The sequence below is a fragment of the Mesorhizobium sp. WSM3626 genome (assembly GCF_000513935.1).
Lineage (GTDB): Bacteria > Pseudomonadota > Alphaproteobacteria > Rhizobiales > Rhizobiaceae > Mesorhizobium > Mesorhizobium salmacidum.
Map to the genome: position 1 here is coordinate 1 of NZ_AZUY01000002.1, position 55,529 is coordinate 55,529.

The following is a 55,529-nucleotide window of genomic DNA, read 5'->3' on the forward strand; positions in this document are numbered from 1 at the left end:
GTTGCGGCACGCGATACCGCGGAAAGGTCTCTGGCCGAGGCCAGGCAGACGATTGAAGGGGAGCGGCGGAAAATCGGGCTCCTGGAGCGTGATATCGCCGGGGCNCGTCAGTCCATCGAAGCGCTGGAGGCGAGCNCGAAGCTGGCAGNAACAACGCGGGCCGGCGCCATTCAGGGCAGCCAGCTTGCTGAAGTTGCTGNAAGGCAGGCTGGCGAGGCCCTCGCACAGGAACGCGAAAGAGCAAACGCGCTGGCGAGTGATCTTGCAACTGCTCGGCGGGAACGCGACGCCGCAAAGGAGGAATTGGCCCGGATATCGACGGCGTTCAACGAGGCGGCGGATCAGGAGCGCAAAAAAACCATTGACCTGNCACGCGACCTCGCTTCGGCNCGCAAGGACNTCNACNNCNTCAAGCGCTGGGNTGAGCGCTGCACCTCGCATATCGAAAACNNGGCAAAGGCACNCCCCNCNGATCGCGCANGNGCACATGCGCCCCGGCGCAGNTCGCTTAACCNGNGGCAGCAGNANGTCGGCAANGCGGAAGTGCCCAANTCGCGGGTCGTTCGNCTGACGACGATCACGCTGCCAGACGCGCTGCTTCCCACGCGACCCCCGNNTGAGGGGTTCAGTCAATGACAGNCGAGGATGGAGGATTGCGATGAGCAGATACGTCGCGGCCGTTTTCTCGATTGTAATCGCGACTCAACCTGCCATGGCTATTGAGGCAGGAGTTGGGGCCAAGGCCGGCAATGTGGGGGTTGGTACCAGTGTGGGCGTCGGCCAGAACGGGGCGTCAATCGGTATTGGCGCGAGCGTCGGCAGCGTAGGGGCCGACGCCGGAGTTTCGGTCGGAACAGGCGACGGCTCAGTAGGCGCAAGCGTTGGAGCCAGCGGCCAACTCAGTGGGCAAGGCGCCTCGTCCGAAAGTACCCCAGCAGGCGCTCCGCCAGGCAATACCCCTGGTCATCCCGCCGCCACGACCGCCCCGGCCGCCCCGGCCGCAGGCGTGCCACACATCTCCCTGCCACGCATCCTGCGGCCTTACGGCGAGGGTGGTCGCTCATCGGCCGTGACGGCAATCGAAGCAATACCGGGCACGCCGGGTGCAACTGTTCGCGCCTGCCGTGACGCGATTGCGTCGGCCGCCTCCCCGTTTGGCGTCGTGAGTATACGTGCGACGAGCGCAGGTTCCGTACGCCGTCTGAGCCGAGGCGCGGTCTCGGCCCCGATAGCAGTTCGCATACATTACAAAAGGCAAGGTGGCCCCGAGATCCGGCAGGCGCGGATCAGATGCCACCTGGACGCAACGGGTAAAGTGATCAGGCTGACATAGGGGTTCTGCCTTGTGCTCCGCTTGCCCCTAGGTGTTTAGTCCCGGCATTTGCTGGAGCGGATCTAGGGTGAAACGCTCGGGCTGTTCGCGGCAATAGCGCCGAGAAAAATCTCGTCGAACTCCTTGAGCTTGGCGGCACCGACGCCATTCACCTCCGCGAATCGTCCAGATCGCGTGGTCGGCGCTCGGCCATGTCGATCAGCGTCGTATTTATATGGCGGAGAGGGAGGGATTCGAACCCCCGATGGGCTTGCACCCATGCCGCATTTCGAGTGCGGTGCATTCGACCACTCTGCCACCTCTCCGCGGTCATGGTCGGCCGTTGCCGGCGCGGCGCACTAGATAACGGCTGAACGGGCAGGTTACAAGGCCAAATCCAGCGATATTTGGCTTGTCGGACAAGCAGTGGGTTCAGGCAGTGGGTTCAGGCAGTGGGTTCAGGCAGTGGGTTCAGGCAGTGGGCTCAGGCAGTGGCGTCAAGGTGGCGTCCGCCGCTCATCGGCGGGGTGCGGCATTGGTGGCCTTGGCAGTCGTCGCTGTCGTCACCGGGTTCTCCAGGGCGCGTATGCCTTGCCGTCGTTCCGCTGAGAAGCTTGCCACGTCCGCATCGCCGAGCGGCCAATAACAGTCTCGGCAAGGGCTACTTGCCTTGACTCCCACTCAATCTTCGGTTAGGGACAGCGCGCAATCGGCGTGGAGGGTTCTTCCGCGCCGCTTGTTTTTTGAACCCGCAGACTGACAAAAAGACGGCCGAACCGCCAGAGGCGGTTCATCAAGGCCGACCGAACAGCGAAAGGCAAAAAATGTTCGCAGTCATTAAAACGGGCGGTAAGCAGTATCGCGTTGCCGCCAACGATCTCCTGAAGATCGAAAAAGTCGAAGCCAATGTCGGCGATATCGTCGAGATCGGCCAGGTGCTCGCGCATGGCGAAGGCGAGAATGTCACGTTCGGCGCGCCGTTCGTCGATGGTGCTCTGGTCACCGCCGAAGTCGTCGAGCAGGGCAAGAACCGCACGGTCATCGCTTTCAAGAAGCGCCGCCGCCAGAATTCGCGCCGCAAGATCGGCCATCGCCAGCTTTTGACCACCGTGCGGATCTCCGAGATCCTGCTGGGTGGCGCCAAGCCGACGAAGACGGCAGCGGTCAAGGCGCCGAAGAAGGAAGCCAAGGCAGAGGCAGCCACCGAAGCGAAGGCGGAAGCCGCGCCGAAGAAGGAGCCCAAGGCCAAGGCAGCCGAGGCCGTCGCCGCGCCGCTGTTCAAGGCGCCGAAGGGCGAGCCGGACGACCTGACCGTGATCAAGGGCATCGGCCCGGTCGCCGCCAAGGATCTCGCCGAGCAGGGCATCATCACCTTCGCGCAGCTCGCCAAGCTGTCTGACAAGGATGTCGCCAAGATCGACGAGCACATGCCCTTCAGCGCCGAGCAGATCAAGGACTGGCGCGAACAGGCCAAGGAATTGGCGGCGAAGTAATTTTCTGGCGATTAGGTCGCCGGATCGGACTTGAAACGGAACGCGAACGCGTTCATAAGGCCTTTTAGGCGCCTTGCGGCGCAACGGAGTTAGTTAGATGGCACACAAGAAAGCTGGCGGCTCGTCGCGCAACGGTCGCGACTCGCATTCCAAGCGTCTGGGCGTGAAGAAGTTCGGCGGCGAAGCCGTCATCCCGGGCAACATCATCATTCGTCAACGCGGCACCACCTGGCATCCCGGCGTCAATGTCGGCATGGGCACGGACCACACCCTTTTCGCGCTCGAAACAGGCGCCGTGACGTTCAACAAAAAAGCCAACGGCCGAACCTACGTATCGGTCAATCCGATTACCAAAGCCGCGGAGTAGCCGGTTCCGCACTAGAACACCGGCGCCCATCTCGGGAACCGGTGTCTGGCAAAGCCAGGAAAAGGATCAGGGGAGATGGGTTTCCATCTCCCCTTTTCTTTTGCCTGGAGGACTTTGAAATGGTTGCCGAAGCGGAAGACTCAGAAGACGAAAGTTACGCGATAGATTGCCCGGTGCTGGTCACCGAGCGGCTGGTGATGCGGGCTCCAGACGAGCGGGATATCGGGCAACTGGTCGAGCTTGCCGACAACCGTCACGTCGCCGAGATGCTGGCGCGCATGCCGCACCCCTATGGCGAAGCCGAGGCTCGCGCTTTCCTCGCCATGACCAAGTCACGCCGCGCCGGCATCGCCTATGCCCTGACGCTGGCCGGCACCGACACTTTCGTCGGCTGCGCCGGGCTGAACACCACCGATCGCGGGCTGGAGCTCGGCTACTGGATCGGCGAGCCCCACTGGAAGCGCGGCTATGCGACCGAAGCAGCCCACGCGCTGGTCGATCTCGCTTTCCAGAGCACCTCGATCCAGGTGCTGCATGCCTCGACGCGGGTCATCAACCCGGCCTCGCGCCGGGTGATCCACAAGTGCGGCTTCCAGTATGCCGGCCAGGGCATGCTGAACTCGATCGTCGCCGGCCAGGTGCCGGTCGAGCGCTACCGGCTCGACAGGAAGACCTGGACTAGCCTGCGCAACTGGGTGCATTTTTGATGTGTGCTGATATTCAGGTGAGGCCGGCCTGCAAACGTTGATTTTCTCCGCTTCCGGTGCTCGCGTACGATAAGTACGCTCCGCTCCGGTTCTCGAAAACCAATGTTTTCGGCTCGGCCTGACCTGAATCTCAACACACATCGGGGGGCCAGCTCGATACCAAGGGTGCCGGGCTGGACTGGGCTCAACCCAGTTCGACCCAGACCGGCAGGTGGTCCGAACCGCTCGCCTTCCGGTCGACCCACAGGCGCTTCAGCGAGCGGGCCAGCGACGCGCTGGTGAAGATGTAGTCGATGCGCTTGTGGCGGGTGGTGTTGGCGGGGTCCTTTGGGTCGACCCAGGAGACGAGATCGTCGCCGGCGATATCAAGGCGCATGGCGGCATCGACGGCGAAGTCGGCGGTCAGCGGCATGCCGAATTCATGGTCCGGCCGGCCGGCGAGTTCGACATATTCGGGCGAACCGGCCAGCATGTTGAAATCGCCCATGCCGACAAAAGCTTCGGGATGCGGCAATTCCGGCAGGCCGATCTCGGCGACGCCGGACAGCGCGCCGCCTTCGAGCGCATAGTTCAACAGGCGCCGGCGCAGGAACTGGATCTGGCTGGCGCGTTCGACCGGGCTGCGGTGATCGAGATGAATGGAATAGAAGCGGATGAAACCAAGCGGCGTCTCGATCAGCGCCTCCAGCGCGCCGCGCTGGAAGTTCATCATCTCGAAGCTGCGGCTGCGCGGCAAAAGCAGGTTGCGCGACAGATGAATTGGCGTTTTCGACAACACCATATTGCCGAGCTGGAAGGTGGTGGTGATGGCGCGGCCGTCCTCGATGCGCGAGCCGATATTGGCCTCGAAATTGCTGCCGTAGACGGCGAAATATTCGGGCAGCGCCTCGCCGATCTCGGCGACCATGTCGCGGCTGCCGTTCCTGGGGTTGTTGCGGGTGACCTCCTGCAGGGCGATCACGTCGGCGCCGCGCACGGCATCGGCAATACGTCCGACATCGTAGCGCCCATCGAGGCCGATGCCGTATTGGATGTTGTAGGTTACAAGCTTCATGCCGCAATCTCTCCGGCCAACCCCACGCCGGCCATCGTCATAAAACGGCCTCGCCCTTCGCCGCGCCTTGGTTTAGAGCAAGGCCCAAGGTTTAGAGCAATGCCGCAAGGCCAATAAAAGAAACTGCGATCCCATGAAATTTCTCGATCAAGCCAAGGTCTATGTCCGCTCCGGCGACGGCGGCGCCGGTTCGGTGTCGTTCCGGCGCGAAAAATTCATCGAATTCGGCGGGCCGGATGGCGGCGACGGCGGCCGTGGCGGCGATGTCTGGCTGGAAGCGGTCAACGGGCTGAACACGCTGATCGACTATCGCTACCAGCAGCATTTCAAGGCCAAGACCGGCGTCCACGGCATGGGCCGCAACATGACCGGTGCCAAGGGCGCCGACGTCACCTTGAAAGTGCCGGCCGGAACGCAGGTCTTCGAGGAAGACAACGAAACGATGATCTGCGACATGACCGTGGTCGGCCAGCGCTTCCTGCTCGCCAAGGGCGGCAATGGCGGCTTCGGCAACCAGCATTTCAAGACCTCGACCAACCAGGCGCCGCGCCGGGCCAATCCCGGCCTGCCGGGCGAGGAGCTCAACATCTGGCTGCGGCTGAAGCTGATCGCCGATGCCGGTCTGGTCGGGCTGCCCAATGCCGGTAAGTCGACGTTCCTCGCCGCCGTCACTGCGGCCAAGCCGAAGATCGCCGACTATCCGTTCACGACGCTGCATCCGGGGCTCGGCGTCGCGCGCATCGACGCGCGCGAATTCGTCATCGCCGATATACCGGGTCTGATTGAAGGCGCGCATGAAGGCGTCGGCATCGGCGACCGCTTCCTTGGCCATGTCGAGCGCACGCGTGTGCTGCTGCATCTGGTTTCGGCGCAGGAAGAAAATCCGGGCAAGGCCTACAAGACCGTGCGCGCCGAACTCGAAGCCTATGGCCACGGACTGACCGACAAGGTCGAGATCCTGGCGCTGAGCCAGGTCGACACGCTCGACGCCGATGCGCGCAAGAAGAAGGTCGCTTCTTTGAAGCGGGCCGCCGGGCGTGCGCCGATGCTGCTGTCCGCTGTCACCGGTGAGGGCGTCGAGGCGGTGCAGCGCGCGCTGATGGCGGTGATCGCCGAAGCCCGCGCGCAAATTGCCGCCCCGGTCGAGACGCGCTGGGAAAAGTAGGACCATGCAGTCGCTCAGGAAATACCGGCGCATCACCGTCAAGATCGGCTCGGCGCTGCTCGTCGACCGGGCGAGCGGCCTGAAGCGCGACTGGCTCGACTCGCTCGCCGACGATATCGCCGTGCTTGCCAATGGCGGTGCCGAGATCCTGGTCGTATCGTCGGGCGCCATCGCGCTTGGCCGCACCATACTTGGCCTCGGCAAGCGTGCGCTGAAGCTCGAGGAAAGCCAAGCGGCGGCCGCCGTCGGCCAGATCGCGCTCGCCGGTGCCTGGTCGGACGCACTCGGCAAGGGTAGCCTGAAGTCGGGCCAAATCCTTTTGACGCTCGGCGACACCGAGGAGCGCCGCCGCTACCTCAACGCACGCGCGACGATATCGACGCTGCTCAAGATGAAGGCGGTGCCGGTCATCAACGAGAACGACACGGTGGCGACCTCCGAAATCCGCTATGGCGACAATGACCGGCTGGCCGCGCGCGTGGCGACGATGATGGGCGCGGACCTTCTGGTGCTGCTGTCCGACATTGACGGGCTCTACACCGCGCCGCCGGCCCGCGACCCGCAAGCCAAGTTCATCCCGGTGGTCGACCGCATCACGCCTGATATCGAGGCGATGGCGGGAGCCGCCGCGTCCGAGCTGTCGCGCGGCGGCATGCGCACGAAACTCGATGCCGGCAAGATCGCTACCGCCGCCGGCACCGCGATGATCATCACCTCGGGCACTAGGCTGTCGCCGCTGATGGCGATCGAACGCGGCGAGCGCGCCACCTTCTTCAAGCCGAGCACCAATCCTGTCAAAGGCTACAAGACCTGGATCGCCGGCCAGCTCGAGCCGGCCGGGCGGCTGACGGTCGATGCCGGCGCCATCGGCGCGCTCATTTCGGGAAAATCGCTGCTGCCGGCCGGCGTGAAACTGGTCAGCGGCAATTTCTCGCGCGGCGACACGGTGGCGATCCTGTCGCCCGAGGGCCGCGAGATCGCGCGCGGGCTGGTTGCCTATGATGCCGCCGATGCCGTAAGGATCGCAGGCCTGAAGACGGCCGAGATCGAGACGGTGCTCGGTTACGAGGCGCGTTCGGCGATGATCCACCGCGACGATCTTGTGGTGAGTCATTCCAGTGACCAAGTACGGGCCAGTGACCAAGTACGGGCCAGTGACCAAGTACGGGCCAGTGACCAAGTACGGGCCAGTGACCAAGTACAGGCCAGTGACCAAGTGCGGGCTGAAGGCGACATAAGCGGAGGATGAGCCATGCTGAAGCTGCATGAAAAATCCGGGGATGACACCGTGACGCTGATGGCCGACATCGGCCGCCGCGCCCGCGCCGCCGCCCGACCGCTGGCCATCGCCACCACCGCCGCCAAGAACGCCGCGCTTGCCGCCATGGCGGAGGCAATCGTCGCCCGGGAACGGGACATTCTCGATGCCAATGCCATCGACGTCCTGAACGGCGAGCAATCGGGATTGTCCGCATCCTTCATGGACCGGCTGAAGCTCGATCCGGCGCGCATCCGCGCCATGGCGGACGGCATTCGCGAAATTGCCGGGCTCAAGGATCCGATTGGCGATATCATCGCCGGGTGGGAGCGGCCGAACGGCTTGCGTATCGAGCGCGTGCGCACGCCGCTTGGTGTCGTCGGCGTCATCTATGAAAGCCGGCCGAACGTGACCGCCGATGCCGGTGCGCTTTGCCTCAAGGCCGGCAATCCGGTGGTCTTGCGCGGCGGTTCGGATTCGCTCAATTCCTCCTCGGCGATCCATGCCTGCCTGGTCGAGGGACTGAAGACGGCCGGGCTGCCCGAGGATGCCATCCAGCTGGTGCCGACCACGGACCGCGCCGCGGTCGGCGAAATGCTCAAGGGGCTTGGCGGCAATCTCGACGTCATCATTCCGCGCGGCGGCAAAAGCCTGGTCGGGCGGGTGCAGAGCGAGGCGCGAGTGCCGGTCTTTGCCCATCTAGAAGGCATCTGCCATCTCTATATCGACCGCTCCGCCGAGCTCGACATGGCGGTGCGGATCGCGGTCAACGCCAAGATGCGGCGCACGGGTGTCTGCGGTGCCGCCGAAACGCTGCTGGTCGACCGCGCCATCGCCACCACCCATCTGGTGCCGATTCTCGACGCGCTGCGCGCCGCCGGCTGTGAAATTCATGCCGATGCCGAGGTGTTGAAAGTCTTCTCCGACGCCAGGCCGGCGACCGATGCCGACTGGGTGACGGAATATCTCGACGCCATTATCGCGGTGAAGCTGGTCGACGGCATCGGCGGTGCGATCGATCATATCGAGACATTCTCCTCGCACCACACCGAGGCGATCGTCGCCGAGGACGCGAAGGCCGTCGAACGGTTCTTCAACGAGATCGATTCGGCAATCCTTCTGCACAACGCCTCGACGCAGTTCGCCGATGGCGGCGAGTTCGGCATGGGCGCCGAGATCGGCATCGCCACCGGCAAGATGCATGCGCGCGGACCGGTCGGCGTTGAGCAGCTGACCTCGTTCAAATACCGCGTGCGCGGATCAGGACAGGTGAGGCCTTGATGTCTTTCGCCCATCAGGCCTGAAACTTTGCGCCCAGGCACCCCCCTCCGTCCTGCCGGAGCCGGCCCTTCGCTGTCGCTCCGGGCGTTCGTTATTCGGAAAGCCAAGCAATTGGCTTTCCGTCCGCTTCGCGGACCACTCCTCACCCCCCTCAAGGGGGGAGATCGGCTGACATTTCCGGTTTCGCTGATCGTGGACGTTGCAAGATCCGCGGCTGCGATCAAACAGCCAATCTCCCCCCTTGCGGGGGAGATGGCAGAGGGGGGCGCCTAGCACTATGCTTTCGTCCCCTCAGCCCACGGTCTCTTCCGTCTACCTCAAGATGCCGCACGCCGAAAAAGGTCTCGCCGTCGGCCTGTTCGGCGGCTCGTTCAACCCGCCGCATGCCGGCCATGCGCTGGTTGCCGAAATCGCTTTGCGGCGCCTGGCGCTCGACCAGCTGTGGTGGATGGTAACCCCGGGCAACCCGTTGAAGAGCGCACGCGAGCTGGCACCGCTGGTCGAGCGGCTGCAGCTGTCGGAGAAGATCGCCAGGAATCCAAAGATCAAGGTCACGGCCTTCGAGGCGGCACACAATGTGCGCTACACCGCCGACACGCTGGCTCTGGTCAAGGCGCGCAATCCCGGCGTCGACTTCGTCTGGATCATGGGCGCGGATAGTTTGCGCGATTTCCATCACTGGCAGCGATGGCGCGAGATTGTGCTCACCTTTCCGATCGCGGTCATCGATCGTCCGGGCGCCACGCTGTCGTTCCTGTCCTCGGTGGTTGCCAAGACCTTCGACTACGCCCGCATTGACGAGGGCGACGCGCCGCTGCTCGCCCGCATGAAGGCGCCGGCCTGGACCTTCATCCACGGTCCGCGTTCCTCGTTGTCTTCGACCGCGATCCGGAAAATGACGAAGGGTTGAGCATCTCGTCCATCCGGCCATGTCGTTTTTACAGCGGCGCCCGCCTGACCGATGGGCGATGCTGATCAGCCATGGCGGTCCAAAAGAAAACCCACCCCAAAATCGATCCGAAACAGGGCAGTGCACCGACGCCGCTGATCGCGATTGCCAGCGTCATCGTGTCGATGGCGCTGATTGCCATCGGCAACGGGCTGATGTTCGCCTATATCCCCGTCCGGCTCGGCGTGGAGGGGTTCGACCCGGTCTGGGCAGGGCTGATCGTCACCGGCCTGTCGGCCGGCGGCCTTGCCGGCTGTATCCTGACCGGCCCGCTGGTGCGCAGGGTCGGCCACGCACGCGCCTTCATGGTGCTGTCGGCACTGATCGCGCTGTCCAATGTCGCCATCGGCGCCGGGCCGCATCCGCTGCTGTGGATCGTGGCGCGTGCGCTTTACGGCTTTGCCATATGCGGGCTGTTCATCGTCGCGCAGAGCTGGCTCAACGACACGCTGCCGAACGCCATACGCGGCCGGGTGATGGCGGTGTTCTACGTCGCCTACGTTGCCGGCCTTGGCGTCGGCTATGCGACGCTTGCCGTCATCGACATCCACACGGCCGCGGCGTCGTTGATCGGCATCACCTTCACCGCTCTGTCGATCCTGCCTGTCGGCATGACGCGCCTTGCCCAGCCGCCGGCGCCGCAGGCTGCTTCGGTGGCGCTGCGCCAGGCCTGGCGGATTTCGCCGGTCGGCGTCGCTGGCATGCTGGCGGTCGGCGGCCTGTCGATGATCATTTCCGGCTTTGCCCCCATCCATGCCACGGCCAAGGGTTATAGCCAGGCCGATGTGGCGCTGCTGTTGTCGGCAATGCCGGTCGGCACGCTGATCCTGCAGATACCGCTTGGCTGGCTTTCCGACCGCACTGATCGGCGTTACGTGCTTGCCGGCGCCGCGGCGCTCGCGGTCTTCGCCAGCGTGCTGGCCGTAGCCTTCGACGGCGGTGCGCTGATGGCCCTTTTGGTGATCTACCTGATCTGGGACGGGGCGGCGGAATCGATCTACGCGCTCTCCAGCGCGCATGCCGCCGACCGCGCCAGGAAGGATGAACTGCTTGCCCTGTCGAGCTCGATGCTGTTTGCCTGGTCGCTCGCCGGCTTCATCGTGCCAGGCATCGTCACGGCGCTTTCCGCCATCTTCGGCACGGCAACCTTCATCTATGTCGGCATCGTCATCGCCTCGGCATTCTGCCTGTTCGTGCTGTGGCGGGTGATCGCGGTGCGGCCCGTTCCGGCGGCCGCCACGGGCAGTTTCGCGCCGATGTCGGCGCAAGCACCGTTGCCGGTGGAACTCGCCTTCGCGCCGGACGAAGAGGCCCGCCGCAGGGGCGGTTGATTACTGCTTGCGGGTCTCGGGCGACGGTGCTTCCGGGGGTGGCAGCGGGATGGAGATGCCTTCGCTGTCGAAGGCCTGCTTGGCGCGTTTGGTCATATCGATCTGGGTGGCGAAGTAGTCCGCCGCCGCGGTCCAGTAGCGCAAGGTGAGCGAAACGGTCGTATCGCCGAGTGCGCCCACGAAGGCGATCGGCGCCGGTTCGCGGCGGATGCGCTTCTCGGCGCCGGCAATGCCAAGCAATGTCTTCTGCGCGCCGTCTATGTCGTTCCAGGAGCCGATGCTGAGCGTGATGTCGGTGCGACGCACGCCATTACGGGTGAAATTGCGTACCGGTTGGTTCCACAGCGTCGAATTGGGCGCCAGTATGTAGACGCCGTCGGCCGTCCTGAGCTTGGTGGCGAAGAGGCCGATTTCCTCGACCGAACCGGCAATGGCGCCGACCTCGACCGATTCGCCGATGCGGAACGGCCGCAGCGCCAGAAGCATGATGCCGGCGGCGATGTTCTGCAGCGTGCCTTGCAGGGCGAGACCGATGGCCAGGCCGATAGCGCCGATCGCGGCGATGATCGATGCGGTCTGCACGCCGAACTGGCCGAGCACCATGATGACGACGAGGATCAGGATGGCATAGCGGACGATCTTGGAAAAGAAATGCCGCAGCGTCGCGTCGAAACCGTGGATATGGCCGAGGCCAGCAGAGATCGAGCGCTCGGCGAGGTTGGCAACGATGTAGCCGACCACCAGGAGGATGACGGCGCCGATGGCGGAGAAGGAATAGGAAACGATCAGCGTACTCAGCTGCGCGAGCCCGGCCTGGACGGTGAGAAGGGTGTTTTGCGGGTCGATCGGCATGGTGGGATTCCGGTTGGTCGGTCAGCCGATAACCGCTGCGGAACGCCTGGGTTCCGATGTTTCTGCGTCTCGCGTGGAACAATATACCAGTCGGCGAGTTCGCGTGAGTTGGGGCTCCGTCTTGAAACTGCAACGGAACTCTGCCTATCTAAGAGGTGTCACCTGCTTCAAGGGGTGATTTGGTTGTTCTTGCTGCGAAAGGAAATACACTGAGAACAGCACTGCGGAAGAAGGCCGATATCATGCCTTCGCCGGCCAGGATCAGCGTAGACGACGCCGTGTCCCGCGCCATCAAGACAGTCCTTGCCAGTCTGGAAGACTCCAAGGCCGAAAATATTGTCTCAATCGACATTCAGGGAAAATCGAGCCTCGGCGACTACATGGTCGTCGCGTCGGGTCGATCGCACCGTCATGTCGCGGCTGTCGCCGATCATCTCCTCAAGGCGCTCAAGGATGCCGGCCTCGGCACTGCGCGCGTCGAGGGATTGTCCGGTGCCGACTGGGTCCTGATCGATTCTGGCGATATCATCGTCCATGTCTTCCGCCCCGAAGTCCGCGAATTCTACAATCTCGAAAAGATGTGGCAGGCGCCGGACCTCGAGGAAGAGACCCTCCACTAGGCCGCCTTTGTTGATGCATGCCATGCCGAAAAACCGGCTCCCGCCCTTGGGTGACATGCACTAGCGGCTTATAGAGGCGAGGATGAAGATTTCAGTTCATGCCGTGGGCCGAATGAAAGCCGGCCCCGAGCGGGAGTTGGCCGACCGCTATTTCGAGCGCTTCGCCAAGAGCGGACCAGCCGTGGGGCTCGAATTCGCCGGCATCACCGAGATCGCCGAGGGCCGCGCGCAGAGCGCCAGCGAGCGGCAGCGCGACGAAGGCTCGCGCCTGCAGGCGCAGCTGCAGCCAGGCACGGCATTGATCCTGCTCGATGAAAGAGGCAAGAGCCTGTCCTCGCAGGATTTCGCTGGCCGTATCGGACAGTTGCGCGATGGCGGACGCAAGGCGCTGGTGCTCGCCATTGGCGACGCCGACGGCCACGATCCGCCGCTGCGTGACCAAGCCGAGCTGGTGCTGTCGTTCGGGGCGCTCACCTGGCCGCATCAGCTGGTGCGCGTGATGCTGGGCGAACAACTCTACAGGGTGGCGACGATCCTGTCGGGCCATCCCTATCACAGATCCTGAAAGCCGCCGGGTCGCACCGAATTTAGCCCCAATGCCGCGTAAAATTCATTTTGGGGCTGCCTTTGCTTTGCAGGGTGTTATTGCGAACCCTTTGGGCGACAGGCGCTAACATGGTTGATGATTCGTTAACGAAGCCGCGGATAGAATCGATCGCGAATGTCTGAAGGCTGGAAATCGACGACGGGCTCATCGACCGGGAGCTCCTGGCGCGCGCGCTGCGGTATCGCGGCGGCGGCGGTGCTTCTGTCGCTCCATGCGGTGCGGGCCGAGAACACGCTCGACATGGCGCCCGATCCGGACCAGAGCCGCGCCGAATACGAGCAGGTTTCCAAGGAAATAACGCTGTCGTCGGAACGGCTGGCGAAGCTCGCCGCCGATATCGCCACGGTCAAGAAGGACCACGCCTCGATCACCGCCGCGCTCATTCAGTCGGCGATGACCGAACAGAAGCTTGGCCAGGACATCGAGGACATCGGGGCCAAGCTGGAAGGGCTGAAGGGCCAGCAACAGAAGATCCGCGCTTCACTGGCGGCGCGGCGCGACGTGCTGGCCGAAGTGCTGGGCGCCCTGCAGCGCATGGGGCTCAATCCGCCGCCGGCGATCCTGGTCAAGCCGGAGGACGCGCTGTCGTCGGTGCGCAGCGCCATCCTGCTCGGCGCCGTGGTGCCGGAATTGCGCCAGCAGACCGATGCGCTGCTGGCCGACCTTAAGGAGCAGACCCGGGTGACGGCGTCGATCGAGGCCGAGCGGACGCGGCTGACGGCAGCGGTCGGCGACCAGGCGGCGGAGAAGAAGCGGCTCGGCATGCTGCTGGAGGCCAAGCAGAAGCTCGAGGCCGACACGAAGGCGCAGATGGCGGCCGAACAGCAGCGTTCCGAGCAGTTGGCGGCCAAGGCCAGCAGCCTGAAGGATCTGATCGCTTCGCTCGAAGCGCAGGCCGACAAGAACCGCAAGGCCGCGGATGCCGCGAAGGCAGCCGATGCGGCAAAGGCCGAGCCCGGTGGCGACCAGACAGCATCGCTGCCGGTTCCCGAAGGCAACAGGTTGACCGCGGCGACGCCTTTCTCGGCACTGCAGGGACAGATCGCCTTGCCGGTCACCGGCCGCATCAAACGCCGGTTCGGCGCCGACGACGGTAACGGCGCCTTGATGCTTGGGGACATGGTTGCGACACAATCGGGAGCCATCGTTACCGCGCTGGCGGATGGGAATGTGCTTTATGCGGGGCCGTTTCGCTCCTATGGTCAGCTCTTGATCCTCAATGCCGGCGACGGTTATCATGTCGTCCTGGCTGGGATGAGCAGAATCAGCGTCGCGACTGGCCAGTCAGTGCTCGCAGGAGAGCCGGTCGGTGCGATGGGAGAAGCCCGGGTGGCAAGCACCTCGGTTTCGAAGAATGGAAATGCCACGCCGGAACTCTATGTCGAGTTCCGCAAGGATGGAAAACCCGTCGATCCGGCCCCATGGTGGGCGGACCGTTTTTCTGGAAGGACGTGAAATGATGCGGAAACTGTCGCTTCTGATTGCCGGTGCGCTGATGGGCGCCTCCGCCATGAGCCTTGTCTATGGCGCACCCGGCTCGGCGGCGAACGCTGCAGGGTCGGAGACCTACAAGCAACTGGCGATCTTCGGCGACATTTTCGAGCGGGTGCGGGCGCAGTATGTGACCCCGCCCGACGACAAGTCGCTGGTCGAGAACGCCATCAACGGCATGCTTTCCTCGCTAGACCCGCATTCCTCCTACATGAACGCCGAGCAGGCGCAGGACATGCGCGTGCAGACCAAGGGCGAGTTCGGGGGCCTCGGCATCGAGGTCACCATGGAGAACGACCTGGTCAAGGTGATCACGCCGATCGACGACACGCCGGCTGCCAAGGCGGGCGTGCTGGCCGGCGACTATATCGCCAAGATCGACGGCGAGGAGGTTCGCGGCCTGACGCTCAACGACGCGGTCGACAAGATGCGCGGCCTGGTCAACACGCCGATCAAGCTCACCATCCTGCGCCAGGGCGCCGACAAGCCGATCGAGCTGACGGTGGTGCGCGACATCATCAAGGTCAAGGCGGTCAAGTTCCGGGTCGAGAACGACATCGGCTACATGAAGATCACCTCCTTCACCGAAAAGACCTATGACGACCTCGAGAACGCCATCGACACCATCAAGAAGCAGGTGCCGGACGACAAGCTCAAGGGCTATGTGCTCGACCTGCGCCTCAATCCGGGCGGCCTGCTCGACCAGGCGGTGAGCGTGTCGGATGCCTTCCTGAAGCGCGGCGAGATCGTCTCGACGCGCGGCCGCGATCCGAAGGACGTCACCCGCTTCGACGCCAAGCCGAAGCAGACCGACGACATCAACGGCAAGCCAATGATCGTGCTCGTCAATGGCGGCTCGGCCAGCGCTTCGGAAATCGTCGCCGGCGCGCTGCAGGACCTGCGCCGCGTCACGGTGGTCGGCACGCAGTCCTTCGGCAAGGGTTCGGTGCAGACCATCATCCCGCTCGGCGAGAATGGCGCGCTCAGGCTGACGACGGCGCTCTATTACACGCCGTCGGGCAAATCGATCCAGGGCAAGGGCATCACGCCAGACATCAAGGTAGACCAGCCGCTGCCGCCGGAACTGCAGGGCAGGGACCTGACGCGCGGCGAATCCGATCTCAAGGGCCATATCAAGGGTGCCGACGAGAGCAAGACCGGCTCCGGTTCCGCAGCCTATGTGCCGCCGGATCCGAAGAACGACCTGCAGCTCATCTATGCCGAGCAGCTGCTGCGCGGCCAGAAGACCGATCCGTCCTTCCCGCCCAATCCGGAAAAGGCCGTGCTCAACCAGTAAGACCGGCAACCGGTCTGGCCGGTTGAACGAAGCAATGCGATGCTGCCGGGACCGACAGGTTCCGGCAGTTTGATTCGGGGGCAGGACCAGGCCTCCATATACGGCGCCAGACGGGCGCCAGGATTGATGATTTCGTGCATCTGTTGCCGAAGGAGGTCGTCTTCGGAACCGTGCACCGGGGACAGGGCTTGGCTGATATCGGCAAGGACATCGAACGCCCGCTTGGACAGACTGTCCGGGCGCCGCGTGCCGCCGGCAAGATCAGCGTAGGCGTGATCGCGGCGAGCGCGGTCGTGCTGGCCGTGGTCGGCGTCTCGGCCGCGATCGCGCTCAGGGAAAAGCCGTTTCGAAAACCGCAGGAAGTCGCCGTTTCGACGCCGAAAGTGACTGCGGCGGCCGAGCCGACCGCGTCGTCTCCCGCATTGGCCCCGGCGGCGACGCCAAAAGTGGAGACGCCGGCGAAGACGGGCGGTCCGCAGATCATCCATGTGCAGACGGAAGAAGGCGATGGCCCACCCAAGGCGGCAATCGTCATTCGCGATCCGTCGACCGTCGGCCAGAACCTCAAGATCGCGCATATTCCCGACAGGGCGCTGATAGAAACCAGTGAAACCGGACCCTTGCCGATGCGCTCCGCCGATGGCCGGCGGCCGTTCGACGTTTATGCGCGCCCATGGTCCGGCACACGCGGCGCACGTGTGGCAATCGTCATCGGCGGGCTCGCGGTTTCACAGACCGGCACCCAGGCGGCCATTGCCAAGCTGCCGGCGGAAGTGACGCTGGCCTTCGCGCCACAGGGCAACAGCATCGGCCGCTGGATGCAGGCAGCGAGGCAGAGCGGCCATGAGATCGTCATGCAGGTGCCGCTCGAACCGTTCGACTATCCCAACGTCAACCCCGGCCGCAACACGCTGACGGTGGCGGCGACCCCCGACGAGAATCTGAAAAACCTGCACTGGGCGCTGTCGCGGACGACGAACTATACCGGCGTCATGAACTATATGGGCGCGCGGTTTTCCTCCGACGCGGCGGCGATGCAGCCGTTCATGGCCGAGCTCGGCAAAAGGGGCCTCGCCTATATCGACGATGGCTCGTCGGCGCGCAGCCTGGCGCCAGACGTGGCGCTGAAGGATGGCGTGCCTTTCGTCGCCGGCGACACGGTGATCGACGCGGTGCAGGATCGCGGTGCCATCCTGAAGAAGCTCGACAGTCTCGAAGCGACCGCGCGTGCCAAGGGCACGGCCGTCGGCATCGGCTCGGCTTTCGACCTGACGGTCGACACGGTGTCGTCATGGGTGGCCGAGGCCAAGAAGCGCGGCATCGAGATCGTGCCGATTTCAGCGGTGGCCGTCGATCCACAAAAAGGCTAACAGCCGTCTTGATAATTCCACTCCGGCGGGCATCTGGCGGCGCTTTCCGCGCTTCCGGTGCTCGCGTACTTTAAGTACGCTCCGCTCCGGTTCTCGAAATCACTCGCCACCTGCCTCACCAGAGCGAATTCTCAAAACGGCTGGAACCTCACCTATGGCCAAAAAAGTCGACCGCGAAACGCTGCCCTATCGCCCCTGTGTCGGGTTGATGATCCTCAATGGCGAGGGGCTGGTCTGGGTCGGGCATCGCATTGCCGAACCCGACAGCGAATTCGCCGGTACCACGCAGCTCTGGCAGATGCCGCAAGGCGGCATCGACATGGGCGAGGAGCCGCTGCAGGCGGCGGAGCGGGAGCTCTATGAGGAAACCGGCATGCGCAGCGTCTCGATGCTGGCCGAAGCGCCGGACTGGATCAACTACGATCTGCCGGACCACCTCGTCGGCATCGCCTTCAAGGGCAGGTATCGCGGCCAGACGCAAAAATGGTTCGCCTTCCGCTTCCATGGCGATGCCAGCGAGATCCGGATCAACCCGCCGCCGGGCGGCCACACCGCCGAATTCGACAAGTGGTCGTGGCGGCCGATGCAGGACCTTCCCGACCTTATCGTGCCGTTCAAGCGTCAGGTCTATGAAGATGTGGTGGCGGCGTTCCGGCATCTGGTTCCCTAGTATGTCGCGCGCCGGCCGTGGTTCGAGGGCCGCTGTTGCCGTGCCGGCCCCGCGGTCCTATTGATATCTTATCCGCTATAAGGAGGGTCGCCATGAACGACGCCCCCACAAGATTGCTGGCCGATGATGGCGCTGCCGTAAGCGAGGCGGCGGCCGGGGCCATTCTCACCATCGATCTCAGTGCGATCCGCGAAAACCACCGGCGGCTGAAGGCAAGGCTGGGCGGCGTCCGCTGCGCCGGCGTGGTCAAGGCCGACGGCTACGGTCTCGGTGCGAGCCAAGTGGCATGGGCGCTGGCGGAAGAAGGCTGCGACGTCTTCTTCGTCGCGCTGCTGGCCGAAGGCATCGCGCTCCGGAAGGCGATCGGGGCCGGATCTGAGATCCACGTGCTGAACGGACTGCCGCCGGGCTCCGAGCCGGAAGCGGTCGCGTCCGATCTCTGCGCGGTCGTCAACAGTGGCGCGCAGTTGAAAGCCTGGCGCGCGGCGGCAAATCGCGTTGGCCGAAAACTTCCGGCCGCCATCCAGGTCGACAGCGGCATGTCGCGGCTTGGCATGGCACCAGCCGAAGTCGAGGCGATGGCCGGTGATGCCACCGCGTTTGACGGCATCGACGTCAGATATGTGATGAGCCACCTGGCCTGCGCCGACGAGCCGCGCCATCCCGCCAATGAACAGCAGCGGCTGGCGTTCGAGCGGCTGCGCGCGATGCTGCCCGAGGCGCCCGCCTCGCTCGCCAATTCCTCCGGCATCTTTCTCGGGCCGTCCTACCATTATGATCTCGCCCGCCCTGGCGCCGCGCTCTACGGCATCAATCCGACGCCTGCCGAACCCAACCCGATGCTGCCGGTGGTGCGGCTGCAGGCCAAGGTGGCGCAGACGCGCAGCGTCGAACGGGGCACCGGCATCGGCTATGGCCACACCCATCATGCGGAAGGGCCGCTCAGCCTGGCGACCATCTCGTTCGGCTATGCGGATGGCTGGTTGCGGCGGTCAGCGTCGGCCGCCTGGTTCGAGGGGGCGCGCCTGCCCTTCCTCGGGCGCGTGTCGATGGATTCGATCATTCTCGACATTTCCGCCCTGCCGCCCGGCAAGCTTCGCGAAGGGGATCTCGTCGAACTGCTCGGCCCTTCGCAAAGCGTCGACGACGCCGCCGGCCATGCCGGCACCATCGGCTACGAAATCCTGGCCAGTCTCGGCACGCGCTTCCACCGGCGCTATGTCGGCGGTTGAGCGGTTTGGCCGCGCTTGACAAGCGGACGCCTGTCGGCAAGGTTCGGCGCATGAGCAACCTCGCTTATATCAGAACCTTGTTCAGGGTTTGCCCGATCGCGGGATCGTAGCCCCGGCGCGGCCGCCTTCCGGCGTTCGTCCGTCCCGGGGCATCCATACATCCACCCATCGCCATCAAGCCGCATCGCTTTCCGCGGCTGCCGGCTTTCATCAGGCCGCCGTCAGCGCGGCGGCAAGCGCGCATCTGTCCGATGCGCCGATCCATGAGGTTTGCCATGCAACATGCAACGGGACTGCGTCCATCCGCCCAAATTCTGATCAGCGACACCGACCACGACAGGTTGACCGGTCTGGCGAGCACCGTGCTCGACCGCGCGCCCGAGACGGCTGAAGAGTTGCTCGCGGAGTTGGACCGGGCGGTGATCACGGAAGCGGAGGCAATGCCGGCCGACGTAGTGCGAATGGGATCGACGGTCACGGTTCGCGGCGAAAGCGGTGATATCAAGCACATCACGCTGGTCTATCCAGGCGACGCCGATATTGCCGAAAACCGGATCTCGGTGCTGACGCCGATGGGAACGGCGCTGGTCGGCGCTAGCATCGGGCAGGTGGTGTGCTGGAGCGGTCGAGGCGGCCGCAAACTGTCGGTGACCGTGGAGGCCGTCGATACGCCCGTCGGCGGCGGCGAGTACTGATCGTGGAGGCGGTGATGAAAAACGGAAACTGCCGGCTGACGACGAAGGATTTCGCCGTCCTGGAAGTGATGCTTGAGCGCCGACGGGCCTTCGCGGATCCGATGGGCCGGATGATCGAAGAAAAGCTTTCCAATGCCGGCGTCGTGCCCATCGACTCGATCGAAGCCGATATCGTGACGCTGAACAGCCGGGCGGTGTTTTGCGTCGATGCCGGTGTGGCCGAGACGCGCACCCTGGTGCAGAGCGAAATGCGTGAACCAGTCGGCTCCAGCCTGTCGGTGACAACCAGGCGCGGGTTGTGCATGCTTGGCATGGCGCAAGGCCAGACGGCTTCGCTCGAGCATCCCGACGGCAGGCGCGAATCGATCCGGATCAAGGCGGTGCTCTATCAGCCGGAAGCCGCGCGGCGGGCAGCCCGGGAAAGAGCCGCCGCTGGCGGACCGCGGCCGCACGGACTGACCCTCGTGTACAGCGCCGACGCTTCCATCCGGCCTCTTGGCGGGACGGCAGGAATGCGGCAGACAGAGAGAGATGACGACCCCGGTCCATCGGCGGCGTGAAAGCCATGGCGCAAGGTCGCGACGATCGGAATCGATATTCGCCGGCGACCGTGTGCAAATCGCAGTGCGGCCGTGTCCATCGGCATGAAGGACATGGCGTAAGGAGTGAATGAATGAAGATCATGGTGTTGGGCAGTGGCGTCATCGGGGTGACCACAGCCTATTATCTCGCCGAGGCTGGCCATGAGGTGACGGTGATCGACCGCCAGAAAGGCCCGGCGCTGGAGACCAGCTTTGCCAATGCCGGCGAGATTTCGCCCGGCTATGCTTCGCCCTGGGCCGGCCCCGGCATTCCGCTCAAGGCGATCAAGTGGCTTTTGATGAAGCATGGCCCGCTGGTGGTGCGGCCGGCCTTCGACCCGCATATGTGGACCTGGCTGGTCAAGATGCTGCGCAACTGCACCGCCGAGCGCTACGCCATCAACAAATCGCGCATGGTGCCGCTGGCGGAATACAGTCGCGACACGCTGAAGGCGCTACGCGAAGCAACGGGCATTGCCTATGACGAGCGGACCCAGGGCACGCTGCAGCTGTTTCGCACGCAAAAGCAGCTCGACGGCACGTCAGGCGATGTCGAGGTGCTGAAGAAATATGGCGTGCCCTATGAGATCCTCGATCCGAACGGCTGTATCGCGGCCGAGCCGGCGCTGGCCGGTGTGCGCGACAAGTTCGTCGGCGGGTTGAGGCTGCCGCATGACGAGACCGGCGACTGCAAGATGTTCACCGACAGGCTGACCGAGCTCTGCGTGGCGCGCGGCGTCAAGTTCGAATACGACGTGACGATCTGGCGTGTCATCCGCAGCCGCAACCGCGTCGCCAATCTCAGCACGAGCAAGGGTTTCAAGACCGCCGATGCCTATGTGATGGCGCTGGGCAGCTACTCGGCGGGCCTCATGCGGCGGATGAAGCGGCCGATCCCGGTCTATCCGGTCAAGGGCTATTCGATCACCGTGCCGATCAAGGACGCCGCCGCCGCACCGGTGTCGACGGTGATGGACGAAACCTACAAGGTCGCAATCACCCGGCTCGGCGACCGCATCCGCGTCGGCGGCACGGCCGAGATTTCCGGCTTCGATCTCAGGCTGCACGAATCGCGGCGCCGAACCCTCGAACACTCGGTCGGCGATCTCTTTCCCGGCGCCGGCGCCACGCGCGAGGCGACGTTCTGGTGCGGGCTGCGGCCGATGACGCCGGACGGACCGCCGCTGATCGGCCGCACCGAACTGTCGAACCTCTTTCTCAACACCGGCCATGGCACGCTCGGCTGGACCATGGCCTGCGGCTCGGCCAAGGTGCTGGCCGACATCATGTCGAACCGGGTACCCGACATCGACGTGCGTGCCCTGGCGCAGGAGCGCTATCTGAAATAGCTGCCCGCGCGTCTGGCCGACGCGCTTTGTTCTTTGCTTTGATGCATGTCGTTGCCCCAAAACCGGAGCCACTTTTGGGCGACATGCATCAGAACGCCTGCCTGACCCACGCCTCGTCGAACAGCAGCCGGTAGGCCCACGGGATCGTCACCTTGGTGGAAACCGGGTTCGAGTGGGCGAGATAGTCGTCGTAGACCGGCTTCATCCTGGCGTAGAAGGCGGGGTCGAGCACCATCATGCCGTTCTCCGAATCGTGGAAGAAGCTGCGGTTGTTGAGGTTGACCGAGGAAATGGCGACCAGCCTTTCGTCGATCATCATGATCTTGGAATGCAGCACCACGTCAGGCGCCTTGAACTCGCGGATGTCGATGCGGTCGCCATATTTTTCGACGAACAGCTTGTTCAGCGCGGTAAGGAACTTGCCGCCGATGTCACCCTTGAGGTCGATGCGGCCGACAATGTCGATCCTGACGCCGCGGGCGAGTGCCCGGTCAAAGGCCTCGGCGAGGCTGGGGGTCAAATTGAGGTAAGGGTTGACGATCTGGATACGGTGCTGGGCGGCATCGACAAGCTCGACGAAATAGGCCTCCAGCGCATGATCATCCTCATAGGGCACCGAGATGAAATGCCGGGCATTGCCTTGGGGGTGACCATCTTCGTGGACCGGGACAGAGAAGGGGCGCGCCAGGTTGGTGTCGGCGTCGCGCAGCCATATCGTCGACAGATGCGCGGCCAGCGTCTCGACCGTCGCCCGGTCGGCGAACTCGATGTCGAAGTCGCTCCAGTTCGAATAGTAGTTCAGCGAAAATCCGTCGGTCTTGCCATATTGCTCGAGGTCCGGATAGCGCGACAGGTCGATGGGCTGGTGGAACAGGAAGCCGTCATGGATGTTGCGGCCGCCGATGATGACGCGCGAACGCGCGGGGTCCTGCGCCAGCGTCGCCAGCATCTTGATATGATGGACCTTGTGCAATTGTGAAATCTGCTCGTCGATCGGCGCGCCGTGGTCCGCCTGCCAGCGATATTCCTGCAGCTCGACATTGGGGAATTCGGCCGCCAGGCGGTGCAGCATGGCGTCGTCCTTGTCGCGTTCCAGCACGTCGGTGATCATGATGCGCACCTTGGAGCCAAGCGCTGCATGATGGCGGATCAATCGTTCGATGATACGGCCGGAAAAGTCCGCCTTGAACTCGAGCGAGGACAGATAGATCAGCTTCAGCGTTGGCGCCTTCGAGAAATCGAGCGGCAGTTCGGGGTCACCCTTGTCTATTGTCGCATCGGACAGCGGCGCGCCCATCAGCGCCTCGACCTTGGCGTTGAAGCCGTCGCGCGACTTGCGCAGCAGCCTGGGCTCGCCGATCGGCATGGCGCAGGTCTGCGACAGCCAGCGGCTGGCATAGAAAGCGCGCTCGAGGGCGTCGATGTCGGCGCCGCTGGGGACCGGGCAGCGCTGGTAGCGGCTGTCCAAGCTGGCGAGCGCCGGATCGGCGGTCTCTTCGCGCCGGATGGTGAGGAGCGCGCCGGTGGGCGCAAGGCTGGAGCGGATCCTTGCCGTGCACCGGTTCAGGCTGTCACCCGGAAACAGGCTGACCGTGTCGTCCTCGCCCGACAGGCGAAAGCCGAATGCCGCGCCGGCGGCAATGATCCGTGAGGTTCCCGCGGCGCGGATCGCCAATGCACCGTCGCAAGTGCCCTCAATGTCGGCCGGCTGCTTGCCCACCTGGCGCACGACGATCTCGGTGCTGCGCGCCTGCAGGCCGGAGAAATCGAAGGTCTTGGTCGCCGACGGCCGCGCCGCCGCATCGATGTAGAGCGTCTGCCGCGACACCCGCCAGCGGCCGTCGAAATGGCCGTCGCCGCTGCCTATGCCGGCCGGCGGCAGATGCGCCTTGGCGATCGGTCCGGCCAGTTGCCGGAGCCTCGAATACGTCGCCTGGAAATCGCGGCTCTGAACATCGCGTCGGTTGCGGCCGAAGGGGCCGGTGCCGTTGGCACGGTCCATGGCACCGAGCTGGTTGTTGGCAAGCAGCGTCAGGAACCGTCGTTCGTAGTCGCTGTCGCCGGTATCTCCGAAAAACTGCGCCGCCGCGACCTGTGCCCCGGGCGTGCTGGCCGACAGCGAGGGCCGCGCGCAAGCCTCCTGTCCCGCCAGGAGGTCGCAGGCATTGCCGCCTGCGTCGGCACAGCCGGCAAGGGCGGCCAGTCCGAACAGGACGAGGATGACGGCCGTGCGGACGTTCACCCGGCGGCTCCGGCCTTCATGGCGCTCAACTGCGCCGGGTCGCGCGGCGGCATGAAACCTTGCGGAAAAACCTTGCAGACAGGGATGGTGAAGGTGGCAATCAGCAGTTCCGCCTCGCTGCGCATCTTGCGGGGCGCCGTCTTGTCGTCGCGGATTACGCTCGCCGAGGCAACCAGGGCGCCATCGCAGTCGCAATGGTTGCGGCGGGCGATGTAGCAGGCGTCATGGGTTCGGCAAACGGCGTCGAGGCGGTCGACCGGCCGGGCCGACAGATCGCCGGTGCGGGTGCCGGGACCGCAGTAATTGCCGATGACGAAAGGCGAGGGGCGCGCCATGACGTAGCGGATCGGTTTGGGCAATTCGGCTTCCGGCACTTTTGTCCATGGGTTGGCGCATGCGGAGACGAACAGCAGCGGCGGGATGGCAAGAACGGCTCGCATGTCTATCCGCGCCAGCTTTCTGAAAGATTTTCCCACCCCACACCCCCATGGCCGGCGACCGGTGATGCCACACTGTGCGGTTTTGTGGCAAGGAAAAGGCGGCGTGTGGAAACCTGGCTGTTTTGCCGTGACGGCGTTTCTAAAGGAAGAGGCCCCGCTCGCGCTCCACCGCCTTGATGATGAAGCTGGCGACGATCTGGACGCGGCGCAGCGGCCTGACCGATTCGTGATAGACCAGCCAGTAGGCGCGGCGGATAGGCGCGACGACATCGACGGCCACCAACTCCGGCATCGAGCGGGCGACGAAGGTGTGCAGGATGCCGATGCCGGCGCCCGAGCGTACGGCTTCGGCCTGGCCGAGTGCCGAGGAGATGGCGAAGCTGGTGCGCCAGTCCGCGCTGAATTCTGCGGCATAGTCGAGCGAAGGGCTGACGATGAGATCCGGCACATAGCCGATCAGTGTGTGCTGGCCGAGTTCGGCGGCGGTTTGGGGCAAGCCATGGGCTTCGGCGTAGGCGCGGGAGGCGAACAGGCCGAGCGAATAGTCGACCAATTTTCCCGCCACCAGCCGGCCTTCGGTCGGCCGTTCGACGGTGATCGCGATATCGGCTTCGCGCCGCGACAGCGAGAAGGAGCGCGGCACCGGCACGAGCTGGATGGTGAGTTCGCGGTGAAGGGCGGTGAGTTCGCCCAGCCGCTTGGCCAGGAAGGCGACGCCGAAGCCGTCGGGTGCGCCGATGCGCACGGTGCCGGACACGTCATCTCCTTCGCCTGATATGGTCGAGCGCGCGGCGATCATGTCGCCTTCCATGCGCTCGGCGATATCGAGGAAGCGCTCGCCGGCCGGCGTCAGCTCGCTGCCGGTGGTCAGCCGGCGAAAGAGTTTCGTCCTCAGTGCTTCCTCAAGGGCCGCGATGCGGCGCGAGACGGTGGCATGGTTGAGCTCCAGCCGGCGCGCGGCGCCAAGAATCTGGCCGGCACGCGCCACGGCGAGGAAGATGCGGACGTCATCCCAGTTCATGGGGATGCTCCGGCGGGCAATCGTCAACGGCGAGGTCCACAGAATCCAATATAACCATGCAGTGATGTCCAGCACACCTTACCATTTGCGGCAATTGATGCACAGGTCTCGTTTGTTATCTATTTCCCGCACAACGGTTGCGTTCTCCGTCGCGTTGCCTTCGCCGCCGCAAAGGCGGACAATACGGCATCACAAACAAAGGGAGAGAAATCATGATCGATTACGGTCATTTCATCGGCGGCAAGCGTGTCGCCGGCACCAGCGGCCGCAAGCAGGACGTCATGCAGCCGATGGACGGCACAGTGCGCGGCACGGTGGCGCTGGCCTCGCAGGCGGAGCTGCGCGCGGCGGTCGAGAATGCCAAGGCCGCGCAGCCCAAATGGGCGGCGACCAATCCGCAGCGCCGCGTGCGCGTGCTGATGAAATTCCTCGAACTGGTCGCCCGCGACTATGACGAACTGGCCGAGATCCTGGCGCGCGAACATGGCAAGACCATCGCCGACGCCAAGGGCGACATCCAGCGCGGCCTCGAAGTCGTAGAGGTCTGCATCGGCGCGCCGCATATGATGAAGGGTGAGTTCACCGACGGCGCCGGCCCCGGCATCGACGTCTATTCAATGCGCCAGCCGCTCGGCGTCGTCGCCGGCATCACGCCGTTCAATTTCCCGGCGATGATCCCGCTTTGGAAGATCGCACCGGCGATCGCCTGTGGCAACGCCTTCATCCTGAAGCCTTCGGAGCGTGATCCGGGCGTGCCGATGCGCATTGCCGAGCTGTTCATCGAGGCCGGCCTGCCGGCTGGCATCCTCAACGTCGTCAACGGCGACAAGGATGTCGTCGACGCTATCCTCGACGATCCCGACATCAAGGCCATCGGCTTTGTCGGCTCGACGCCGATCGCCCACTACATCTATTCGCGCGGCACGGCGGCCGGCAAGCGCGTGCAGTGCTTCGGCGGCGCCAAGAACCACATGATCATCATGCCCGACGCCGACATGGACCAGACCGTCGACGCGCTGATCGGCGCCGGTTACGGCTCGGCCGGCGAGCGCTGCATGGCGATCTCGGTGGCCGTGCCGGTCGGCAACGACACCGCCAACCGGTTGATGGAAAAGCTGATCCCGCGCGTCGAGAGCCTGAAGGTCGGACCGTCGACGGACTCGGCCGCCGATTTCGGCCCGCTGGTCACCGCCCAGGCGCTGGAGCGCGTCAAGGGTTATGTCGATACCGGTGTCAAGGAAGGCGCCAAGCTCGTCGTCGACGGCCGCGGCTTCAAGATGCAGGGCTATGAGGACGGCTACTATATGGGCGGTTGCCTGTTCGACAACGTGACGGCGGACATGCGCATCTACAAGGAAGAGATCTTTGGACCGGTGCTCTCGGTGGTGCGCGCGCCGACCTATGAGAACGCCATCAAGCTCGCCAACGATCACGAGATGGGCAATGGCGTCGCCATCTTCACCCGCGACGGCGACGCGGCGCGTGACTTCGCCAGCCGTGTCCAGGTTGGCATGGTCGGCGTCAACGTGCCGATCCCGGTGCCGATCGCCTACTACACCTTCGGCGGCTGGAAGGCGTCTTCCTTCGGCGACCTCAACCAGCATGGCCCGGACGCGTTCCGCTTCTATACCAAGACCAAGACGGTGACCTCGCGTTGGCCGTCCGGCATCAAGGATGGCGCCGAATTCGTCATCCCGACGATGAACTGACCGGACGTTTTCTTCGTCTGCGCGTCCTCGCTCCGGGCGCGCGGGCAGGCATCAAGGATGGCGCCGAGTTCGTCATCCGGACGATGAACCGACCGGACGAGAAGACGCGATTTTACTCAAGGCCTAAGTCCCCGGACTTAGGCCTTTTGTCTTTGCAAACGCTAATGTGATGGAACCGGCGGGGGCTCGCGGGACTTAGGGCTGCAATCCTGCCGTGGAGGAGGCGCGGCAGACAACCAGGGCGCCGCACGGCGGGCCGGTGGCATTGCATCGTCCGGCGCAAGGAGGTGTCAGATGACACGACGTCTTACGGCGACACTGTTCGTTGCGGCGATGGCGATGTGCACCGGCGCTGCTCAGGCAAATGCGGCCGGGCAATGCGCGGCACGCGCCGATATCGTGAAAGCGCTCGGTGAGAACTTCCACGAAAGCGAAGCCGGGCGCGGCCTGATCAATCCCAATGTGGTCCTCGAAGTGTTCGTTTCCGATCAAGGCAGCTGGACGGTTCTGGCTTCCGACACGAAGGGCCAGAGTTGCATCCTGTCGGTCGGCGAGGGCTGGGACAGCCCAACGATCAAGGCGGCCTTGCCGGGCGCCTGAATTATTTTTGCAGTTAGCGCGTCGCGGCCACTTCGGCATGGCCGCGCAGCAGCGCCATCAGTTTCTTGGCGTCCTTTGCGGCGCCTTCCTCGTCGCCGTCCAGGATCGAGCGGATCAACGCGACATGGTGCTCGGCGGATTCCGCCAGCCCGGTGTCCGCCTTGTAGCGGAACCAGAAGCGGCGGCTGTGGGTCTGCAGGGGGGCGGCCAGCCGGGCGGCGAACGGGTTGTCGGCAGCCAGCGCCAGCGCCTCGTCGAGCGCCTTGTCGGCCTGGATGAAGGCGAGCACATTGCCCGAGATGACTGCCTTCTGCATGGCGAGCGCCGCCTCGTGAAACAGGTCGGCGGCCTCGCGGGTGACGAAACGGGCGGCTGATCGTGCGAGCACCACCTCGACGCCGCGGCGGGCATCGAGTACACGCAGCCAGTCGCCCGGATGCAGCGGCGCGATCGCGATGCCGGCGCGGGGCCTGACGTCGAGCAGCCCTTCCCAGGCCAGCCGCTGGATCGCCTCGCGCACCGGCGTGCGGCCGAGCGCCAGCCGCTCGATCAAGGAACCCTCGGTGACAAAACTCGCCGGGGCCAGTTCGAGCGTGACGACCATGTGCTCAAGGACACGGTAAGCCTTGATCGCCGCAGGCTCCGACAGGGTGGTTGCTTCCATGGATATCAAAGCCGGTCTCCTGATATATCTAGAATATATCATAACGGATTCCGCATTGACAGCGACTTTCCTAACAGATATACGGCTGATATATCAGATGGAGAAATAGCCATGTGGACCGGAGTTTTCCCCGCCGTCACGACCAAATTCACCGCCGACGACCGGCTCGACCACGCCGAAATGGAGCGTTGCTTCAGCTTGCAGATGGAGGCCGGCTGCGACGGCATCATCGTCTGCGGCTCGCTCGGCGAAGGGCCGATGCTGTCGCCTGACGAGAAGATCGAGGTGCTGAAGACCGCGCAGAAGGTCGCAGGCAAGAAGCCGGTGCTGCTGACGGTCAACGAGGCCGGCACTCGGGAGGCGGCCAGCATCGCCAGGCGCGCCGCCAAGGAAGGCGCCAACGGACTGATGGTGGTACCGAGCCCGATCTACCACACCAACGCGGAAGAGACCGTGGCGGCCCTGCGCGCCGTGGCCGAGGCCGGCGACTTGCCGGTCATGATCTATTCCAACCGGCTCGCCTATCGCGTCGACGTCACCGTCGACCAGATGGAGGAGCTGGCATCGGACAAGCGCTTCGTCGCCATCAAGGAATCTTCCGACGACATCCGCCGCTCGACCGAGATCATCAACCGCCTGGGCAGTCGCTACGACCTGTTCACCGGCGTCGACAATCTCGCCTTCGAGGCGCTGTCGGTCGGCGCCATAGGCTGGGTGGCCGGCCTGGTCACCGCCTTCCCGCGCGAGACCGTCGCCATCTACCAGCTGATGAAGCACGGCCGCCGCGAAGAGGCGCTCGCCATCTACCGCTGGTTCCGGCCGCTGCTCGACCTCGATGTCTCGACCTATCTGGTGCAGAACATCAAGCTTGCCGAAGTGTTCGCCATCAACACCAACGATCGCGTCCGCATGCCGCGCATGCCACTGTCGGGCGAACGCCGCAAGACCGTCGAGAAGATCGTCAGGGATGCACTGGCGGTACGGCCAACGCTGCCGCAATTCTAAGGAGAAGATGCCGGCAGCCAGGTGAAGGGCAGCGCCCACGTGACAGGAAGTACCAAATCGACAGAAGCGGGGCGCCGCCCCGCCCTTCGGGCGCCTTCTAACCGTGAACGGGGAGAAGGGAAAGACATTGCCATCGTCGGTGGCGGCATCATCGGTATTTGCGCGGCTGCCTTCCTCGCCGAGGCCGGGCTGGATGTCACGGTCTTCGACCGCACCGGCATCTGCGAGGAGACGAGCTCGGGCAACGCCGCCGCCTTTGCTTTTTCCGATGTGCTGCCGCTGGCGCACAAGGGTATGATCAGGCAGCTGCCGAAATGGCTCGCCGATCCACTCGGCCCGCTCAGCATCCCGCCCGCCTACCTGCCCAAGCTGCTGCCCTGGCTGATCCGGTTCTGGCGCGCCGGCGCGCCGGGGAAATACGAGGCGAGCCTGACGGCCCAGGCCGGCATGATGAAGCTTGCCGAGGCCGAATGGATGGATCTGCTCGATCGGTCCGGCACGCGGCCGATGCTGCGCGAGGACGGTTCGCTCGAGCTCTACGAAAGCGAAGCCGAGTTCCGCGCCTCACTGTCGGGCTGGGCGGCGCGCGAGCGCTTCGGCATCGGCTTCCGCCATGTAGAAGGTGAAGACCTCGCGGGCTTGCAGCCTGGGTTGTCACCGCGCTTCGTCAAGGGCACCTTCGTGCCGGGATGGAAGACGGTCGCCGATCCAAAACTGCTCGGCAAGGCGGTGTGGGCTTACGCGCAGTCCAAAGGCGCCCGCTTCGAGATGGCCCGCATCGACAGCGTCGCCGCGAATCAGGATGGTGCGACGCTGACGCTGGCCGATGGCTCGACAAGACATGCCAGGCACATCGTCATTGCCGCGGGCGCCTGGTCGCACCTGCTGGCGCGGCAACTCGGCGATCGCATTCTGCTGGAGACCGAGCGCGGCTACAACACGACGCTGCCGACGAGCGCTTTCGACGTGACGCGGCAGCTGATCTTTTCCGGTCATGGCTTCGTCATCACCCCGCTCGAAACGGGCCTGCGCGTCGGCGGTGCCGTGGAGCTCGGCGGCATCGAGCGACCACCCAATTTCAACAGGTCGAAAGCGCTCCTGCAGAAGGCGCAGAAATTCCTTCCGGGGCTCGATCCCTCGGGCGGACGCGAATGGATGGGGTTCCGGCCCTCGCTGCCGGACTCGGTGCCCGTCATCGGCAAAGCGACGCGAAGCCGGTCGGTGATCTACGCCTTCGGTCACGGCCATCTCGGCCTGACCCAGGCCGCGGCAACCGGGCGGTTGATCAGGGAATTCGTTCTGGGGCAGACTTCGTCCGTTGATCTGGCCCCCTTCAGCCCACAACGGTTTTGATCTTGAGGAGCGACATGGCCAAGAAATCCTTCTTCTGCATCGACGGCCACACCTGCGGCAACCCGGTGCGGCTGGTCGCCGGCGGCGGGCCGCTGCTGCAGGGCTCGACGATGATGGAACGGCGCGCGCATTTCCTCGCCGAATACGACTGGATCCGCACCGGCCTGATGTTCGAGCCGCGCGGCCATGACGTGATGTCCGGCTCGATCCTCTATCCGCCGACACGCGAGGATTGCGACATCGCCATCCTGTTCATCGAGACGTCCGGTTGCTTGCCCATGTGCGGCCACGGCACCATCGGCACGGTGACGATGGCCATCGAGCACGGCTTGATCAAGCCGAAGACGCCGGGCGTGCTCAGGCTCGACACGCCGGCCGGCCTGGTCATCGCCGAATACAAGCAGGTCGGCGAGTATGTCGAGGAGGTGCGCATCACCAATGTGCCGTCCTTCCTCCATGCCGAAGGGCTGACAGTCGAATGTCCAGGGCTGGGTGAAATAACGGTCGATGTCGCCTATGGCGGCAATTTCTATGCCATCGTCGAACCGCAGGCGAACTATCGCGACATGGCAGACTATTCCGCCGGCGACTTCATCGCCTGGAGCCCGGTGGTGCGGCAGCGGCTCAACGAGAAGTATTCCTTCGTGCATCCGGAGAACCCCGGCATCGCCGGGTTGTCGCACATGCTGTGGACCGGCAAGCCGACGGTCGAGGGCGCCGATGCCCGCAATGCTGTTTTCTACGGCGACAAGGCGATCGATCGCTCGCCCTGCGGCACCGGCACATCGGCGCGCATGGCGCAGCTTCATGCCAAGGGCAAGCTTAGGGCGGGCGACGCCTTCGTCCATGAATCGATCATCGGCTCGCTGTTCAAGGGCAAGGTCGAAAAAGAGGTCACCGTGGCTGGCAAGCCGGCGATCATCCCCTCGATCGGCGGCTGGGCGCGCATGACCGGACTGAACACCATCTTCATCGACGACCGCGACCCGTTCGCGCATGGTTTCGTGGTCAAGTAGGAGAATCCTGACCTTGCGGAAAGGAGTGTGACGAAAAAACGAACCATGTCAGGAACGCAACGATTCTTCTCATCACCTAATCTTGACGGTGATTTCTTCGAAACGGAGCGCATGATGCGGCGCAATCGTCAAAGACATTGCGTTATGCCAATGATAGGGTCCGCGATAGTCCAGGGGCTGGGTGCGAAAAACGGGCGATCGGGAAGACGTGACTTGGAACCACGCGGAGCGGTCAAAAAAATCACGTTGCAATCCGGGCTCGAAACTTTACGACTAGGGGAAATACGAAAAGGAATGCGTCTGCATGGGCGACATTCCAGGGGAGCCATGTACACATGCAGTATTTTGTCCAGCAGCTTATCAATGGGCTGACGCTGGGATCGATCTATGGGCTGATCGCAATCGGCTACACGATGGTCTACGGCATCATCGGCATGATCAATTTCGCCCATGGCGACATCTTCATGGTGGGCGCCTTCACGGCACTGATCGTCTTCCTCATCCTCGGCGCGCTGTTTTATTCGGTGCCCGTGGTCATCGCGCTGCTGGTCATGATGATCGTGGCGATGCTGCTCACCAGCCTCTACAACTGGACGATCGAGAAGGTGGCCTACCGGCCACTGCGCGGTTCGTTCCGGCTGGCGCCGCTGATCACCGCCATCGGCATGTCGATCGCGCTGTCGAACTTCGTCCAGGTGACGCAAGGCCCGCGCAACAAGCCGATCCCGCCGATGGTCAGCCAGGTCTACAACATCAACGGCGTCAGCGTGTCGCTGAAGCAGATCATCATCGTCATCGTCACCGCTTTGCTGCTGGCGCTGTTCTGGTACTTGGTCAACAAGACCTCGCTCGGCCGGGCGCAACGCGCCTGCGAGCAGGACCGCAAGATGGCCGCACTGCTCGGCATCGACGTCGATCGCACCATCTCGATCACCTTCATCATGGGCGCAGCCCTTGCCGCCGTCGCCGGCACGCTGTTCCTGATGTATTACGGCGTCATCGCCTTCTCGGACGGCTTTACGCCCGGGGTAAAAGCTTTCACGGCGGCGGTTCTTGGCGGCATCGGCTCATTGCCAGGTGCCGTGCTGGGCGGCCTCCTCATCGGCTTCATCGAGAGCATGTGGTCGGCCTATTTCTCGATCGACTACAAGGACGTCGCCGCCTTCTCGATCCTGGCGATCGTGCTGATCTTCCTGCCTTCCGGCATCTTGGGCCGGCCAGAAGTCGAAAAGGTCTGAGACCATGGCCGTGACCGTATCTCCAGAGCGCGACCTCGTCGCCAGCCCCATGCAGCGCGCGCTGCGCGAGGCCTTCTATGCCGGCGCGATAGCGCTTGGCCTGTTCGTGCTGTTCATCGGCCTCAGGACCGACCAGAACATTTCCAACGAACTGGTCGTGGTGCAGCGCTGGGGCCTGCTTGCCGCGGTGGTGATCGCCACGGCCGTCGGGCGTTTCCTCTATGTCGCCTACGGCCAGCCCTTCATGGCTAACCAGAAGATCGCCGATGTCGCCACCGGGCTCATGCCGGCAAGTGTGGCATCCCGCTTCTTCACCCTGCCGACCTTCATCGGAGCGGTCGTCGCCATGGTGCTGCTGTTCGTGTTCAACAGCTCTCTCGCCGGATGGGTTGGGGCAGAACCGGCCGGCTACCTGCAATTCCTGCGCGCCCTGGCGGTCATCTATGTGCTGGCCTGCGTGATCTATTACTTCCGCGCCTTCATCCATGCCAACTTCACCAAATTGGGCATCTCGGCATTGGTGCTGTACCCGATCCTCGTCGTCGCGGTGCTGTCACTCAACGCCTGGTCGGTCACCACCGGGCTGCAGGGTTCGTTGAAATGGGTCGATAATTTCGGCATCCAGATCCTGATCTATGTGATGCTGGCCTGGGGACTGAACATCGTCGTCGGCCTCGCCGGTCTGCTCGATCTCGGCTACGTCGCTTTTTATGCGCTTGGCGCCTATGCCTATGCGCTTCTCGCCACGCATTTCGGCCTGTCGTTCTGGATACTGTTGCCGGCCGCGGGCGCCATGGCCGCGCTCTGGGGGGTGCTGCTCGGCTTTCCCGTGCTGCGCCTGCGCGGCGACTATCTGGCGATCGTGACGCTCGCCTTCGGCGAGATCATCCGCCTCGTGCTGATCAACTGGCGCGAGGTCACCAATGGGTCGGCCGGCATCTCCGGCATTCCCAAGGTCAGCTTCTTCGGCTTGATGTCGTTCAACGTGTCGGACCCGAATTACATCGCCAAGGTGCTGAACATCGCCACGTCCAGCGCCTACTACAAGATCTTCCTCTACTACCTGATCCTTGGGCTCTGCCTGCTAACCGCCTTCGTCACCATCCGGCTGCGGCGCCTGCCGGTCGGCCGCGCCTGGGAAGCCTTGCGTGAGGATGAGATCGCCTGCCGCTCGCTCGGTATCAACACCACCACCACCAAGCTGACGGCCTTTGCCACCGGTGCCATGTTCGGCGGCTTCGCCGGTTCGTTCTTCGCCGCGCGGCAAGGTTTCGTCAGCCCCGAATCCTTCGTCTTCCTGGAATCGGCCATTATCCTCGCCATCGTCGTGCTCGGCGGCATGGGCTCGCTGGTCGGCATCGCCGTCGCCGCGATGGTAATGATCGGCGGCACCGAGGCGCTGCGCGAACTCGACTTCCTCAAGCAGGTCTTCGGGCCCGATTTCACACCGGAACTCTACCGCATGCTTCTGTTCGGCATGGCCATGGTCATCGTCATGCTGTGGAAGCCGCGCGGCTTCGTCGGCAGCCGTGAACCGACAGCCGTCCTCAAGGAACGAAGAGCTGTCTCAGGCTCCTTCACCAAGGAGGGCCACGGCTGATGAATGCGACCACGCAAATGAACGATGCCATCCTGCAGGTCGATCATCTGTCGATGAAGTTCGGCGGCCTGGTCGCCATCGGCGACCTGTCCTTCACCGCCAGGCGCGGCGAAATCACGGCGCTGATCGGCCCCAACGGCGCCGGCAAGACCACCGTGTTCAACTGCATCACCGGCTTTTACAAACCGTCGGAGGGCATGATCACGCTCAACCGGGCCGATGGTTCCAGCTACTTGCTGGAACGGCTGCCCAACCATGAGATCCCGGCGCGCGCCAAGGTGGCGCGGACCTTCCAGAACATCCGCCTGTTCTCGGGGATGACGCTGCTGGAGAACTTGCTCGTCGCCCAGCATAACAAGCTGATGAAGGCTTCGGGCTATACGATCCTGGGCCTGTTCGGCTTCAGCGGCTACCGCAAGGCCTCGGCCGAATCGGTGGAGCTTGCCAAGCACTGGCTGGAAAAGGCCGACCTCGTCGATCGCGCCGACGATCCGGCCGGCGACTTGCCCTACGGCGCGCAGCGGCGGCTCGAGATCGCACGCGCCATGTGCACCGGTCCTGAGCTTCTTTGCCTCGACGAACCGGCGGCCGGCCTCAACCCGAAGGAATCGGCGGCGCTGAACGAACTGCTGATGGACATCAAGCACACGACCGGCACCTCGATCCTGCTGATCGAGCACGACATGTCGGTGGTCATGCAGATTTCCGACCACGTCGTGGTGCTCGAATATGGCCGCAAGATCTCCGACGGCAATCCGCAGTCGGTGCGCACCGACCCGCGCGTCATCGCCGCCTATCTCGGCGTCGACGACGAGGAGGTCGAGACCGCGCTCACCGAAGTCGGTGACGAGGACGTCATCGAACAGCTCGATATCGGTCCCGACTCGGCGCATGGCCCGGGGACGTCGTCGTCGTATCTTGCCGGGCCGGTGAGCGACACCGTCGGCCATAGCGAAGGCGAGCGGGTGACCGTGTCGAAGGGCGCTTCCAAGGCAGCACAGATCGACGCCCGCGCCGCCACCGTGGCAAGCAGGCCTGTCGCACCGGCGCCAGCCAAGCCCGCGCCGAAGAAAGCGGCACCAAGGAAAACGGCCGCCAAGACACCTGCCGCGAAGGCCGAAGGCGTTTCGAACCGGCTCGCTGCCCCCCGTGGCGGCAAGGCCGACAATCTGACCCGCATCAAGGGCATCGGGACGGTCAACGAGAAGAAGCTCAACGAACACGGCATCTTCCACTTCGACCAGATCGGCGCCTGGAAGAAGGCCGATGTCGAGGCGGTCGAGGCCTATCTCGCCTTTGACGGACGCATCGCGCGCGAGGAATGGGTCAAGCAGGCGAAGCTGCTCGGTCAGGGCAAGGATACGCAATTCTCGCGCCGCGTCGATGCGGGCAAGGTGGCGACCAGTCATGCTTCCGGCAAGGCCGCGGGCACAGGCAAGCCCGTCCAGGGCAAGCGCGGAGGGGGCAAGTGATGGCCGCGACAACGCTGCTCGATATCAAGGGCGTGGAGACCTATTACGGCAACATCCGCGCGCTGAACGGTGTCAACGTCACCGTCAAGCAAGGTGAAATCGTGGCGCTGATCGGCGCCAACGGCGCCGGCAAGTCGACGCTGATGATGACCATCTTCGGGGCTCCGCGGGCCCGCACGGGCACCATCACCTTCGCCGGAGCCGATATTACCCAGTTGCCGACGCACGAAATCGCACGCATGCGCATCGCACAGTCACCCGAGGGCCGGCGCATCTTCCCGCGCATGACGGTAATGGAAAACCTGCAGATGGGCGCCAGCCTCGACAACCTCAAATACTATGGCGAGGACGTCGAGAAGGTGTTCACGCTGTTCCCCAGACTGAAGGAGCGCATCGCCCAGCGTGGCGGGACCTTGTCGGGCGGCGAACAGCAGATGCTGTCGATCGGACGCGCACTGATGGCGCGGCCGAAACTGCTTCTGCTCGACGAGCCGTCGCTGGGTCTGGCGCCGCTGATCGTCAAGCAGATTTTCGATGCCATCCGCGAATTGAACCGCACCCAAGGGCTGACCGTGTTCCTGGTCGAGCAGAACGCGTTCGGCGCGCTCAAGCTCGCCACGCGCGGCTATGTCATGGTCAATGGCAATGTGACGATGAGTGGCACCGGCAAGGAACTGCTCGCCAATCCGGAAGTGCGCGCCGCCTATCTTGAAGGCGGACATCACTGAGTTCAGGAGACTTCCCATGCAAGGCATTCTCTACGAGGAACCGTCGATCTGGCAGTTTTTCTTCGTCACCTGCCTGCTCGGCGGCTGGGCGGCCTGGATGACCGGCAAGGCCAGTGCCCAGACATGGCGCAGCTTCATCCAGCTGTTCGCCTATATGCTCGGCCTCGGCATCGGTATCCGTTTCATCCATCATGCGCTGTTCAACGGCACGATGTTCTCGCTGCATTACTATATCGTCGATACCATCGTGCTGATGATACTGGGCTTCGTCGGCTATCAATACACACGAACCAACCAGATGGTCACACAGTATAATTGGCTCTATGAAAGAGCTTCCATCTTGAGCTGGAAACCGAAAGATTGATGTTCATCATTAACGCCGCGTCAGGGATGAATCGGCGTGACAAGTGCCTGAAAATCGGCAAACTATGCTTTCTGCGATAAGGGTGGGCATCGCATGAAAGCTTCATCCACGCCCACTCCGTTAATGGGAGCGTTTAAATGAAAAAGTCACTTTTGTCCGCCGTAGCCCTGACCGCGCTCGTCGCGTTCGGCGGCAACGCGTGGGCTGATGTAATGTTCGCGGTCGCCGGGCCGATCACCGGTCCGAACGCGGCCTTCGGCGCACAGCTGCAGAAGGGCGCCGAAGCGGCGGTCGCCGATATCAACGCCAAGGGCGGTATCAATGGCGAGCAGATCAAGCTTGAAGTCGGCGACGACGTCTCCGATCCGAAGCAGGGCATCTCGGTCGCCAACAAGTTCGTCGGCGACGGCGTCAAGTTTGTGATCGGACACTTCAACTCGGGCGTGTCGATCCCGGCCTCCGAAGTCTATGCTGAAAACAATATCGTCGAAATCACGCCGGCCGCGACCAACCCGAAGTTCACCGAGCGCGGCCTGTGGAATGTGTTCCGTACCTGCGGACGCGACGACCAGCAGGGCAGCATCGCCGGCGCCTATATCGCCGCGAACTTCAAGGATGCCAAAGTCGCCGTGATCCATGACAAGACCCCTTACGGCCAGGGCCTCGCGGACGAAACCAAGAAGGCGATGAACGCCGCGGGCGTCAAGGAAGTGATGTATGAAGGCGTCAATGTCGGCGACAAGGACTTCTCCGCGCTGATCGCCAAGATGAAGGAAGCCGGCGTCACCCTGATCTACTGGGGTGGCCTGCACACCGAAGCCGGCCTGATCATCCGTCAGTCCGCGGACCAGGGCCTCAAGGCGCCGATGATGTCGGGTGACGGCATTGTGACGGACGAACTCGCCGCCATCGCGGGCGACGCTGTCGCCGGCACGCTCAACACGTTCGGCCCCGACCCGCGGCTGATCCCGGCCAACAAGGAACTCGTCGAGAAGTTCCGCGCGCAGGGTTTCGAGCCGGAAGCCTACACGCTCTACGCGTATGCCGCCGTGCAGGTGGTCGCCGAGGCGGCCGCCGCCGCCAAGACGAACGATCCGCAGGCCGTCGCCAAGGCGATGCATGAAAACGGGCCGTTCCCTTCCGTTCTGGGCGATCTCGCCTATGACGCCAAGGGCGACCCGAAGCTGCCAGGCTACATTATGTACGAATGGAAGAAGAAGGACGACGGGAAGTATTCCTGGTTCCCGAAGTCGTAATTCATTCGGATCCGAAACCAACGATGCCNGGCGCCTCGCGCCGGGCATTTTCTTTGACGCGCCGGCAGTGGTGAGATCCCTGCTTGGTTGGGAAGATCGCATCCAGGATCGAAATTGTCGCCATTGTTCCGTCCGTTCGAACGAATGCGTGCGAGTGTTGGCCGGATAATTGATTTAAATCGGTTTAAACCGGCGTCGATTTTGTTTGCACTGCAGCATTTTCACGTTAATCATTGCCTCGATTTCCCGTCCCTTCCGCTGCTGGAGCCCAGTCCTTGGCCATCACGAAGATCCTCGTCGCCAACCGGTCAGAAATCGCAATCCGTGTCTTTCGCGCAGCCAATGAACTTGGCCTCAAAACCGTGGCGATCTGGGCCGAGGAGGACAAATATTCGCTGCACCGCTTCAAGGCCGATGAAAGTTACCAGGTCGGGCGCGGACCGCATCTCAGCAAGGACATGGGGCCGATCGAGAGCTATCTGTCGATCGAGGAGGTGATCCGCGTCGCCAGGCTTTCGGGCGCCGATGCCATCCACCCCGGCTACGGGCTGCTGTCGGAAAGCCCCGAATTCGCCGAGGCCTGCGCGCAAGCAGGCATCACCTTCATCGGACCGAAGCCCGACACGATGCGCCGGCTGGGCAACAAGGTCGCCGCGCGCAATCTCGCCATTGAGGTCGGCGTGCCCGTGGTGCCGGCCACCGATCCGTTGCCGGACGATTTGGAGGCGGTCAAGGAACTCGCCAAGACGGTCGGTTATCCGGTCATGCTGAAGGCTTCGTGGGGTGGTGGTGGCCGCGGCATGCGCGCCATCCGTTCCGAGGCCGATCTCGCTCGCGAGGTCATGGAAGGCAAGCGGGAGGCGAAAGCCGCCTTCGGCAAGGACGAGGTCTATCTCGAAAAGCTGATCGAGCGCGCTCGCCATGTCGAAGTGCAGGTGCTTGGCGACACTCACGGCAATGCCGTGCACCTGTTCGAGCGCGACTGCTCGATCCAGCGCCGCAACCAGAAGGTCGTCGAGCGCGCGCCGGCGCCCTATCTCAGCGAGGACCTGCGCCAGGAACTTTGCGGCTACGCGCTGAAAATCGCGCGCGAGACCAGCTATATCGGCGCCGGCACCGTCGAATTCCTGCAGGACGCCGATACCGGCAAATTCTACTTCATCGAGGTCAATCCGCGCATCCAGGTCGAGCACACCGTCACCGAGATGGTGACCGGCATCGACATCGTGAAGGCGCAGATCCATATCCTCGACGGCTTCGCCATCGGCACGCCGGAATCGGGCGTACCGGCGCAGAGGGACATCCGGCTGAACGGCCATGCCTTGCAGTGCCGCATCACCACCGAAGACCCCGAACACAATTTCATTCCGGACTACGGCCGCATCACCGCCTATCGCGGCGCCACCGGCTTCGGCATCCGCCTCGACGGCGGCACGGCCTATTCCGGCGCGGTCATCACCCGCTTCTACGATCCGCTGCTGGAGAAGGTCACGGCCTGGGCGCCGACGCCGGCAGAGACGATCGCCCGCATGAACCGCGCCTTGCGCGAGTTCCGCATCCGCGGCGTCGCCACCAACCTCACTTTCCTCGAAGCGATCATCAATCATCCGAGCTTCGCCGACAATTCCTATACGACGAGGTTCATCGACACGACGCCGGAGCTGTTCCAGCAGGTCAAGCGCCAGGACCGCGCCACCAAGCTGCTCAACTATCTGGCCGACGTCAGCGTCAATGGTCATCCCGAGACGCGCGGGCGGCCGACGCCAAAGGCCGACGCGGCGCCGCCCGTGGTGCCCTATCTCAACGGCAATGTGCCGAGCGGCAGCAAGCAGAAGCTCGACGTGCTCGGGCCGGAGAAGTTCGCCGCCTGGATGCGTGAGCAGAAGGAAGTGCTGGTCACCGACACGACGATGCGCGACGGCCACCAGTCGCTGCTCGCCACCCGCGTGCGTACGCATGACATTGCCGGCATCGCCGGCACCTATGCGCGCGCCTTGCCGCAGCTTCTGTCTCTCGAATGCTGGGGCGGCGCCACTTTCGACGTCGCCATGCGCTTCCTCACCGAGGATCCGTGGGAGCGGCTGTCGCTGGTGCGGGAAGCAGCCCCCAACCTGTTGCTGCAGATGCTGCTGCGCGGCGCCAACGGCGTCGGCTACACCAATTATCCCGACAATGTCGTGCAGCATTTCGTCAAGCAGGCGGCAAGCGGCGGCATCGACCTGTTCCGCGTCTTCGACTGCCTGAACTGGGTCGAGAACATGCGCGTCGCCATGGACGCCGTGGGCGCCGAGGGCAAGCTGATCGAAGCGGCGATGTGCTATACCGGCGACATCCTCGATCCGGCGCGGGCCAAGTACGACCTCAAATATTATGTCGGGCTGGCCGAGGAATTGCAGGCCGCCGGCGCCCATATCATCGCGGTCAAGGACATGGCCGGCCTGTTGAAGCCGAGTGCCGCCCGTGTGCTGTTCAAGGCGCTGCGCGAGGCGACCGACCTGCCGATCCATTTTCACACCCACGACACATCGGGTCTGTCGGCGGCAACCGTGCTGGCGGCGGTGGAAAGCGGCGTCGACGCCATCGACGCGGCGATGGACGCCTTCTCCGGCAACACGTCGCAGCCATGTCTGGGTTCGATCGTGGAAGCACTGAAGGGCACCGAACGCGACCCGGGCCTCGACCCGCAATGGATCCGCAAGATCTCGTTCTACTGGGAAGCCGTTCGCAACCAATACGCCGCCTTCGAGAGCGACCTGAAAGGTCCGGCTTCCGAGGTCTACCTGCACGAAATGCCGGGCGGGCAGTTCACCAATTTGAAGGAACAGGCCCGTTCGCTGGGGCTAGAGACACGCTGGCACGAAGTGGCGCAGACCTATCACGACGTCAATCTGATGTTCGGCGACATCGTCAAGGTGACGCCGTCCTCGAAGGTCGTCGGCGACATGGCGCTGATGATGGTGAGCCAGGACCTGACCGTTGCCGATGTCGAGAACCCGGCCCGCGACATCGCCTTCCCGGACTCGGTCGTCTCGATGCTGCGCGGCGACCTCGGCCAGTCCCCGGGCGGTTGGCCGCGGGTGCTGCAGAAGAAGGCACTGAAAGGCGACAAGCCGATCACGGCGCGGCCCGGTTCGTTGCTGAAGCCGGCCGACCTCGAGAAGAGCCGCAAGGAGATCGAGGACAAGCTCGAGCGCAAGCTGTCGGAATACGAGTTCGCCTCGTGGCTGATGTATCCGAAAGTGTTTTCCGACTTCGTCGCCGCGCAGGAAACCTACGGCCCGGTCAGCGTTCTGCCGACGCCGACCTATTTCTATGGCATGAAATCGGAAGACGAGATTTTCGTCGATATCGAAAGGGGCAAGACCTTGGTCGTGCGCTGCCAGGCGTTCGGCGATGTCGATGAGAAGGGCATGGTCACCGTGTTCTTCGAGCTCAACGGCCAGCCGCGACGTGTGAAGGTGCCCGACCGCGCGCACGGTGCATCGGCAGCCAAGGCGCGCCGCAAGGCGGAGCCTGGCAACGAGGCGCATGTCGGAGCGCCGATGCCGGGTGTGGTTTCGGCGCTTGCGGTCGCCGCCGGCCAGGCGGTCAAGGCCGGCGACGTGCTGCTCTCCATCGAAGCGATGAAGATGGAAACGGCGTTGCACGCCGAGCGCGACGGTACGGTTGCCGAGGTGCTGGTCAAGGCCGGCGACCAGATCGACGCGAAGGATCTGCTGATCGCGTTCAACTGAGAGCTCGCGAGAAACGAGCAGGCCGTCGGCTTCTGGCGGCAGGTTTGGCGAGCTGTTCGATAACGGCTTGACCCGCCGGCCTTGGTCGGGCATCGAACCGCTGAAATTCGCCGCGGCACGTTCCCCGAGTCGCGGCGCGGAACCGATTTTGGAGAAAACATGGCCGACGATATCACCGAGACCAGCCAGACTGTTGCCGCCGGCCAGCTGCGTGCCTTGATCGAGCGCATCGAGAGGCTCGAGGAAGAAAAGAAGACGATTTCGGACGACATCAAGGAAGTCTTCGCCGAGGCCAAGGGCACCGGCTTCGACACCAAGGCAATCCGCACCATCATCCGGTTGCGCAAGAAGGACCAGGCCGAGCGCCAGGAGGAGGATGCCATCCTCGATCTGTACATGGCCGCGCTCGGCATGGTCTAAGACTGGACACAGTCCGGGGCGTCAGTGCGGCGCCCTCAACGGTTCGAACCATGAGCGAATTCGACTTCGGCGGCCGTCGCGCCTCGGAATTCCGCCATCGCGGCTTCTGGTCGCTGTTTGCCGAACGGCATCCGGAAGAAAGGGCCCTGCTGGCGCGGCGCGGACCCTGGTTCTGGCAGCGCGGGCTGCCCGACTTCGCACTGGTCCTTTCCATGTATGTCGCGCCGGCGCAGAACCATGTCGGCGTCTTCTTCGGGCGCAACGAGAAGTTCGGCGCCACGCAAAGCTGGTCGCGGCTGGAGCCGTTCCGGCCGGCAATCGAAGACAGGCTGAAACTCAGGCCGGAACAAAGCTGCGAAGACCTCGGCATCAATTCGATGTGGCGGGTCAATTGCTTTCCCGAGGACAACTGGCCTGCCATGACCGACTGGCTGGTGACGGAATGCTCACGGGTCGAGCGCGCCGTAACCGAAGTGCTGGGGCAGGGTAAGTGATCGCGGATTTCTTCCGCTCGCGTTGGCTTGGCGAGGTGCCGGTCGACCGGCTGTTCTGGCGTGACATGATGCTTGTCGGGACCGTGATCAATATTGCGTCGTCTGCTGCGGCGCTGATCCTGCTTGGGATGAAGATGCCGCTCGGTCTTGTCCTGGCGGTGCATTTTGCACCGGTGCCCTACAACGTCTTCCTGACTTTGGCGGTCTGGCGCACGGCAGAGAAGGCCGGCGGTGCCAGGGCTTCGCTCTTCATGCTCGGATCAGCGCTCTGGCTGATCGCCACGATCGTCGTCTGACGAGACGACCCGTACGAAAAAGGGCGGCCAGAGCCGCCCTTCGCGAGAAATGATGACGCCTGTTCAGGCCGCGGGCTCGAATTTCAGCGCCACGCCATTGATGCAGTAGCGCAGGCCGGTCGGCGGCGGGCCGTCCTCGAAGACATGGCCGAGATGGCTGCCGCAACGAGAGCAGTGGCATTCGGTACGGACCATGCCGTAGCTGCGGTCGACCGTGTTCTCGACCGAGCCCGGAACGGGATCGTTGAAGCTCGGCCAGCCGGTGCCGCTCTCGAACTTCAGCGTGGATTGGAACAGCGGCTGGTCGCAGCCAACGCAAGAAAAAGTGCCGGCACGCTTCTCATAGAGCAGGGCGCAGCTCCCCGGCCGCTCGGTGCCATGGTTGCGCATGACCGCGTATTGCTCCGGCGTCAGCCGGGCGCGCCATTCGGCGTCGGTGCGGGTTACGGGGTAGGTGTGGGTGTCCATTTGATCTCCTCAGCCTTGGCGGCTCGTTCTTGGTTGCAACCGGATATTCGCAACAAGATAGGCGTTTGTTACGGCATTTGCCCGCATTTTCGAGCGGACCACCTGGAATTCCTCAGGCGATCGCCGCGAGATAGCGCGTGACGGAGGCGGCTAGCGCCGTCTTCGCATCGCCGATGATGTTCTGGTTCCACCATGCGCCGTAGATATCGTCGAAGGCGAACGGCGAAAGGACTGCCGCGATGCGGTGTATGGCGGCAGCATTGAGCGGGATCTGGTTCGGATAGCTGTACATGAAGCTGACATGGCGGCGTGTCGGCGTCACCTGCAGGATGTCTCCGGTCAGCAGGGCATCGGCACCGTCGCGTTTCCAGTGCAGCACCTGGCCGCCGGCAAAGTGGCCGCCGCAGCGGATGAGTGTCAGCGACGGGTTGATGGCCAGCGTCTCGCCTTGCCAACTGACGATCGAGCGATGCGGCCGCATGATCCATTGCCGGTCGTCGGCATGGAGATAGATCGGCACGCCGCCAAACGCCTCGCTCCATTCGACCATCACCGAATAGTAATGGCAGTGCGAGATGGCGATCGCGGCAAGGCCGCCGCGGCGGTTGATCTCCGCCACCGCCTCGTCGCTTACCATCGAGATGCAGTCCCATAGCACATTGCCGTGCGGCGTTTGCGCCAGCAGCGCCCGCTGGCCGATGGCGAAGCGCGGCTCGATGCCAAACGCGAGCACGCCGGCGTCGTCCTTCATCACCAGCCGATGCGCGGCGGCGAGTTGTTGCGGCGTGGTCCAGGCCTGGCCCTCCCAGCGCACATACTGCCGTTCGTCCTCGCAAATCGGGCAGTGTCGCGGTGGCGTTTCCGTCCCCGCGAACTGGACGCCGCACTGCAAGCAGAGGAAGCAGGTCATCTGATCTCCCGTGGTCCTTCAGTGCTTTCTTGAAAGCTGCTTCGTAGCACCTTCGAGCCCGGCCATTGTCAGCGGAAACATGCTGCCGCCGAAGATGTCACGGATCATCGCGATCGAATGGGTAAAACCCCAGTTCTTTTCACTCTCGGGATTAAGCCACACCGCGTTCGGCCATTGCTGCAGCAGCCGGCCGAGCCAAACCGTTCCGGCCTCGGGGTTCCAGTGTTCCACCGAGCCGCCGGGGTGGGCGATCTCGTATGGACTCATCGAGGCATCGCCGACGACGATGACCTTATAGTCCGGACCATATTTGTGGAGGAGGTCAAAGGTCGGAATCACCTCGGCATGGCGGCGGCGATTGTCCTTCCACACGCCTTCGTAGATGCAGTTGTGGAAATAGAAATATTCGAGCTGGCGGAATTCGGCGCGGGCGGCCGAAAACAGTTCCTCGACGCTTTTGATATGGTCGTCCATCGAGCCGCCGACATCGAAGAACATCAGGAGCTTCACCGCATTGCGGCGCTCGGGCCGTGTCTTGACGTCGAGGTAGCCGTGCTCGGCGGTGGCGTGGATGGTACCGGGCAGGTCGAACTCTTCCTCCGCGCCTTCGCGCACCCAGCGGCGCAGCCGCTTCAGCGCGACCTTGATGTTGCGGGTGCCGAGTTCGATGGCATCGTCGAAATTCCTGAACTCGCGCTTGTCCCAGACCTTCACCGCGCGGCGGTTGCGGCCTTCATGCTGGCCGATGCGGACGCCTTCGGGGTTGTAGCCATAGGCGCCGAAGGGCGAGGTGCCGCCGGTGCCGATCCATTTCGAGCCGCCCTGGTGGCGGCCCTTTTGTTCCTCGAGCCGCTGCTTCAGCGTCTCCATCAGCTTGTCGAAGCCGCCAAGCGCCTCGACCAGCTTTTTCTCCTCCTCGGTCAGGTGTTTCTCGGCGAGCCGGCGCAGCCATTCCTCTGGAATGTCGGCGACATTGACGGCATCCGGGCCACCCAGCGCTTCGATGCCCTTGAAGACATGCGCGAACACCTGGTCGAAGCGGTCGATATGACGCTCGTCCTTCACCAACGCAGCGCGGGCGAGATAATAAAAACCCTCGATGTCATAGTCTACCAGCCCGGCTTCCAGCCCCTCCAGCAGCGACAGGTATTCCCTGAGCGAAACGGGAACACGCGCTGCCTTCAGTTCGAGGAAGAAGGGGATGAACATGGCCGGTTACAGCAAATCATACTCGATAAAGCCGGTGCGGCGCGCGACGTGGTCGTAGAGCTTGCGCGCGGTGACGTTAGTTTCGTGCGTCATCCAGTAGACGTTTTTCACCCCGATCTTGCCGGCCTCCTGCTTCACCGCCTCGATGAGGGCCGCGCCGATGCCCTTGCCGCGCACCTGCGGGTCGGCGAACAGGTCCTGCAGGTAGCAGTTGTTTTTCTCCGACCAGCCGGAGCGGTGGTAGAGATAATGGGTGAGGCCGACCGCCTTGCCGTCGAGGGTAGCGATAAAACCCTTCGGCTCGAACTCGCCTTCGGTGAACAGCCGTTTCCAGGTGACGGCGTAGACCTCTTCCGGCAGCGTGGTTTCGTAGAATGTGAGGTAGTCGGTCCACAGGCGCCGCCAGTCGGCGTGGTCGGATTGCGCAAGCGGGCGGACGGTGATCTCGGTCATTTCGGTTCCTCCAAAGTCTGATCTGTTCCGGACGGAATCAGGGCGGATACAGCTTCGCCTAAACCGCGGCCGAATTGTACTCGCGAAATGCGGTGGCCAGCACATGCAGCGCCTCGCGCGCCCGCGGCGCCAATGTGTGCGAATGCAGGACCACTTCGGACGGGTCAAGCGGCGGCAGGCCGAGCTTGCGGCCAATCTCGACCAGGCCGGGAGGAACGACGCGGTGGGCCAGCGCCGAAACGGCAAAGCCCGCCGATACCGCAATGTTGACGGCCGCGCCGCCGCCACCCACAAATGCCTCCTCCCAGGCGATGCCAGCCTTGTCCAGCGTCTCGACGGCTCGCACACGATCCGGACAACTGCATATGGTGCTCAGGAGAGCGAGGCGCAGCGGCGTCCCGCGCTGCCATTCGAAGGAAGGCGTCGCGAACCAGCCATAGTGATTGCGCGACAAGGTCCGGCCCGGACGGCTGTCGCCCTCGCGGTGCACGATGATCGCATCGAGTTCGCCGCGATCGAACGCCTCCTTCAGAATGGTGCTGGTGTCGATCCTCAAACTGAGCGTGAGCGATGGATCGTGCGCGTGGAGTTGGGCGATCAGGACGGAAAGTTCGGGGCCGGCGACATGATCGACAAAGCCGAGCGCGAGCCGGCAGGGCGCTTCCGAAAACTCGGCCATGGCGCGCTCATGCGCGGCAAGGAAGTCGCGCGCGGAAGGCAGGAAAACGGCGCCCCTCGCCGACAGGCTGACGCGGCGCGGGGTGCGCTCGATCAGCCGCGCGCCGAGCTTTTCCTCAAGACGCCGCAGCTTGACGCTGATCGTCGCCTGGGTGCTGCCAAGTGCTTCGGCGGCGCGGGTGAAGCTCTGCAGATCGGCCACCATCACGAAGGTGCGTACGGCGTCGACGTCAAGGGTGGTCATTCCAGGCCTTCCATCGGCATCATGCCAACTTGTCATTTCTGATATAGCCAACCATAGCCTTTTTTCATGGTCAAGTCTCATCTATGTCAGCCTGACCGCGGTTTGAAGAATGCCGCCTCTCCCTGTCTCGATGGAAAGTGACCGACATGCCGTTTCAAATTGAACGAAACACCATCGCGCTGACCGGCGTGTGCCTGGCGTCTCTCCTGTTCGGGCTCGAAATCTCCAGCGTGCCGGTGATCCTGCCGAAGCTGGAAAGCGTGCTCGCCGCCGATTTCAAGGATTTGCAGTGGATCATGAATGCCTACACCATTGCCTGCACGATGGTGCTGATGGCGACGGGAACATTGGCCGACCGTTTCGGGCGAAAGAGCGTGATGGTGATCACCACCGTCGCCTTCGGCCTTGCCTCGCTGATGTGCGGTCTGGCAACGAGCGCGCCGCTGCTGATCGCCGCCCGCTTTCTGCAAGGCCTTGCCGGTGGCGCAATGCTGACCTGCAGCGTGGCCGTGCTGTCGCACCAGTTCCAGGACGGAAAGGCGCGCGGCAAGGCCTTCGTCGCCTGGAGCGTCGTCTCCGGCATAGGGCTCGGTTTTGGGCCCGCGATCGGCGGCTTGATCGTGGCGCTGTCGAACTGGCAATGGGTTTTCCTCATCCACGTGCCGCTGGCGATCCTGGCGCTCGCCTTCATTGGTGCCGGGGTCACGCAATCGCGCGATCATAACGCCCATAAGCTCGATCTGGCAGGCCTGCTGACCCTGTCGGCGGCAGTGTTCGGCTTCTCCTATCTGATCACGCAAGGTGCTGATCTCGGGGCCGGCGCCCGTATTGCCGTGATTGTCGCGTCGGTTGCGGCTTTCATCGCGTTCCTGGTCGCCGAGAGGGTCAATCCCTATCCGATGTTCGATTTCTCGGTCTTCCGCATCCGCCAGTTTTCGGGTGCGATCATGGGCGCCATAGGCATGAATTTCAGCTACTGGCCGTTCATCATCTATCTGCCGATCTACTATTCCGGCGTGCTCGGCTACGACAGCACCGCGACCGGCCTGCTGCTGCTGGTCTACACGCTGCCCTTCATGGTGATGCCGCCGATCGCCGAGCGCCTGCGTGCGCGTTATCAGGCGCGGATCGCGATCCCGCTCGGCCTGCTGACCCTGGGGATCGGCTTTATCGCCATGTGGATCGGGTCCGGGCTCGAGGGCGCCAACTGGCTGACCATGCTGCCCGGCACTCTGATCGCCGGGATCGGTATCGGGCTGACCAATTCGCCGACCACCAACACCACCACCGGGGCGGTGTCGGCCGATCGCGCCGGGATGGCTTCGGGCATCGACATCAGCGCGCGCCTAATCACGCTCGCCATCAACATAGCGGTGCTCGGCCTTTTGTTGACGCATGGGATTGCTTCTTATCTCCGCAACGCATTCGGCGGGGCTTTCGACCCTAGCGAATTGCGCGCGTTGGCGGAAAGGATCGCCGCCGGAAATCTCGATGGCCTTGCACGGGAGACGCCTCACCTCGCAACCCTCGACCCGTCCGGCGCCATTGTGCATGCCGCCCTGGTCAATGGCTTCGGCTGGGTCATGCTCTATTGCGGGATTGGCGTTCTTGCCCTGGCGGTCATCGGTTTCGTCATCTTTGGACCGAAGCGTGTCGCGCCGCAGGAGAGAGGCTTTGCTGCCGCCGAATGAGCGGCCGAAGCCTGCTCGCAGCGGACCTTCGCTCGATCTTCACCCCTGCCGTCTGGCCATGAAGGCCAGCCGCTCGAACAGGTGCACGTCCTGCTCGTTCTTCAACAGGGCGCCGTGCAGCTTGGGCAGCGCGTTCTTGGCGTCGGCGCGCAAATCCTCTGGCGCGATGTCATCGGCGACCAGCAGGCGGATCCAGTCCAACGCCTCCGATGTCGACGGCTTTTTCTTCAGCCCCGGCACGTCACGGATTTCGTAGAATTGGGTCAGCGCCGCGCGCACCAGGTTCTGCTTGATGCCGGGATAGTGGACATCGACGATCCTGTGCAGCGTGTCGACATCGGGAAAGCGGATATAGTGGAAAAAGCAGCGGCGCAGGAAGGCGTCCGGCAGTTCCTTCTCGTTGTTGGAAGTGATGATGACGATCGGCCGCACCGCAGCGCGGATGGTCTCGCCGGTCTCGTAGACGAAGAACTCCATCCGGTCGAGTTCCTGCAGCAGGTCGTTGGGGAACTCGATGTCGGCCTTGTCGATCTCGTCGATCAGAAGCACGACCTTCTTGCCGGCCGCGAATGCCTCCCAAAGCTTGCCGCGCTTGATGTAGTTCTTGATGTCGTTGAACCTGAGATCGCCGAGCTGGCTGTCGCGCAGCCGCGACACGGCATCGTACTCGTAAAGACCTTGCTGCGCCCGTGTCGTCGATTTGACATGCCATTCGATGAGGTCGAGGCCGAGTGCCGCCGCCACCTGGCGGGCAAGTTCCGTCTTGCCGGTGCCGGGCTCGCCCTTGACCAGCAACGGCCGCTCCAGCGCGATCGCCGCGTTGACCGCCACCATCAGATCCTTGTCGGCGACATAGGCCGCCGTGCCTTCGAAACGCATTTTTGCTCCTCGGTTCGTTCCGGAGACCGTAAGGAGGCCCTCTGGCCCGCGCAAGGGCGGGTCTGCAACGGCAATGAGGCCAACCGGTGCGGAAAGAGCGCCGTCTCTCTGGCGCTCGGACCACCATCGGCCTATATTGGCGGAGGCGGTCTGCGCTTCCCGGCAGGAGACACTTTTCCCCGGGGCCTTAATGATCCTTAGGGAGCTGTCCCTGGGAAGACCCGTGGGTTTTCTCATACGGCGCCCACCTACTTTGTAGGCACCCGGGATCGACCTCTCCACCGGTTGTGTGGATCGTCACTTGTCGCAAGGCGTCCACGCACCGCGGTGGATGCCGCGGTGGAAAACGTCGCTCTTGAGACCTCACACAGTTCTGACCTTTTCTACCTTGGCCGTATGACATCTCCCAAAGACCTAAAAAAACGGCTGCGCCTCGAGGCACTCGCCCGCCGCGACGCGCTTGATGAATTCTGGCGGGTCGAGGCCGCGCTCGAAATGGCGGAGACGGCGCGCGACCGTCTGGAGGTCGGGTCCGGTCAGATCGTCTCCGGTTTCTGGCCAATGCGCTCGGAGGTGGATGTCAGGCCATTGATGTTCGCCTTGCGCGAGAAGGGCGCACGGCTCTGCCTGCCCGCCATTCTCGACAAGACCACCATCGTCTTTCGCGAGCTGGTGCGTGGCGCGCCGATGGTCGACATGGGCTTTGGCACGGTCGGACCGCACGCGGAGGCCGAAGTTCTCGACCCTTCCGTCATGCTGGTGCCGCTCGCCGCCTTCGACGCGCGCGGCCACCGCATCGGTTATGGCGCGGGCTATTACGATCGCGCGATCGCGAAGCTCGTCGACAAGGGGCATGCGCCCCGGCTGGTCGGCATCGCCTTCGACTGCCAAGAAGTTTCGCAAGTTCCGGACGAACCCCATGACGTGGTCATCGCGGAAATACTCACCGAGAGCGGGTTGCGCCGCTTTGCACCAAAATTGTAGATAGTTCTTTGAAACGCATGATCTTTGCCGAAAAGTCATGCAACTTTTCGGGATCAGGCATAGATGAGACTTCTCTTCCTCGGGGACATGGTCGGTAAGACGGGCCGCACCGCGGTGTGGGAACAACTGCCTGGCCTGATCTCCGACTTCAAACTCGACTTCGTCATCGTCAACGGCGAGAACGCCGCCGGCGGCTTCGGCATCACCGAAGAGATTTTTCGCGAGACGATCGCGGCGGGCTGTGATGTCGTGACGACAGGCAACCACGTCTGGGACCAGCGCGACGCGCTGGCCTTCGCACCGCGCGAGCAGCGTTTCCTGCGGCCCTCCAATTTTCCCAAAGGCACGCCAGGGCGCGGCTCCGGCGTCTATATTGCCAGGAGCGGCGCGCGTGTGCTGGTCGCCAACATCATGGGCCGGGTATTCATGCATCCCGAGCTCGATGATCCGTTCCAGGCCGGCGAACGCGAGCTTGCGGCCTGTCCGCTCGGCGAGCAGGCGGATGCGGTGGTGATCGACTTCCACGCCGAGGCAACCTCGGAAAAGATGTGCTTCGCGCATTTTGTCGATGGCCGTGCCAGCTTGGTCGTCGGCACCCACACGCACCAGCCCACCGCCGATCACCAGATCCTCAATGGCGGCACCGGCTACCTGTCGGATGCCGGCATGTGCGGTGACTACGATTCCTCGCTCGGCATGGACAAGGAAGAACCGCTCAACCGGTTCCTGTCGAAGGTGCCGAAAGGCCGTTTCGAAGCGGCGATCGGCCCGGCGACATTGTGCGGGGTCGGCGTGAATATTTCCGACCGCACCGGGCTGACCGAGAAGATCGCGCCGTTTCGTCGCGGCCCCCGGCTGGAGGAAACGACTCCCTCCTTCTGGTCATGACATTGATATAAGGGTTCGCAATACCCAATTGCCGGCGACACTGCTCTAGATCGTAGGGGACGACCTCCATGCAGCTTATCGAATTCCTGGCGCCGCATTTTCAATTCGTTTCCGACCCGACCGCCTGGGTCGCGTTGCTGACGCTGGTGGTGCTCGAGATCGTGCTCGGCATCGACAATCTGATCTTCATCTCCATCCTGACCAACAAGCTGCCCGTGGAGCAGAGGGCTCGTGCGCGCCGCCTTGGCATCTCGGCGGCGCTGATCATGCGCCTGGTGCTGCTTGCCACCATTTCCATCATCGTCCAGCTGACGACGCCGGTGTTCACGGCCTTAGGCCACGGCTTCTCCTGGCGCGACCTGATCCTGATCGCAGGCGGCCTGTTCCTGGTGTGGAAGGCGACCAAGGAAATCCACCACACGGTCGATCCCGACGACCATCAGGACACGATGCTGGGCGAGACGCTCAAGATCTCGCTTGCCGGCGCGATCTTCCAGATCCTGCTGCTCGATCTCGTCTTCTCGATCGATTCCATCATCACCGCCGTCGGCATGACCGACGAGATCGCCATCATGTACATCGCGGTCATCGTGGCCGTCACGGCGATGATGCTGGCCGCCGGACCGCTGGCCGACTTCATCGCCAAGAACCCGAGCATCGTCATGCTGGCGCTGGGCTTCCTGCTGATGATCGGCATGACACTGATCGCCGACGGCATGGGCTACCATGTGCCCAAGGGCTACATCTATGCCGCGATGGGTTTTTCGGCGCTGGTCGAGGGACTCAACATGCTGGCGCGACGGCGCAAGAAAGCGAAATCCGGCGACGGGCACTGAGACCGACCGGATCGGGCGAGCCTCGGCATTTCCGGCGAGAACAGGATCGCCTCCAATGCGCTATCTCTTTGCTTTACGCAATTCCGAACGCAAAAGCGCTTCGCACTTTTGCTGGAATTGATTTAATGCCCCGGAGCGCCCTTCGGATGTCGGTCGGCGATCAGGCCCAGCGTCAGGCCCTGTTCCAGCCAGGCCTTGGCGCCGGCGAGCACAAGCGCAAAGCCGCCGGTTGAGCCGACCGCTTGTTTTACCTGCTCGTCGCCCTGGCCGGCAAAGCCGAAATTGTGGACTTCGAGGAAGGTCGCCTCGCCAGGCATTTCGGTGAAGGTCCAGACCACCGTGGTCGGCGGATCGCTCCACGTCATGACGATCTTCTTGTCCCTGACGATCTCGCTGACATCGACGGTCGTCGAGACGCCATACATGCGCCACTCCCACTGAACCCGCTTGCCGCCATCAAGCCGGCCGCTGCCATGGCTGAACCAGAATTGGGTCGTGATCGCCGGATCGACAAGGGCCTCGAAAACATCAGCGACCGGCCGCCGGATCAGCATGGCGGCTTCGGCTGTCGGTGTTTCACGGATTTCCATGGCGATCTCCTTTTCGAATACGCGCTCACCAGGCGTCGGGTTCGCGCACCAGGTGAACGATGTTGGCCGGATTGGTGATCCAGCCGCCTCGGAAACCCAAGCCCAATGGCTCGATGGCATCGCAACGCACAACGCCTGCCTTGGCCAGATGATCCGCGGCGCCCGGAAAATCCTGCGTGAAAAGCTCCAGCCAGATCTCGGCCTGGCTCATCATCGGCGCTTCGTCGATCCACAGCCTGACAGGCCCAAGCTCGAAGCCGATGGCCGGCGCCTTGGTGGTGAACGGCTTGAGGCCGACGACGTCGCGGTAGAAGGCGACCGTCGCTTCGTACTGGTGCGATGGCACTTTCATGGCGATGTTGATGCCGCCGGTGATCTTCACGGTCATGGCTGGGCTCCGTTTTTTCAAATGTTGTTTTCGCTGGCCGGTTCGCCCTTCACCTCGCTGCGGTAATAACCGTCGCGCAGATTGATGCCGTATTCGACATAGGCCTTCATGCAGGCCAGCATCTGCGACCAGCCCTCGCAATTCAGGTAGGACTTCTTCAGGCCGACCGCGCCTTCCTGCCAGCCGCTCTCGGCGATGGTGACGAAGGTGCCGCCATCGTCGAGCGGCTCGAAATTCATCTCGATGCGGGTCTTGTAGGTGGGCTTGCCGTCGGCGTCGGTGGCATCCCAGCGCAACACGATGCGGCTGTCCTTGACCACTTCATCGACCTCGACCGGCACCTTGCCCCACCAGACGACACCCGAACCGGCAACCAATGGCGCGCTGGCGCCGCCGATGGTGGTGAAATAACCGCTGAGCTTCTTCGGATTGACGACCGCGTCGAAGACTTCGGCGACCGGTTTACCGATGCGCCCTGAAACCCTGAATCCAAGAGACATATCCACAGCTCCTTGGTTGATCGCGACAACGATATGTTATATAAACATAACATGTCAAGCCGATCGCAGGACGACAATGTTTTCAAGGCGCTGGCGCATCCGCGCCGGCGCGAAATGCTGGATCGGTTGAAAGACGAGCCCAGGACCACCGGGATGCTGTGCGATGCCTTTCCCGACATCGACCGCTGCACCGTCATGCTCCATCTCAAGGTGCTGGAGGAGGCAGATCTGATCGTCGCGCGCCGTGATGGGCGCGAGCGCTGGAACCATCTCAACGCGCTGCCGATCAAGCAGATCCACGACCGCTGGATCAGCCAGTATGCCGGTCATGCGCTCAGCATCATCGACCGGCTGAAGTCCGATCTGGAAGCATAGGCACGGCCGGGATCGCCGCAGCACGGCGCGGCTGGACGAATTGAGCCGATTTATTTATAAGCCGGCCATTCCGACAAAGAACGCCGCGCGTCCACTGACGCATCAGGACGTTCTGAAATTTTGAATTCGAGCCTTTTGCAAAGGCGAGGTGACGCATCTCGCGGCAAGACGCTCTAGCCGAACACGACAGAGGTGCCATGGCTGGCCATTCACAGTTCAAGAACATCATGCATCGCAAGGGCCGTCAGGACGCGGTGCGGTCGAAAATGTTTTCCAAGCTGGCGCGCGAAATCACCGTTGCCGCCAAGAGCGGGACGCCCGATCCATCGATGAACCCGCGCCTGCGCCTGGCGATCCAGAACGCCAAGGCGGTGTCGATGCCGAAGGACAACATCCAGCGCGCCATCAACAAGGCCTCGATGGGCGATGCCGAAAACTATGAAGCCGTGCGTTACGAAGGTTATGGGCCGGGCGGCGTCGCCGTGATCGTCGAGGCACTGACCGACAACCGCAACCGGTCGGCGTCCAATGTCCGTGCCGCCTTCACCAAGGCAGGCGGCGCGCTCGGCGAAACCGGATCGGTATCGTTCATGTGGGACCGCGCCGGCGAAATCTACTATCCGGCTTCCGCCGGCAGTGCCGACAAGATCATGGACGCGGCCATCGAAGCCGGTGCCGACGATGTCGAATCGGACGAGGAAGGCCACACGATCTATTGCGCCTTCGAGACTCTCGGCGAAGTGTCCAAGGCACTTGAAGCCTCGCTCGGCGAGGCCGAATCGGTCAAGGCGATCTGGAAGCCGCAGAACAATGTCCCGGTCGACGAAGAGCGGGCGCAGTCGCTGATGAAGCTGGTTGCGACGCTCGAGGACGATGACGACGTGCAAAGTGTGTACGCGAACTTCGAAGTCGACGACGAAACCTTGGCCAGGCTCAGCGCGGCGTGAGTGAAGCCCGATCCGACATGAGCAAAGCTCGGTTGCCCGCCATCCGCATCACCTACTGCACGCAATGCCAGTGGCTGCTGCGTGCCGGCTGGATGGCGCAGGAGCTGCTCTCCACCTTCGGCACCGATCTCGGCGAGGTGACGCTGGTGCCGGGCA

At 63.5% G+C, this 55,529-nt stretch carries 55 protein-coding genes, 1 tRNA gene and 1 other RNA gene (1 of these 57 running past the window's edge); 41 read left to right on the top strand and 16 right to left on the bottom strand.

Annotated features, from left to right (window positions below; genetic code table 11):
• Positions 1-1,548: 1,548 nt before the first annotated feature.
• Positions 1,549-1,638: transfer RNA gene (locus M653_RS0101655), tRNA-Ser, on the bottom strand.
• Between the two features lie 498 nt (positions 1,639-2,136).
• Here M653_RS0101655 and M653_RS0101660 point away from each other — a divergent pair.
• The 3 genes from M653_RS0101660 to M653_RS0101670 all read left to right on the top strand — a co-directional run bounded on the left by M653_RS0101660 (position 2,137) and on the right by M653_RS0101670 (position 3,879).
• Complete coding sequence (locus tag M653_RS0101660; RefSeq protein ID WP_027141719.1) at positions 2,137-2,805, top strand: 50S ribosomal protein L21; 669 nt, start codon at positions 2,137-2,139, stop codon at positions 2,803-2,805.
• Between the two features lie 97 nt (positions 2,806-2,902).
• Positions 2,903-3,172, top strand: coding sequence for a 50S ribosomal protein L27 (gene rpmA / locus M653_RS0101665; RefSeq protein ID WP_015315190.1), 270 nt, complete (start codon positions 2,903-2,905; stop codon positions 3,170-3,172).
• Between the two features lie 119 nt (positions 3,173-3,291).
• Complete coding sequence (locus M653_RS0101670; RefSeq protein WP_027141720.1) at positions 3,292-3,879, top strand: GNAT family protein; 588 nt, start codon at positions 3,292-3,294, stop codon at positions 3,877-3,879.
• A gap of 184 nt (positions 3,880-4,063) precedes the next feature.
• Here M653_RS0101670 and M653_RS0101675 read toward each other — a convergent pair whose 3' ends face one another.
• Positions 4,064-4,933 carry an endonuclease/exonuclease/phosphatase family protein gene (locus M653_RS0101675; RefSeq protein ID WP_027141721.1) on the bottom strand — a complete coding sequence of 290 codons (870 nt, stop codon included), beginning with the start codon at positions 4,931-4,933 and terminating at the stop codon, positions 4,064-4,066.
• A 133-nt stretch (positions 4,934-5,066) separates the two neighbouring features.
• Between M653_RS0101675 and obgE the strand changes: the two genes are divergently transcribed.
• The 5 genes from obgE to M653_RS0101700 all read left to right on the top strand — a co-directional run bounded on the left by obgE (position 5,067) and on the right by M653_RS0101700 (position 10,917).
• Positions 5,067-6,098, top strand: coding sequence for a GTPase ObgE (gene obgE, locus M653_RS0101680; protein ID WP_027141722.1), 1,032 nt, complete (start codon positions 5,067-5,069; stop codon positions 6,096-6,098).
• A gap of 4 nt (positions 6,099-6,102) precedes the next feature.
• Positions 6,103-7,347: a glutamate 5-kinase gene (proB, locus tag M653_RS01000000131945; protein ID WP_245262042.1), complete on the top strand. Its 1,245-nt coding sequence runs from the start codon at positions 6,103-6,105 to the stop codon at positions 7,345-7,347.
• 3 nt (positions 7,348-7,350) lie between these two features.
• The gene (locus M653_RS0101690; RefSeq protein ID WP_027141723.1) at positions 7,351-8,637 is read left to right on the top strand and encodes a glutamate-5-semialdehyde dehydrogenase; all 1,287 of its coding nucleotides are present in this window, start codon (positions 7,351-7,353) and stop codon (positions 8,635-8,637) included.
• Positions 8,638-8,959: 322 nt separating this feature from the next.
• Positions 8,960-9,547, top strand: coding sequence for a nicotinate-nucleotide adenylyltransferase (locus tag M653_RS0101695; protein ID WP_027141724.1), 588 nt, complete (start codon positions 8,960-8,962; stop codon positions 9,545-9,547).
• A 71-nt stretch (positions 9,548-9,618) separates the two neighbouring features.
• On the top strand, positions 9,619-10,917 hold the full coding sequence (locus M653_RS0101700; protein ID WP_027141725.1) for an MFS transporter: 1,299 nt from the start codon (positions 9,619-9,621) through the stop codon (positions 10,915-10,917).
• On the opposite strand, the gene M653_RS0101705 is transcribed toward M653_RS0101700, so the two are convergent.
• Entirely contained in the window at positions 10,918-11,769 is an 852-nt protein-coding gene (locus M653_RS0101705) for a mechanosensitive ion channel domain-containing protein (protein WP_027141726.1), read from the bottom strand. It abuts the gene before it with no gap.
• A gap of 242 nt (positions 11,770-12,011) precedes the next feature.
• On the opposite strand from M653_RS0101705, the gene rsfS reads away from it, so the two are divergent.
• From rsfS to M653_RS0101760, 10 genes are all read left to right on the top strand, one after another.
• A complete protein-coding gene (gene rsfS, locus M653_RS0101710; protein ID WP_015315198.1) occupies positions 12,012-12,389 on the top strand; it encodes a ribosome silencing factor in 378 nt (125 codons plus the stop codon).
• 82 nt (positions 12,390-12,471) lie between these two features.
• Positions 12,472-12,954 (top strand): 23S rRNA (pseudouridine(1915)-N(3))-methyltransferase RlmH, encoded by a 483-nt coding sequence (rlmH, locus tag M653_RS0101715; RefSeq protein ID WP_027141727.1) that lies wholly within the window; start codon positions 12,472-12,474, stop codon positions 12,952-12,954.
• 156 nt (positions 12,955-13,110) lie between these two features.
• Positions 13,111-14,451: a murein hydrolase activator EnvC gene (locus M653_RS0101720; RefSeq protein WP_027141728.1), complete on the top strand. Its 1,341-nt coding sequence runs from the start codon at positions 13,111-13,113 to the stop codon at positions 14,449-14,451.
• Position 14,452: 1 nt separating this feature from the next.
• Positions 14,453-15,784, top strand: coding sequence for a S41 family peptidase (locus tag M653_RS0101725; protein ID WP_027141729.1), 1,332 nt, complete (start codon positions 14,453-14,455; stop codon positions 15,782-15,784).
• Between the two features lie 188 nt (positions 15,785-15,972).
• The gene (locus M653_RS0101730) at positions 15,973-17,154 is read left to right on the top strand and encodes a divergent polysaccharide deacetylase family protein (protein WP_027141730.1); all 1,182 of its coding nucleotides are present in this window, start codon (positions 15,973-15,975) and stop codon (positions 17,152-17,154) included.
• Between the two features lie 154 nt (positions 17,155-17,308).
• Positions 17,309-17,824: an RNA pyrophosphohydrolase gene (locus M653_RS0101735; RefSeq protein WP_027141731.1), complete on the top strand. Its 516-nt coding sequence runs from the start codon at positions 17,309-17,311 to the stop codon at positions 17,822-17,824.
• A gap of 92 nt (positions 17,825-17,916) precedes the next feature.
• On the top strand, positions 17,917-19,056 hold the full coding sequence (gene alr, locus M653_RS0101740; protein WP_027141732.1) for an alanine racemase: 1,140 nt from the start codon (positions 17,917-17,919) through the stop codon (positions 19,054-19,056).
• 275 nt (positions 19,057-19,331) lie between these two features.
• Complete coding sequence (rnk, locus tag M653_RS0101750) at positions 19,332-19,751, top strand: nucleoside diphosphate kinase regulator (RefSeq protein ID WP_027141734.1); 420 nt, start codon at positions 19,332-19,334, stop codon at positions 19,749-19,751.
• 14 nt (positions 19,752-19,765) lie between these two features.
• Positions 19,766-20,311: a GreA/GreB family elongation factor gene (locus M653_RS0101755; RefSeq protein ID WP_027141735.1), complete on the top strand. Its 546-nt coding sequence runs from the start codon at positions 19,766-19,768 to the stop codon at positions 20,309-20,311.
• Between the two features lie 113 nt (positions 20,312-20,424).
• On the top strand, positions 20,425-21,681 hold the full coding sequence (locus M653_RS0101760) for a D-amino acid dehydrogenase (protein ID WP_027141736.1): 1,257 nt from the start codon (positions 20,425-20,427) through the stop codon (positions 21,679-21,681).
• 88 nt (positions 21,682-21,769) lie between these two features.
• Here M653_RS0101760 and M653_RS0101765 read toward each other — a convergent pair whose 3' ends face one another.
• The 3 genes from M653_RS0101765 to M653_RS0101775 form a co-directional block, all read right to left on the bottom strand.
• The gene (locus M653_RS0101765) at positions 21,770-23,923 is read right to left on the bottom strand and encodes a phosphatidylserine/phosphatidylglycerophosphate/cardiolipin synthase family protein (RefSeq protein ID WP_027141737.1); all 2,154 of its coding nucleotides are present in this window, start codon (positions 23,921-23,923) and stop codon (positions 21,770-21,772) included.
• A complete protein-coding gene (locus tag M653_RS0101770) occupies positions 23,920-24,363 on the bottom strand; it encodes a hypothetical protein (protein ID WP_027141738.1) in 444 nt (147 codons plus the stop codon). The genes M653_RS0101765 and M653_RS0101770 overlap by 4 nt, the downstream gene beginning before the upstream one ends.
• Positions 24,364-24,502: 139 nt before the next feature.
• Complete coding sequence (locus M653_RS0101775; protein ID WP_027141739.1) at positions 24,503-25,384, bottom strand: LysR family transcriptional regulator; 882 nt, start codon at positions 25,382-25,384, stop codon at positions 24,503-24,505.
• Between the two features lie 212 nt (positions 25,385-25,596).
• Here M653_RS0101775 and M653_RS0101780 point away from each other — a divergent pair, with 212 nt between their 5' ends.
• Positions 25,597-27,093 carry a CoA-acylating methylmalonate-semialdehyde dehydrogenase gene (locus M653_RS0101780; RefSeq protein ID WP_027141740.1) on the top strand — a complete coding sequence of 499 codons (1,497 nt, stop codon included), beginning with the start codon at positions 25,597-25,599 and terminating at the stop codon, positions 27,091-27,093.
• 294 nt (positions 27,094-27,387) lie between these two features.
• Entirely contained in the window at positions 27,388-27,693 is a 306-nt protein-coding gene (locus M653_RS0101785) for a hypothetical protein (protein ID WP_027141741.1), read from the top strand.
• Between the two features lie 13 nt (positions 27,694-27,706).
• Here M653_RS0101785 and M653_RS0101790 read toward each other — a convergent pair whose 3' ends face one another.
• Positions 27,707-28,357: a GntR family transcriptional regulator gene (locus tag M653_RS0101790; RefSeq protein ID WP_032934915.1), complete on the bottom strand. Its 651-nt coding sequence runs from the start codon at positions 28,355-28,357 to the stop codon at positions 27,707-27,709.
• Positions 28,358-28,468: 111 nt separating this feature from the next.
• On the opposite strand from M653_RS0101790, the gene M653_RS0101795 reads away from it, so the two are divergent.
• From M653_RS0101795 to M653_RS0101860, 13 genes are all read left to right on the top strand, one after another.
• A complete protein-coding gene (locus tag M653_RS0101795; RefSeq protein ID WP_027141743.1) occupies positions 28,469-29,362 on the top strand; it encodes a dihydrodipicolinate synthase family protein in 894 nt (297 codons plus the stop codon).
• A 39-nt stretch (positions 29,363-29,401) separates the two neighbouring features.
• Positions 29,402-30,715 (top strand): FAD-binding oxidoreductase, encoded by a 1,314-nt coding sequence (locus M653_RS0101800; protein ID WP_198028680.1) that lies wholly within the window; start codon positions 29,402-29,404, stop codon positions 30,713-30,715.
• Between the two features lie 14 nt (positions 30,716-30,729).
• Complete coding sequence (locus M653_RS0101805; RefSeq protein ID WP_027141745.1) at positions 30,730-31,731, top strand: 4-hydroxyproline epimerase; 1,002 nt, start codon at positions 30,730-30,732, stop codon at positions 31,729-31,731.
• Between the two features lie 335 nt (positions 31,732-32,066).
• Positions 32,067-32,969: a branched-chain amino acid ABC transporter permease gene (locus M653_RS0101810; protein WP_015315217.1), complete on the top strand. Its 903-nt coding sequence runs from the start codon at positions 32,067-32,069 to the stop codon at positions 32,967-32,969.
• 4 nt (positions 32,970-32,973) lie between these two features.
• Positions 32,974-34,569: a high-affinity branched-chain amino acid ABC transporter permease LivM gene (livM, locus tag M653_RS0101815; protein ID WP_027141746.1), complete on the top strand. Its 1,596-nt coding sequence runs from the start codon at positions 32,974-32,976 to the stop codon at positions 34,567-34,569.
• On the top strand, positions 34,569-36,041 hold the full coding sequence (locus tag M653_RS0101820; RefSeq protein WP_027141747.1) for an ATP-binding cassette domain-containing protein: 1,473 nt from the start codon (positions 34,569-34,571) through the stop codon (positions 36,039-36,041). Before livM ends, M653_RS0101820 begins: the two co-directional genes overlap by 1 nt.
• Positions 36,041-36,769, top strand: coding sequence for an ABC transporter ATP-binding protein (locus M653_RS0101825; RefSeq protein ID WP_027141748.1), 729 nt, complete (start codon positions 36,041-36,043; stop codon positions 36,767-36,769). The genes M653_RS0101820 and M653_RS0101825 overlap by 1 nt, the downstream gene beginning before the upstream one ends.
• A 16-nt stretch (positions 36,770-36,785) precedes the next feature.
• Positions 36,786-37,133 (top strand): DUF6867 family protein, encoded by a 348-nt coding sequence (locus tag M653_RS0101830; RefSeq protein WP_027141749.1) that lies wholly within the window; start codon positions 36,786-36,788, stop codon positions 37,131-37,133.
• A 137-nt stretch (positions 37,134-37,270) separates the two neighbouring features.
• Entirely contained in the window at positions 37,271-38,389 is a 1,119-nt protein-coding gene (locus M653_RS0101835) for a branched-chain amino acid ABC transporter substrate-binding protein (RefSeq protein ID WP_027141750.1), read from the top strand.
• 275 nt (positions 38,390-38,664) lie between these two features.
• Positions 38,665-42,123, top strand: a complete 3,459-nt coding sequence (pyc, locus tag M653_RS0101845) for a pyruvate carboxylase (RefSeq protein ID WP_027141751.1) — start codon at positions 38,665-38,667, stop codon at positions 42,121-42,123.
• Between the two features lie 159 nt (positions 42,124-42,282).
• Entirely contained in the window at positions 42,283-42,543 is a 261-nt protein-coding gene (locus M653_RS0101850; RefSeq protein WP_015315223.1) for a DUF2312 domain-containing protein, read from the top strand.
• 50 nt (positions 42,544-42,593) lie between these two features.
• Positions 42,594-43,037 carry a hypothetical protein gene (locus M653_RS0101855; RefSeq protein WP_027141752.1) on the top strand — a complete coding sequence of 148 codons (444 nt, stop codon included), beginning with the start codon at positions 42,594-42,596 and terminating at the stop codon, positions 43,035-43,037.
• A complete protein-coding gene (locus tag M653_RS0101860; RefSeq protein ID WP_027141753.1) occupies positions 43,034-43,333 on the top strand; it encodes a hypothetical protein in 300 nt (99 codons plus the stop codon). Before M653_RS0101855 ends, M653_RS0101860 begins: the two co-directional genes overlap by 4 nt.
• A gap of 63 nt (positions 43,334-43,396) precedes the next feature.
• Here the strand turns inward: M653_RS0101860 and msrB are convergent, their stop codons facing one another.
• The 5 genes from msrB to M653_RS0101885 all read right to left on the bottom strand — a co-directional run bounded on the left by msrB (position 43,397) and on the right by M653_RS0101885 (position 47,295).
• The gene (gene msrB / locus M653_RS0101865) at positions 43,397-43,801 is read right to left on the bottom strand and encodes a peptide-methionine (R)-S-oxide reductase MsrB (protein WP_027141754.1); all 405 of its coding nucleotides are present in this window, start codon (positions 43,799-43,801) and stop codon (positions 43,397-43,399) included.
• Between the two features lie 112 nt (positions 43,802-43,913).
• On the bottom strand, positions 43,914-44,711 hold the full coding sequence (locus tag M653_RS0101870; RefSeq protein WP_027141755.1) for an MBL fold metallo-hydrolase: 798 nt from the start codon (positions 44,709-44,711) through the stop codon (positions 43,914-43,916).
• 18 nt (positions 44,712-44,729) lie between these two features.
• Positions 44,730-45,920: a VWA domain-containing protein gene (locus M653_RS0101875; protein ID WP_027141756.1), complete on the bottom strand. Its 1,191-nt coding sequence runs from the start codon at positions 45,918-45,920 to the stop codon at positions 44,730-44,732.
• Positions 45,921-45,926: 6 nt separating this feature from the next.
• Positions 45,927-46,373 carry a GNAT family N-acetyltransferase gene (locus M653_RS0101880; protein ID WP_027141757.1) on the bottom strand — a complete coding sequence of 149 codons (447 nt, stop codon included), beginning with the start codon at positions 46,371-46,373 and terminating at the stop codon, positions 45,927-45,929.
• A 58-nt stretch (positions 46,374-46,431) separates the two neighbouring features.
• Positions 46,432-47,295, bottom strand: coding sequence for a LysR family transcriptional regulator (locus M653_RS0101885; RefSeq protein WP_027141758.1), 864 nt, complete (start codon positions 47,293-47,295; stop codon positions 46,432-46,434).
• A 146-nt stretch (positions 47,296-47,441) separates the two neighbouring features.
• On the opposite strand from M653_RS0101885, the gene M653_RS0101890 reads away from it, so the two are divergent.
• The gene (locus tag M653_RS0101890; protein WP_032934947.1) at positions 47,442-48,986 is read left to right on the top strand and encodes an MFS transporter; all 1,545 of its coding nucleotides are present in this window, start codon (positions 47,442-47,444) and stop codon (positions 48,984-48,986) included.
• A 39-nt stretch (positions 48,987-49,025) separates the two neighbouring features.
• Here M653_RS0101890 and M653_RS0101895 read toward each other — a convergent pair whose 3' ends face one another.
• Positions 49,026-49,865, bottom strand: a complete 840-nt coding sequence (locus M653_RS0101895; RefSeq protein ID WP_027141760.1) for a MoxR family ATPase — start codon at positions 49,863-49,865, stop codon at positions 49,026-49,028.
• Positions 49,866-50,009: 144 nt separating this feature from the next.
• Here M653_RS0101895 and ssrS point away from each other — a divergent pair.
• From ssrS to M653_RS0101910, 4 genes are all read left to right on the top strand, one after another.
• Positions 50,010-50,165: non-coding RNA, 6S RNA (gene ssrS / locus M653_RS1000000135225), on the top strand.
• A 96-nt stretch (positions 50,166-50,261) separates the two neighbouring features.
• Positions 50,262-50,849, top strand: a complete 588-nt coding sequence (locus M653_RS0101900) for a 5-formyltetrahydrofolate cyclo-ligase (protein WP_027141761.1) — start codon at positions 50,262-50,264, stop codon at positions 50,847-50,849.
• A 63-nt stretch (positions 50,850-50,912) separates the two neighbouring features.
• Positions 50,913-51,737 carry a YmdB family metallophosphoesterase gene (locus tag M653_RS0101905; RefSeq protein WP_027141762.1) on the top strand — a complete coding sequence of 275 codons (825 nt, stop codon included), beginning with the start codon at positions 50,913-50,915 and terminating at the stop codon, positions 51,735-51,737.
• Between the two features lie 68 nt (positions 51,738-51,805).
• Positions 51,806-52,573: a TerC family protein gene (locus M653_RS0101910; protein ID WP_027141763.1), complete on the top strand. Its 768-nt coding sequence runs from the start codon at positions 51,806-51,808 to the stop codon at positions 52,571-52,573.
• Positions 52,574-52,695: 122 nt separating this feature from the next.
• Here the strand turns inward: M653_RS0101910 and M653_RS0101915 are convergent, their stop codons facing one another.
• From M653_RS0101915 to M653_RS0101925, 3 genes are read right to left on the bottom strand one after another with little or no spacing between them, the layout of a single operon-like run.
• Positions 52,696-53,163, bottom strand: a complete 468-nt coding sequence (locus M653_RS0101915) for an SRPBCC family protein (protein ID WP_027141764.1) — start codon at positions 53,161-53,163, stop codon at positions 52,696-52,698.
• 25 nt (positions 53,164-53,188) lie between these two features.
• Complete coding sequence (locus tag M653_RS0101920) at positions 53,189-53,551, bottom strand: glyoxalase/bleomycin resistance/dioxygenase family protein (RefSeq protein ID WP_027141765.1); 363 nt, start codon at positions 53,549-53,551, stop codon at positions 53,189-53,191.
• A gap of 17 nt (positions 53,552-53,568) precedes the next feature.
• A complete protein-coding gene (locus tag M653_RS0101925; protein ID WP_027141766.1) occupies positions 53,569-54,051 on the bottom strand; it encodes an SRPBCC domain-containing protein in 483 nt (160 codons plus the stop codon).
• 51 nt (positions 54,052-54,102) lie between these two features.
• On the opposite strand from M653_RS0101925, the gene M653_RS0101930 reads away from it, so the two are divergent.
• The 3 genes from M653_RS0101930 to M653_RS0101940 form a co-directional block, all read left to right on the top strand.
• A complete protein-coding gene (locus M653_RS0101930) occupies positions 54,103-54,426 on the top strand; it encodes a helix-turn-helix domain-containing protein (protein ID WP_027141767.1) in 324 nt (107 codons plus the stop codon).
• A gap of 197 nt (positions 54,427-54,623) precedes the next feature.
• Positions 54,624-55,373, top strand: a complete 750-nt coding sequence (locus M653_RS0101935; RefSeq protein WP_027141768.1) for a YebC/PmpR family DNA-binding transcriptional regulator — start codon at positions 54,624-54,626, stop codon at positions 55,371-55,373.
• A gap of 17 nt (positions 55,374-55,390) precedes the next feature.
• Positions 55,391-55,529: the start of a SelT/SelW/SelH family protein gene (locus M653_RS0101940; protein ID WP_032934919.1), read on the top strand. Its footprint extends 158 nt past the window's final position; 139 of the gene's 297 nt are visible here — the first part of the coding sequence; it begins with the start codon at positions 55,391-55,393; its stop codon lies beyond the right edge, outside the window.

Excerpts from the sequence above, each read along its gene's own strand:
- M653_RS0101660 (WP_027141719.1), top strand. The coding sequence starts at position 2,137 with ATGTTCGCAGTCATTAAAACGGGCGGTAAGCAGTATCGCGTTGCCGCC.
- rpmA (WP_015315190.1), top strand. The coding sequence starts at position 2,903 with ATGGCACACAAGAAAGCTGGCGGCTCGTCGCGCAACGGTCGCGACTCG.
- M653_RS0101670 (WP_027141720.1), top strand. The coding sequence starts at position 3,292 with ATGGTTGCCGAAGCGGAAGACTCAGAAGACGAAAGTTACGCGATAGAT.
- M653_RS0101675 (WP_027141721.1), bottom strand. The coding sequence starts at position 4,933 with ATGAAGCTTGTAACCTACAACATCCAATACGGCATCGGCCTCGATGGG.
- obgE (WP_027141722.1), top strand. The coding sequence starts at position 5,067 with ATGAAATTTCTCGATCAAGCCAAGGTCTATGTCCGCTCCGGCGACGGC.
- proB (WP_245262042.1), top strand. The coding sequence starts at position 6,103 with ATGCAGTCGCTCAGGAAATACCGGCGCATCACCGTCAAGATCGGCTCG.
- M653_RS0101690 (WP_027141723.1), top strand. The coding sequence starts at position 7,351 with ATGCTGAAGCTGCATGAAAAATCCGGGGATGACACCGTGACGCTGATG.
- M653_RS0101695 (WP_027141724.1), top strand. The coding sequence starts at position 8,960 with ATGCCGCACGCCGAAAAAGGTCTCGCCGTCGGCCTGTTCGGCGGCTCG.
- M653_RS0101700 (WP_027141725.1), top strand. The coding sequence starts at position 9,619 with ATGGCGGTCCAAAAGAAAACCCACCCCAAAATCGATCCGAAACAGGGC.
- M653_RS0101705 (WP_027141726.1), bottom strand. The coding sequence starts at position 11,769 with ATGCCGATCGACCCGCAAAACACCCTTCTCACCGTCCAGGCCGGGCTC.
- rsfS (WP_015315198.1), top strand. The coding sequence starts at position 12,012 with ATGCCTTCGCCGGCCAGGATCAGCGTAGACGACGCCGTGTCCCGCGCC.
- rlmH (WP_027141727.1), top strand. The coding sequence starts at position 12,472 with ATGAAGATTTCAGTTCATGCCGTGGGCCGAATGAAAGCCGGCCCCGAG.
- M653_RS0101720 (WP_027141728.1), top strand. The coding sequence starts at position 13,111 with ATGTCTGAAGGCTGGAAATCGACGACGGGCTCATCGACCGGGAGCTCC.
- M653_RS0101725 (WP_027141729.1), top strand. The coding sequence starts at position 14,453 with ATGATGCGGAAACTGTCGCTTCTGATTGCCGGTGCGCTGATGGGCGCC.
- M653_RS0101735 (WP_027141731.1), top strand. The coding sequence starts at position 17,309 with ATGGCCAAAAAAGTCGACCGCGAAACGCTGCCCTATCGCCCCTGTGTC.
- alr (WP_027141732.1), top strand. The coding sequence starts at position 17,917 with ATGAACGACGCCCCCACAAGATTGCTGGCCGATGATGGCGCTGCCGTA.
- rnk (WP_027141734.1), top strand. The coding sequence starts at position 19,332 with ATGCAACATGCAACGGGACTGCGTCCATCCGCCCAAATTCTGATCAGC.
- M653_RS0101755 (WP_027141735.1), top strand. The coding sequence starts at position 19,766 with ATGAAAAACGGAAACTGCCGGCTGACGACGAAGGATTTCGCCGTCCTG.
- M653_RS0101760 (WP_027141736.1), top strand. The coding sequence starts at position 20,425 with ATGAAGATCATGGTGTTGGGCAGTGGCGTCATCGGGGTGACCACAGCC.
- M653_RS0101770 (WP_027141738.1), bottom strand. The coding sequence starts at position 24,363 with ATGCGAGCCGTTCTTGCCATCCCGCCGCTGCTGTTCGTCTCCGCATGC.
- M653_RS0101775 (WP_027141739.1), bottom strand. The coding sequence starts at position 25,384 with ATGAACTGGGATGACGTCCGCATCTTCCTCGCCGTGGCGCGTGCCGGC.
- M653_RS0101780 (WP_027141740.1), top strand. The coding sequence starts at position 25,597 with ATGATCGATTACGGTCATTTCATCGGCGGCAAGCGTGTCGCCGGCACC.
- M653_RS0101785 (WP_027141741.1), top strand. The coding sequence starts at position 27,388 with ATGACACGACGTCTTACGGCGACACTGTTCGTTGCGGCGATGGCGATG.
- M653_RS0101790 (WP_032934915.1), bottom strand. The coding sequence starts at position 28,357 with ATGGAAGCAACCACCCTGTCGGAGCCTGCGGCGATCAAGGCTTACCGT.
- M653_RS0101795 (WP_027141743.1), top strand. The coding sequence starts at position 28,469 with ATGTGGACCGGAGTTTTCCCCGCCGTCACGACCAAATTCACCGCCGAC.
- M653_RS0101805 (WP_027141745.1), top strand. The coding sequence starts at position 30,730 with ATGGCCAAGAAATCCTTCTTCTGCATCGACGGCCACACCTGCGGCAAC.
- M653_RS0101810 (WP_015315217.1), top strand. The coding sequence starts at position 32,067 with ATGCAGTATTTTGTCCAGCAGCTTATCAATGGGCTGACGCTGGGATCG.
- livM (WP_027141746.1), top strand. The coding sequence starts at position 32,974 with ATGGCCGTGACCGTATCTCCAGAGCGCGACCTCGTCGCCAGCCCCATG.
- M653_RS0101820 (WP_027141747.1), top strand. The coding sequence starts at position 34,569 with ATGAATGCGACCACGCAAATGAACGATGCCATCCTGCAGGTCGATCAT.
- M653_RS0101825 (WP_027141748.1), top strand. The coding sequence starts at position 36,041 with ATGGCCGCGACAACGCTGCTCGATATCAAGGGCGTGGAGACCTATTAC.
- M653_RS0101830 (WP_027141749.1), top strand. The coding sequence starts at position 36,786 with ATGCAAGGCATTCTCTACGAGGAACCGTCGATCTGGCAGTTTTTCTTC.
- M653_RS0101835 (WP_027141750.1), top strand. The coding sequence starts at position 37,271 with ATGAAAAAGTCACTTTTGTCCGCCGTAGCCCTGACCGCGCTCGTCGCG.
- M653_RS0101850 (WP_015315223.1), top strand. The coding sequence starts at position 42,283 with ATGGCCGACGATATCACCGAGACCAGCCAGACTGTTGCCGCCGGCCAG.
- M653_RS0101855 (WP_027141752.1), top strand. The coding sequence starts at position 42,594 with ATGAGCGAATTCGACTTCGGCGGCCGTCGCGCCTCGGAATTCCGCCAT.
- msrB (WP_027141754.1), bottom strand. The coding sequence starts at position 43,801 with ATGGACACCCACACCTACCCCGTAACCCGCACCGACGCCGAATGGCGC.
- M653_RS0101870 (WP_027141755.1), bottom strand. The coding sequence starts at position 44,711 with ATGACCTGCTTCCTCTGCTTGCAGTGCGGCGTCCAGTTCGCGGGGACG.
- M653_RS0101875 (WP_027141756.1), bottom strand. The coding sequence starts at position 45,920 with ATGTTCATCCCCTTCTTCCTCGAACTGAAGGCAGCGCGTGTTCCCGTT.
- M653_RS0101880 (WP_027141757.1), bottom strand. The coding sequence starts at position 46,373 with ATGACCGAGATCACCGTCCGCCCGCTTGCGCAATCCGACCACGCCGAC.
- M653_RS0101885 (WP_027141758.1), bottom strand. The coding sequence starts at position 47,295 with ATGACCACCCTTGACGTCGACGCCGTACGCACCTTCGTGATGGTGGCC.
- M653_RS0101890 (WP_032934947.1), top strand. The coding sequence starts at position 47,442 with ATGCCGTTTCAAATTGAACGAAACACCATCGCGCTGACCGGCGTGTGC.
- M653_RS0101895 (WP_027141760.1), bottom strand. The coding sequence starts at position 49,865 with ATGCGTTTCGAAGGCACGGCGGCCTATGTCGCCGACAAGGATCTGATG.
- M653_RS0101900 (WP_027141761.1), top strand. The coding sequence starts at position 50,262 with ATGACATCTCCCAAAGACCTAAAAAAACGGCTGCGCCTCGAGGCACTC.
- M653_RS0101905 (WP_027141762.1), top strand. The coding sequence starts at position 50,913 with ATGAGACTTCTCTTCCTCGGGGACATGGTCGGTAAGACGGGCCGCACC.
- M653_RS0101910 (WP_027141763.1), top strand. The coding sequence starts at position 51,806 with ATGCAGCTTATCGAATTCCTGGCGCCGCATTTTCAATTCGTTTCCGAC.
- M653_RS0101915 (WP_027141764.1), bottom strand. The coding sequence starts at position 53,163 with ATGGAAATCCGTGAAACACCGACAGCCGAAGCCGCCATGCTGATCCGG.
- M653_RS0101920 (WP_027141765.1), bottom strand. The coding sequence starts at position 53,551 with ATGACCGTGAAGATCACCGGCGGCATCAACATCGCCATGAAAGTGCCA.
- M653_RS0101925 (WP_027141766.1), bottom strand. The coding sequence starts at position 54,051 with ATGTCTCTTGGATTCAGGGTTTCAGGGCGCATCGGTAAACCGGTCGCC.
- M653_RS0101930 (WP_027141767.1), top strand. The coding sequence starts at position 54,103 with ATGTCAAGCCGATCGCAGGACGACAATGTTTTCAAGGCGCTGGCGCAT.
- M653_RS0101935 (WP_027141768.1), top strand. The coding sequence starts at position 54,624 with ATGGCTGGCCATTCACAGTTCAAGAACATCATGCATCGCAAGGGCCGT.